The following is a 57,671-nucleotide window of genomic DNA, read 5'->3' on the forward strand; positions in this document are numbered from 1 at the left end:
GAACATTGTATACAGTAAACGCCATCACCCCAAATAAAATGATCCATTTTGCTTTACCCTCTAAATGAAATGATTTTTTTCCTTCTCTCACTAATAATAAAATCACTAACATAATTGTTACCACACCGTAGCGAATAAATGAAAAATAAAACGGATCAATAAATTCTAATGCATGATCTGCAACTGGAAACATCGCGCCCCAAGACATACTTGCCACTAAACATGTAAGGGCACCAATGAATAATTGACTTTTTTTCATTGAATTCCCCTCCTTTTCTTTAAAATTACAATGAGAATTATAAAAAGAAGTAAGCATCAAGTAAAATGAACAAAAGTGATGAAAAACATCATTGATAATGATACTTTAATGAAGGGGGGATCTTCATGGAACTTCGAGACTTACAAATTTTCAAATGCGTAGCCCATCACAAGAGTATTACCGGTGCTGCAAAAGAGTTAAATTATGTACAATCTAATGTAACTGCGCGGATTAAGCAATTAGAGAATGAGCTCAAAACACCTCTTTTCAATCGCCATAAAAAAGGGGTTTCACTAAGCCCAGAGGGCCGAAAAATGATTGAATACGTTAACAAAATTTTGAAAGATGTTGAAGAACTGGAGCAGGTCTTTCTAGATACTGAAATACCATCTGGAATATTAAAAATCGGTACAGTGGAAACAGTGAGGATACTGCCGACCATCATAGCTTCCTATTATAAAAAGTATCCTAATGTGGATTTATCATTGCAGGCTGGTCTAACAGAGGAACTTATTAAAAAGGTCATGAATCACGAATTAGACGGAGCTTTTATTTCAGGCCCTTTGAAACATTCTATTCTGGAACAGTATGATGTTTATACTGAAAAACTTACTCTTGTAACCAGTAACAAAACGTTTAATATAGAGGATGTTTCAACGACTCCGATTCTTGTTTTTAATCAGGGGTGCGGGTATCGGTCTAGGCTTGAACAATGGCTCAAAGATGAAGGTGTGCTCCCAAACAGAATGATGGAATTTAACATCCTGGAGACAATCTTAAATAGTGTTGCACTTGGACTCGGTATAACAGTGGTACCGGAATCTGCTGTTATGCATCTAGCTGCACAAGGTAAGGTTTATTGTCACCCATTACCTGAGAAAGATAGCTGTATCTCAACAATCTTTATACGCCATAAAGATGCGTACCTGACAAATTCAATGCGCAGCCTCCTTAAGACCATTGTTGAACATAAAAATATGAGTATGTCTTAAAGAGCTTTTTCTCTTTCTATGTTAACTTCTTAAATAAAAGAGAAGGCGCATCTCCACTTCGCTACCCTTATTCACAATAAAATAGAGCAGTAAACATGTGAGTTACTGCTCTGCTTCGTTTATCCACCGTTCATTTGTTTTACAATGTATTCAGCATCATTTCCTACGCCTTGAAGCAACGCTGAACCTCGCTTATGCTGCCAAGGCAACCCTATAAAGTACAATCCTTCTACAGGTGAAACACCTCTATGATGTATGATTCGACCTTCTTGATCCAAAACACCTTTTATATTTATCCAACATAAGGGATTCCTGAAACCAGTGGCCCAAATAATATTGTTTACTTCTAATGTAGATGAATCTTTAAAAATGATTTCATTTTGCTTTGCGGCAATGACTCTTTTTTTTAAGATGATCTCCTTCTGTTTTATTGCATGTTTTAATTCATGCCCAAATACTGGATCACCTTTCTTTTGAATGAATTTGCCTACTATTGATGTATGACTTGCATGTAAAACTCCTAATTTATCAAACCACCAAAAGATGCTTCTTTTTCCGATCATTAAAGGGAAATAAACTAGTTTATTACTACAGGCTAAATATGTAACTCTTTCTTTGGATAATTCAACAGCTATCTGAGCACCACTATTCCCACCACCAACTACTAGTACATTTCCATATGCCAATTGTTTTGAATTCTTATATTGTGATGAGTGTAGTTGATTAATATGATCAGCTAAATCCTTTGATATTGATGGAATACTAGGGGTATGAAAAGGCCCTGTAGCAATGACAAGATTCTTCGTTTGATATTCTTCCCGATTTGTTTTTATTAAGAAATGATTCTTTATTTTTAGGACACTTATTACTTCTGTCCGTAATTGGATTGGAATTTCAAATTTTTTAACATACTTCTTTAGATAAGCAACAATTTCATTTTTTGTAGGAAATCCATGTTTTTCTCCTTCAAGATGCATTCCAGGCAAAGAGCTATACATTCGAGAAGTAAATAAAACTAATGAGTCATACCGATCTTTCCAGCTCTCCCCCACCTCATGACTTTTATCCAAAATGATAAACTTTTGATCGGACTGCTTAAGATAATATCCTATCGAGATCCCTGCTTGACCAGCCCCGATTACTATAGTGTCGTACACATTATCACCCCGCCAATTTCAAATTGTCAGTAGACAGAATCTGCAAAATGCTAGTTGATCTCCTCACTATAAAGTTAGATAAAAAATTTAATGGTGATGGTGGTCACGCGGCTTCTCCATTTTGGGCTGACAAAGGATCGCATTGTCGTGATTATGCGCTTCGGTTTCCATTTGAATGGTTACGTGCGTAATGCCTTTATGCTCAAGTTCATGTTCAATTTTGCGTAAAATATTTTCACTTTCTGAAATGGTCAGTTGATCGTCCACAACTGCATGGCAAGAAAGAGCATTCAATCCGCTTGTGATAGACCATATGTGTAAATCATGAATGTTTTGAATTCCCTCTGTCCCTTCAATTGTACGAATGATATCAGAGACATCGATATTTTCTGGAGTTCCTTCCATTAAGATGTGAATGGAATCTTTAGTCACATTGTAACCGCTTCTTAGAACAAGAATAGCCACAATGATACTAGCCAATGGATCTGCCCAGCCCCATCCAAAGAAGATGATAAGTATGGCAGCTAAAATGGCACCTACAGAGCCGAGCATATCGCTTATTACATGTAAATAAGCTCCTCTTATATTCAGATTATTCTTTGTATCTCCGCCACTCATCATAATCCAAGCGACCAATAGATTCACAACTAACCCGATGATACTAATTGTAAGCATGCCGGTTGTTGCTACTTCTGGTGGATTAGAGAAGCGTTCGATTGCTTCATAAATGATATAAAGAGAAATAAGAATTAAGGCAGCACCGTTTATCACAGCTGCAAGAATCTCAAATCGTTTATAGCCGAATGTCTTATTGTGATTTGCCTTTTTTTCAGCTAATGTAAAAGCAATCAGGGCAACCATTAATGAAATTGAATCACTCAGCATATGGCCTGCATCAGATAAAAGCGCCAGACTATTTGTTAAAAATCCACCTATAGCTTCTATAATCATATAACCTGTAATCATGATAAAAGAGATCAATAAAACCTTTTTATTTGCTCCTTCATTATGATTGTGACCCATAAAAAACTCCTCCTTAACTAAAGTTTTTAATACATATGTATTTATTATTTCAAATCTGTTATGAAGCATTCTAACATGATGCAAATAATATTTATATATGATCATGTGTTCATATATAAATATATCTGCTCTTTACTGAAATGTCAAAATATTTTTATAGAAATCCACAATACCTCCTTAATTATTCTCTTATAAACATAAAAAAGCGGAGCAAACCCATGGTTTGCTCCGCTAACCTAGTTTCTCTATCCTTTTCTTCTTCATATCCCTTATAAAAGGTATTGCGGACCCTCGATGATTTTTCCCTTCATAAAATACATTAGGCTATGTAACAGCTGTTTGTCCAAATGAGATTAAAAACATGCAAGCACTTTGTCCTTCCTGCAGATATGAGTGATATTGCTGCTGTTGATTGATCAACTTGTTTTTGTTCGGAATATACTCAGTATATAGCCGCATATTCCCCCTGCAATAGCTGGAATGAGCCACCCCAGCCCTATGTTATACATAGGAAGAATCTGAGTGAAAATACGATTCACAACTTCAATTTTTATTCCCGCCTCCTTCAAACCGTCGAATAGGCTGATGATGAATGCGAATAATAAACTGCCTTGATACACTTCTGTCTTCCCTTTAAATACAGAATGCAAAAACGTTAAAAATATTAAGGAAATCGCGATAGGATACATCGTCAGTAAGACAGGCATTGACACCTTTATGAGCTGGGTTAATCCTATATTTGCGACAAGTGTACTAAACACTGATAAAACGACAGCAATTTTTTTATAAGAAATGTTCGGAAATAATTCATGAAAAAATGAAGAACACGCTGTGATCAGTCCAACACTTGTCGTCAGACACGCCACTGTAATCATTAAGCCCAATAAGATTGAACCATAAGATCCAAAATAATAGGATGAAACCTTAGCCAAGACCTCTGCTCCATTTTCTAAAATCCCCAGTTCTTCAACGCTGGAAGCCCCCATATAGGAAAGGGCTGTATACATAACTGCTAAGAGTACAGCTGCAATCGCGGCTGCTTTTGCACAAACACCCATCAGCTGTTTTTTGGTAGAAGCTCCTTGTTCTTTCAATGCATTCACGATGATAATTCCAAAAACAAATGCTACAAGGGCATCCAGAGTGAGGTATCCTTCCTGAAATCCTTTAAAAAACGCTTGTGATGTGTATCCTTTTGATGGTGCTTGAATGGTTCCAATTGGGCGAATAAGAGCTACCACTACAAGCAATCCGATAAATGTCAGCTTAATTGGCGTCAAAAATTTTCCAACTATATCAATGATTTTTGAAGGATTGAGTGATAACAAGCATGCCAATGCGAAAAATAATATTGTAAATATAATTAATGAGACAGGGCCTGCATCATTTGATAAAAAAGGTTTTACCCCAATTTCAAACGATACGTTTCCTGATCTCGGGATAGCGAAAAAAGGCCCGATTGCCAAATAGAGAATCGTCGTAAATACTATGCCAAACACCGGGTGAACACGGCTGGTTAACGACTGTAAGTTTTGTTTACCCGAAAAAACAAATGCTGTTATAGCCAGTAATGGCAATCCAACTCCGGTCACTAAGAAACCTGCATTAGCGATCCATACATTTTTCCCAGCCATTTGACCAAGCATAGGCGGAAAAATGAGATTTCCTGCTCCAAAAAACAATGCAAATAGCATTAATCCTATAATGATGATATAGGAAGCAGACACTTTTTTTGACATTATATATCCTCCGATTAAAGTAGACACTTCTTGAATAGCCAGGAAACATTACAGATGCTATTTGCACTGGCGCAGTGTTGATTCCAAAATAAGTTTGTGTCAGTTTTATATATTTTTATCAAGTTCAATAAAAAGCATGATCATGTTGATAGTTTCCCATATCGGTTAAAAAACCAATTGCACCAAAACCATATAAACAACGGTTCCCCCCGCTATGGAAAGAAGCATATTTTTCTTCCACAAGTGAAGCAGTACAACTGCAGCTGCCCCAACCAATTCAGGAATGCCATGACTTCCAGAAAGCAGACTCACATCTTTTAAACAATAAATGACCAAAAGCCCGATTACCGCTGATGGCAGCACTTTACCAAGATACTGTACATATTTCGGTGTCGGTTTGCCAGACGGGAAAAACATGAATGGAAGGAACCGTGTCAGCATTGTTCCAAGCACGACCATTGCAATGGTGATCATTTGCTGCGTCATAGTCATCGTCATACGGAAACCTCAGCTTTCTCCAATGGTTTTCTCAGAACAGTCAGTACCCCTAAAATGGCGAGCATAGCAGGAATAATAAATTGGTTTCCGCCAAAAAGGATAAGACAGGCTACTGAAAGTCCAAGTCCTGTGAGAGCACTGTAATGCTTTTTTTCTTTCATCCATTGTTCTATGAAGATCACAATAAACAGAGCAGTCATCACAAAATCAAGCCCTTCGGTATTAAACTTCACGTACGACCCAAAAATACCTCCTATCGCTGCCCCCGCGACCCAATATAAATGGTTAAGCAGTGTCACAAAAAACATAAACCAGCCCTTGTCAACATTCGCCGGAACATTAGCGGTGTAATTGATAGAAAATGATTCATCGCACATTCCGAAAATCAGATAAAGCTTTTTCTTTCCAGTCCCCCTGTACTTATCCAACATGGAAATTCCATAAAACAAATGCCGGGCATTGACCATTAACGTCAAAAAAAGAGCATTCATAGGGTTGAACGCACCAAGTAAAAAATTCGCTGCAACAAACTCCATTGAGCCCGCAAATATCATAAAACTCATGATGATTGGATAGATTGCGCTAAATCCCAAAGAATGCATAAAGATTCCATAAGCTATCCCCAAAAACAAAAACCCCGCAAAAATCGGAATTGTATATGGGAATGCAGAACGAAATGCAGCCCATATTTGACTTCTCTTATTCATATGAGTGTTAATAGCAGGAGAGCTTAAATGTAACGATTCTTTATTTTTATTCAAATCAACAACCTCCTATATTTCATCAATTGGCACACTGACAGTTCTTTTTTCTGTACTCATGACTATGCTTGTGTCAACTCCACTAATAGCGGGGTTCTGCATTAATGAATCAATGATAAAATTCCGATAACTCTCCATGTCCTTCGCCACAATCTTAAGCATATAGTCATGGCTTCCTGTAAGTGTGTAGCATTCTTGAACCTGTGGGAATTTGTTTATATCCTCTAAAAATGAATGAATTGTCTCCCTATTTAAGGGTGATAAGTTGATGAGAGCTAGTGCTGTGACTTCGATTCCAAGTTTTTTCTCATCAACAATAGTCGTAAACTTTTTAATTATACCTGCTTCTACTAGGTTCTTTGTTCTTGCAAGGCAAGCTGATGGTGAAAGCCCAATTTTCTTAGATAAATTTAAATTTGATATTGAAGCATCTTCCTGCAATTCTCTTAAAATGGCCTTATCAGTTTCGTCAAGCATAATACTCATTTGATAACCCCCAATACATCTTAACAGAATTATATTTCATCCAATTTAAATAATAACGAATTTTTATTCGTTAATCAAATATTATTTAAATTTAAATCCTTTTAAAATGTTATTCACAGAATAAAATTATCCTCATGATTAACTCATAATTAAATTAACTTACATCAGAAGAAGTCATGGGACTTGTGTGACTTGATACCAACATCATAAGAAACTTATCAGAAGCCAAAAAGTTATTGCGGTCTCACCGAAATTTTAATTTGTGGTGCCCTATTGCCTTTTTCTGCGAACGAAAACTGTTAAAATTCACAAAACAGAAAGTCTACTCTATTATTATTTTAAATTCGTCCTCTAGTTCCTCTTGAGCCTCTTGTAAAACTTCCAATACATCATCAGCGTATGAACCTAAAAATGTATTGCTGAACTCAAAATGTATCAAGACTAAAGTGAGCGGCAAATCCATCCACCCTGTCAGGCAATCCCATAAAGCGTCTAAATTTCTCCCATAGTAGTTTGGGAAGTCTAGTTTATCTTTTAAAACATCATGTAAAACTTCTATATTTTCAAAGTCTTTTCCATCTATCATTATTTTTCTCATTAGAAACTATGCCCTCTATTATTTTATCTTAACAAACGTTTACTATGTAACAGCTGTTTGTCCAAATGAGGCTGAAAACAAATAAAAAACACCGATAGGGGGAAACTATTGGTGTTTGCAAGACATTTTCATGCCCGGTAGGCATAAATAATGCTAAACTTTGTTTTTGAAAAGCTATCATATCAAATTTTTATGTTACAGCTTTTACTATCGTTTAATCTAATTGAGGAGTAAAACGAGATATGTTTGAAAATCACATATCCCCAAAAAAATTAAAAACTAAGCGGCAATTCTTCGATTGCTCTCATCAGAAAATTCCCTTTCCATTTTATTTGTTCCTTTTTGCCTTTTAACTGAATATTTGGACAACGGCGTAATAAGGTGGACATCGCAATCTTGGCTTCTAAGCGGGCTAACTGTGCACCAAGGCAAAAATGATTGCCATGGCCAAAAGCAATATGGCGGTTGCTCTTTCTTTCAATATCAAATAAGTCGGCATTTGGAAATATCTTTTCATCACGGTTTGCTGATGCTAAAGAAATAATGATCACGTCTTTCCGTTTAATCTCCTGTCCATGCAGTATAAACGGTTCAGCCGTCCAGCGAATAGTCGTTAGCTCAACAGGGCTGTGAAACCGCAATGCTTCTTCTATGGCTGAATTCATCAGGTCCGGCTGCTGGCGGAGCTTTTCTAGTTGATCATGGTGACACATCAGAGCATATGTCATATTGGTGATTAAGTTTACGGTTGTTTCATGACCTGCAACGATAAGCAGCATAATCATCGAGTATAATTCTTCTGTACTTAATTGTGTGCCTTCACTTTCCGCTTGAATTAATGCACTGATTAAATCTCCTGCAGGTTCTCTCCTTTTTTTGCGAACTAAGGATTCCAGATATTCAACAAACTCCCCTAACAAGTGGTCATTCTCCTGAAGTCTTTCAGGGGCATCTGAAAAATCAATAATTGCTTGCGACCACACTCTGAATTTTTGACGATCTTCCAAGGGAATGCCGAGCATTTCACTTATCACGATAATCGGCAATGGAAACGCATAATCGTCTACTAGGTTCATGAATTTGTTGGGCTGCACTTTATCCAATAAAGAATCTGCGATATGCTGGATTTTGTCTTCCAACTGCAAAATCATCCGATGCGTAAATGCTTTTTGAACAAGAGTTCGCAAGCGGTTGTGATCAGGGGGATCTGAATTAAGCATATGCTTTGTTAAAGACTCTTCATTCTTCAATAGAGCAGGACGTTTTTCTTTTGCGGTAAATACATTTTCATAGTTTTTCTTTAATTTTTCATTCTTTAATAAATGTATTGCATCATCATATCTCGATATGAGCCAGCCTTTCCCCAGAGCTCCTAAAGATAATGGGTAGAGAGGCTGTGATTTTCGCAATTCTTTATAAAATTCATACGCTTCATCTTTAAATGCTCTCGAAGACAATTGACTTTCCGTCAAGATGGTTACACTATTTTTTTCTTTTGAAGACATTTATTCGACCTCCATCTTTATGAAAGGTTAAGATAATCTTTAAATATAAAATCAATACGATTTGTAAAATGATCTATTGAGATCAGTATTCATGATAAGGGCCAAAATGCCGCACCGCATTTTGAAATAAAAGGTATGAGACAGTCATTAATCATTTTGCTGCCCAAACTCTTTCCCTGATAAAATGGCGAAACTCCTAATACTTCTAAATACCATGCTGGCTCTTTTAAGGATTTGGAAGATTTTTAAGTCTCATTAGTCACCGCCAACATGTTCAATACTGAAAATCCCCCCATTTTGATTAATGTTATCCCCCCTGCTGCTATATAATCGATCAAGTTAATGTCGGGTTTATCACGATGTTTTAATAGAGCGGCAACAAAAATTTCACCATTCTGAATGTCAACAAAAAAGAAATGCTTTTTAAAATATGCTCTTGTCAGTACTTTATGCATTTCAAAAATAAATGAATGATCTTTTTTTCTTGTTTTACGAGAAATCCATAAAAGGATATTGATTGAAAGATTCATGGAATAGCTTTGCCACTTTGCTTCATTCGATAAAGAAACATTGATACATCTCCTCTGAGCAAGTAAAGCAGGAAATCGAATTAAAGCGCCCTTTCTTTGGAAAGGCGCCTGCCGTTTTACTGTGCCAAAATGTTTTTCATCAGTGAGTTTTTATAAAATCATTTATTAATTGATCAGTTGTCAATATTGTGGCAAATTCATCATGCAATGTAGCTAGAGATATATTATGAATAGTCGCCGCATCATAATATGTATCATTTTGGTCTCTCATTCCGAAGGCTGCTGTTGCATCTGAAATCAGGTATGTATCAAACCCTAAATTACCACTCATTCTTGTGGTGGTTGATACACAGTGAGGCGTGGTTAAACCAGTTATGACTACAGTGTTTATTTCATTTAATTTTAAGAATGCTTCTAAATTCGTACCAATAAAGCTGCTATTTACTGTCTTGGTTATAATGACTTCTTCATCCATAGGCTTAACTATTTCCTTTATCGCAAACCCTTCATTCTTTGGATGGAATAAAGAATGAGGTTTATCAGAAGTGTGTTGTATGTATATGACTGTCCATCCTTTTTCTCTCCATAATTTTAGTATTTTACTAATGTTTTCTTCCGCCTTTACGTTATTTCGTTCCCCCCATTTTTTATCATCAAAGGCTTTTTGCACATCCACAATGATTAAAGCTTTTTTCTTTTCTTCCACAAGATAGCCTCCTACGTAGAATTTCTATTTATTACTACATTCTAAATACAAATTTTACTTTTGTACAAATGTTTAATGATGAATTTCAAATGAGCGCCTTCTTTATTGGATAATGCGTTCTAAACTGCAACTGTGCCCAAGCCGTTAACCGCCAATAATCTGAGAATCACTGGCTCTACAGAGAATGATAAAAAGCACTCTAATAATGAGTGCCGAAATTAAAAACTATTGATTTAGAAGCCATTTGATACGCTCAGCTGAAAAGATGTAGTGGAGTATTATTAGACATAAAAAGACAATACCAACTGGTTTTAAATGACTAAAATAAAGCGCTGCAACAGCCATTGCAAAGATCAATAATTCAATAACTAACCTTGTTATCCCTTTTACAGCTATTACAGTTTGTCCACTTCGACTAGGATCATTAGGTACTGCAAATACAGACCAGACAATCATAACTGCAATAGGTAAAACCAAAGTTAAAACATATTTAAAATAACCATTAAAGCTTATCCAAGCAAACACCCCTAAGGAGATTAGTGCAGCCATTTCAAGGGTGAATCTTAAAAGTAAATTAGTCTGATTCAGTTTTTCCAACTCCTCTATAAAAAACACCCCCGTAGGAGATGCTCTTTCTCTGCTTTATTTCAGCGTATAAAAACTTTTCTGTTCTTCCTCTTTAGATTCTATTGTAGTTTTCGGCGAGATTACCTCTACTTTTGAAGAGATGATACCGACTGCTGCTGTTACCAATGCTCCGATTAATAGAACGATGATAAGTATAATGAAATATGACAACTTTTCCCCTCCTATCCAGTTAATTATCCAAATAATCAGGAAGTTGTCTACAATTTGCAGAATTTGTCGAACGAAGTAATGAATATACCATAAAAGCTGAATATTGACCTCGCTTATCGATGGGAGGCTTTCCTCATTGTATGAATTACAGTAATAATCTGCCTTCCCTTTTGAGAAGACGTTCCTCTCTTATATCCATTTGTTGCAACTCAGCTAGACTCTTTCTCCTTTTGGCACAGCTGCTTCTATTCCAAATTGAGCAACACCTGAATGTTTCATTGGAATTTCTGAACCATAGAGTAGTCTCCGCAATCGATGAACCTCAATAATATGGTTCGCCTAAGTTGTGAATATTATCTACTCAATTAATCTATTCATATATTGAATATCTCTTTATCATTTTTTTCAATCAATTGAAAATTTATGATGAAAATACTTTTTTTTCTTGTTAGTTGCGTTATAATACTTGAGTAACAGATAAAAAGGAGGAAAAATATGAAGAAAGTTTTATTGACAATACTTGCTTTCAGTCTACTTATTTCTTTATTTGCTATTGATGGCAGTGAAGTCAAAGCAAAAGAAGTCGAAAGAGCGCATCTCCAAAAATCAGCAATTAATGGTTTAGATAAAATTGTTGATAAAAACGGCAAAAAACTTATAACTGAGGAAGAGTTATTAGAATTATTTAATTCAAGCGATTTTAGTCCAAATTCAACAAACCAAGTAAATTATTTCTATACTAATATTGATAACAAAACAACCATTTTAAAGTTAAATTTAGTAGTACATAACAACAAATTAACTTCAGTATCTTTAACAGATACCGAAGAAAAATCAGCGACAATTACAACAGCAGTTACAAATCAAGAAAAGGCATCGCCACAGTTTCAAATGCTTAGAAAGGTGCCAAAACCTAAACCGAAGCCTAAGCCGAAAAAACCAAAAATCACTAAAGATGTTCCATATAAAAAGAATGGTGGTACAATTAAAAAAGATTTTATAAGTGAACATGCGTATAAAAGACACAAGTATGACGCAAGCCGAAAATCTACAAGTAATAGAACTCAATATGGAAAAGATGTAGATGTCGCTGAACTGAGAAGATTAACAATGACACAGCCCGATCAAGCTTGGTCTTCTCGTGACAAAGGTGGTCCATGGCGGACATTCTATAGAAAGCAATTTAATAAAAATATAAGCACAAAAGACACTTCTACGACTCATCATCGTGTCATTATTAATACAGCAGACAGTAGTAAAAATACACAATTTCCGTTATCCTTTAAGAACTAAAACATTCTTTAGCAGGGAGCTAACCATGATTGAAAAATATACAACTGAAGTTTCTTTAGACTTTTTTAATGGTGACGAGACAGATTTAAAGGATACAATTGAGGAAATTAGACTTTTTGCAAAGACATATGAGAACGATAAAGTAACCGTCCTAAGTGTTACTGAAGACGAATCTTCAAAGGGAAAAAACTATAAGGTCCTTTTACAGCACGAAAGAGATACAGATAATCTAGGACGTAAATATGAATATGATGAAGAAAAACTATTTGGTTTCTTTGAAGATGAAGAATAGTTAACACCCTTAAAACGCATTCAAAAAAACCCCACTTTTAAAAGTGGGGTTTTTAAAGCGAATGTATTCCCTGTCTAGAAAGTTGTTGTGCAGGAGAGAACATATAAGTTTTTAGAAAAATACTTACCCAACTTAGTATCAATGATAGAATTCCCACCAATATGACGTTTTGTGTACGCATTTCTGATATAAATAACCCGCCTATAGCTGAACCAATTGTTGTTCCTACGTTACAGGATGATATAAATAAGCCATTTGCGAAACCAGGAGCTTCAGGGGCTGAAGATGCAATCAAATATTAATTAATATTAGCCATTGATAGTACCGTTTCGTATGAAATGACGATGGCATTCTTGTTTGGAATAAAAATTATTAAAATATGTTCTTATCATTGGTAAACGAACAAAAAAAGAAGATGTTTTGAAAAAAGATAGCATCAAAACATCTTTTTACATGTTGTCATAGCGTAACTTTTTTATAACAAGGTTGATTACATTTTCGGGGCTTCCAAACCAAATTTTGCCCATTCTTCTTTTGCTGGACCATAAATACCTGGAACAGTTAAACCTGCTTGTCTCATAAGAACAGTCATTTGTCCTCGATGGTGATTTTGATGTTGAATTAAAAACATCAAAAGTGAACCATTAGGCAATTGTTGTCCGATAAAGTTGATACGTTCTTGAAGTGTATGGTCAGTCCATTGGGTTTTTAATGCCTGTACAAATGCATTACTGGCTTGATGATAGCTGTCAGCTATAAACTGAGCCGAAGTTGGAACAGGATAATCTTCAGCTGGGGCATGGAACGTTAAGTCTGTGTTTGAGGTAATGATGCGAATGGCAGCAACAGTATGCCAAGCAATACGGCCTAGAGTCCAATTTTGTGAAGTTATTTCTTGTTTAAGTGATTCATCAGTCAGACTATTTAATAGTTTCTGTGTAGCATCTGCTTCGAACTCCCAAGATTTCAAAAAATGGTCTAAGGTTTGAAACACACAAATCCTCCTTTTTATTCTTTTGTTTTTTCAATGTGCCTATAGGTTAATTATAATGCCTCGTTTCGTTAAAAAGAACAAAAATTTTGGACAAGAATAATCATAGTAAAATGCGTAGACATTCTTAAACGTAACGATTTACGCATCTTTTTACAAACATGGTGACTCCTTGGTCTCCATTGTCAGCGAGAATCAAATATCAAATGAAGACAATCCTATATTCTTATCACTTTACTGAGCAATAAATACCTTCCGTATACTTAGTGATGCCTTCATCGTAATCAGGATACTTATATGCAAAACTTTCTGATACAGCTTTTGAATACTTTCTAAATAATGCATAGCAAGTAAATAAAGACTTCCACATTTCCTGATACCCATTCACAGAATATGTAGACATGAGTTCCTCCCATTCTTTATTTGAAAGGTACCGTTTCATAAATTTATAGTTCTTCCCCATACTAAATGAATACCCTTTCTGAGATGCGATATGCCAGGCCATCATTCTCAATAAATTAGGACGTACAATTTCATTTAAATGGTCAATGGCAAAAAGGATTTCATTTCTTGCTAATCCTTTTACTACGTAAGTCGAAACCATCCAGAACTCATTACAGCAATCATCAAATTCCCTTGCAGTCGGCTTTTTCATCCAGTATTGGCGATCATTTGGGGTCACTTTATAGTTGATGAACGAATCCTTATCTAGCAATACCTTAACCAAACCATCGTTATTAGCAAAATAATCTTCTGCTTCACGAATTGGAATAAGGGTTAGATCTAATTTGTTGCCATCCTCAAAAAGAATAATGTATGAAAACCAATTACCTAATTCGGGAGGAAAAAGCTCCATATCTTCTGGTTTTTGCATCATAATGCGCTTCCCAAAGATTTCGAGCCACTGATCATTTTCTTTAAAAGATTCTACATCAGTTACAAAATACGAGATGTCATAATCTTGGAAGTTGTCAGGAGGGATATTTCTGTTTGTACGTGACCCTTCCAAAGTGACCAATCGGATTCTCTCATCGTTCAACGCAAAGTCTAAAAAAATGTCCATCATTTCCTGCTCACTTCGCATCGCATGTTCCTCCGTTTCAGCCTTAATATCTAACTGTAAAACTGAATATTGATCTGTACGTCTTATAGATTTTTTCACTCTACATGAAGTTCTCCTATATATCATTCAAAATTAAGATGCAAGACATCTCAAAATCAGATATCAACTATGAAGGACTACATGAATATTCTGTTTTTTGTAGAGCCGCCATGGGACGACACTATCTTTGACACACTTTAATCCCCCCTGCTTTATCGTCATGTTAACTGGTATGAGAGATTGACAAAAAGAAGGAAAACGATATATTTAAGCGAATACGAGTTTTTGAGTAAATTTTAAAATGACACTTTTTTCAAAAATCATGTCTTAACGGGGGGGATTCGGTATGAATGAATTTATGAAAAAGTTTTCTTTAACAAAACCGATTATTCAAGCTCCAATGGCTGGCGGTATTACAAAGCCCCGACTTGCATCTGCAGTTTCGAATCAAGGTGCTCTTGGCAGCTTAGCATCGGGGTATCTTACGCCAGACCTACTAGAACAACAAATAAAAGAAATGTTTGAGCTGACAGACGCTCCTTTTCAAATTAATGTGTTTGTTCCGCTAGGTCTAGAGATGCCACCAAAAGATCAGATTAAAAAGTGGAAAGAAAACATACCGTTAGCTAATCAAGTAAATCAATTCACATCTGTACAAGAAGAGTGGGATGACTTCTATCAAAAAATTGATCTAATTTTAAAATACAAGGTTAAGGCTTGCTCATTCACTTTTGATCTGCCGCCTGAAGACGCAGTAAAGGAGCTAAAAACCGCTGGATGCTGTTTAATAGGAACCGCTTCAACAGTGGAAGAAGCATTGTTAATGGAGGAACGGGGAATGGATATCGTCGTCCTTCAAGGAAGTGAAGCCGGTGGACATCGCGGAGCATTTTTACCTTCCAAAGGTGAATCTGCCATAGGTTTAATGGCTCTGATTCCACAAGCAGCAGATGCATTGAGTGTACCTGTCATAGCTGCTGGAGGAATGATAGACCACAGAGGAGTAAAAGCAGCTTTAACCCTTGGAGCCCAAGGCGTTCAAATCGGTTCTGCCTTTTTAATTTGTCACGAGAGTAATGCACATCCAGTACATAAACAGAAAATACTAGAAGCAAACGAAGCAGATACAAAGCTTACGACATTATTTTCAGGTAAAGAGGCCAGAGGAATCGTAAATAAATGGATGGAAGAAAAAGAACAGTTTGAGACACAAACCCTTCCGTACCCTTATCAAAATACACTAACGAAGGCAATGAGACAGAAGGCTTCACTTCAAAATAACCATGATCAGATGTCTTTATGGGCAGGTCAAGGGATACGGTCATTGACTGAGGAAATATCGGTTAAGCAGCTTTTAAATCAGCTTTGCCAAGAGGATATAAAAATATAGGCGCACCTCATTGATAGAGCAAAAAGCAAACTTCGACAGGCAGTTTGCTTTTTTTTTAGTAATTTCATCCCCTGACTCTGGAAATCTCAATACTCCTACATTTTCAAAGCTAATTGATTCGGGTTATCAATCATCCCATTGATTTGGTATGATCTTGATGAATTCACCACAATACATCACCAACATTTCGATCTTATCTCCTCTTCTCATGTTTTGCTACCTATTCGAAAAATCGGTAACTCCCATATTAAATTCGAATAGTAAAATGGTTGTTTTTCGTTTGATTCAGATGATATAAAGTCATATGATAAAAAAAGAATGAGACAGAAAGCGTGAGAAGTGATGAAAATAGGATTTTTTGATTCTGGAATTGGTGGCATGACTGTATTGTATGAGGCCATAAAAGTTCTTCCTTATGAAGATTACATTTATTATGCAGATACGGTAAACGTTCCATACGGTGAAAAATCAAAGGGTAAAGTTAAAGAATATATTTTCAATGCAGCTGAATTTCTGGCCAGTCAAAATATCAAAGCTCTTGTTATTGCGTGTAATACAGCTACTAGCATTGCGATAGAGGATCTTCGGAGAAACTTCGACTTTCCGATAATCGGAATCGAACCCGCTGTAAAGCCTGCTATAAATAAATGTACAGAGGAAAGAAAAAGAGTTCTGGTAGTTGCTACTAATTTGACCCTTAAAGAAGAGAAATTTCATAATCTAGTTAAAGAAATTGATCACCATGACCTTGTTGATTACTTACCGCTTCCAGGACTAGTTGAATTTGCTGAGAACTTTGATTTTGGTGAAGACAAGATCATTAAATATCTAGAGAACGAACTATCTTCTTTTGATTTGAAACAATATGGAACGATTGTGTTAGGATGCACTCATTTTCCGTTTTTCAAAAACAGTTTTGAAAAACTGTTTGGGATAAAAGTTGATATTATTTCAGGCAGTGTCGGTACTGCAAAACAGTTGAAAAAAGTTCTTGCAGATCGTAACCAGCTTGGTAAAGGATCGGGCTCAATCACCTTTTTCGATTCTGGCCATAAAATTGTGGACCAAGAAATCATATCAAAGTACAAAAAATTGTTTGAAATATTAGATGAAACTCAAAGGAGTCATGTTGGACATTGAATGTAAATGAAAAAGACAGTCTCCTGAAGGGAAACATGAACTAAGAAGCGGACTTAAAAAGCCCACTTTTTTTCTAACAAACAATTGAGTTATACACACATATCTGATTACAGTGTTTTCCCTCTTTCCCCCTCTTATTTCTCCCCCATCTCTATAGCTTTTCTATTTCAATAAAGCACAAGTATCGATTGAAAAGTTATCGTAACATGTACACTTCACGGGACATTTTTCGAGATTGCGAATCGACCGTTTGCCAGATACACATAGTCATAATGTGTAAATTCTGTGTCTATTTTCATGTTTATTATGGAATTATTTTCATAATGTTTTATAATACAAGATGATAACGCTTTCTAATTATAATGATAGGGGGAAATAATGATGATGAAAAAAGGACTGCTTGCGGGTGCGCTTACGGCAACTGTGCTTTTTGGCACATGTGCAGTAGATGTGCCGGGTATTATTAGCCCAAAAACCGCAGAAGCTGCATCACAGCTAACTGATGGAATCGGCGGGAGGGCTTACTTGAACAGCACTGGTGCAATTTTTGTTACGAAAATCCAGCTTCCTAGCTCCATTCAGGTTTCAAATGGGACAGCCTATATCTACTCTGGCTTTAGCGGAGGCACAGAATCCGATATCGGGTTTCAGTACAGTGATAAATATAACGTATGGAAACCATATATGAAAGTCGGTTCAAAAGGACAGGATCAGGTTCAGTACCTCGAAGGAGGAAGCCAATTCACGAATACGAAAGGCTTCCGTCCCGGCAGCACCGTACAACTTACCATCTACAAAAACCTTAACGGCAATACACGCGCTACATACTGGGGCACAAACAATGCGGGATACAACGGCCGTCTCATTTCAGAGATCAGCAAAACAAATGTCGGCTCCATCTCCAAATGGAAAGCGCTCGCTACAGTTGCTACAACAGGGTCACGCCAATCTATCAAATCAAACTTTTCTACATCTTTTACAAACATCACCATCGACAACAAAGCAATAACACCTGTAATTGATACACAAGACTTCGCTAAAGTAACAGTCTCAGGCAACAGTGTCAGTTTATCCGTTGTGAAAAATTAAAACATGTTAAACATACAATGCATTAGGCTATTGAGAAGCTCTCGATAGTCTTAAAGGGGGCTTAACATGCCCCTTTTTTCATTTCAATTTAACTTTCAGTTAGCTTCGGTACATGCCGTCTATCTCCGTCTTTTATCTGGGTGAAGTAAGGAGCAGCTCGCCCCTTCTGAACCTGTTCCATTTGCTCAACGCAAAAGGTGTGCATCACTGTCTTAAAAATGTTAAAACAAATGGCAGATGGTGCACTTTATTTTTAGATGAGGCATGCTTACGCTCGATATGCAAGTCAAATGATTAAGGGTCTGCAAGAGAGAGAAGTTTTGGGTGTACTTTCATAAAAGAGGGATGTCTTCATATAGCTCGATTGCACCAGGAAGATTAACCAGCGATTGGCCGAGAACAACACATCATTTTGAAACGGATTCATTCCAAAAGATAAGTATGATCCAATAACTAATAAAGATCAGTTAGCAGTCCAGCCTTAAAAATATTTTTACATCAATTAAACTAGCATCACTATCGAATAAGCTCGATCTGCATATCATGTACTATCCTCTTTTAAGGAAGGTGATGTTATGAGGTCATTTCCATTAATTGTAGTTCTATTCATCCTATTAATCATCGTTGGGACATCTTTCTTTGGTGGCTATTAAGAACACACCTTACCTCATATCCATCAGACGCCATAAGAAATCTTTATGGCGTCTGTTTTTTATTAGATTTAAACAAAACCATTAAAGTGGGGCCATGCAAACACACCTATGGAGATTACTGCCACGACTTCTTTGTGAGGGAAATATTCTTCCCTTTATGGACTATTGTCGATCAAAAGAGAAAGTTGAAATACCTTTTTATGGTGAGATGAATCGAGGCTTAGACATATAAAAAACCGCAAAGCTTTCTTGAAGAAGCTTTGCGGTCTTTGGGTCTCTTCTTTGCTTCATATAAGCCAATAGATTTCAAGCGTAATCCACTGCTCATACATCCAATGATTTTTTATTTTGAAATAGGTTTCTTCTACTCTTCATGTGAGATGACTCAAGGTATGCCACGTCACGATAATGTGGCGGATCCTGAATGGTCTCAATCAGTTTTTTCCCCATTCTATCAATTCTCCACAGAAAAAATGGCTATGGCAGAACAACTTTCATAGAGTAATCATCATTAATGAGCCATCATCTCATGGGCAATATCGTGTCCATCCATTTTTGACGGGTAGTAGGTAGGCCAGTTTTTGACTTCATCAAGTAAAGCTTCACGGTCGTCCCCCCAATAGAGATGGTAATGACTAGCTTTAGTCGGGTAAATACTATGATCACTAAACTGAATATACTGAGGCAGCCCTTCTGCTTTTTTAGCTAGTTTGAATATGTATCTTACCCCTCTATTGCCCGCATCATAGGTTAGAATTTCGTATCCGTCATACGTATACTTACCAGAATATTCTTTTCCATTTTTGAAGAACGTTACAGTATCTTTCTGGATTACAATACGGTCAACATCTGTTTGATAGCCTTTTTTATAATACTCTTTATATTCTTCAGCTGTCTTGCCGCCTTCGTGTTCTGATTTATATGAAAACACTTCGTCAAGAGTACCATCTTGCAGGTATGGATATACAGATTGCCAATCTCCTTCCCAATCAGAAAGTAAGCGATCCTTTACTTGGCTGTGTTTAAAATAGCCTTCATATATTTTTTCTGTTTCTTCATCATGCGCATGACTATGATCGTGAGAATGTTCGTGTGTATGACTGTCAGATGTTTGCTCTTGCGTTTTGGAAGAGTCTTCTTCAACTGCTGAGGATGATGTTGTTTGATTAGACTCACCTGCAGAAGAACCGGAAGTCTGACATCCTGCCAAAACTAGTAATGAACCAATCGTTAATATGCCTAGCCGCTTTGAAAATAAAATGTTCATTCCAACACTCCTTTTTCATTAAATCGAAAACATTACGATTTATATTATACATGCATCTCTTGCAAACATCAAAGGGAAAATGCTTTTCATGCGGATGGCTTATTTTAAAGGAATAACTGACTATGTTCATCAGTTATTCCTTTAAAATACGAAAGTCTACGATATTTCCATATCGATCCGCTTCAATATGACAGCACCCCTCAAGCAGCTGTTTTAATTTTCCACGTCCGCGTTGTACCCTTGATTTTGCTCCGGAGTAAGAAATGCCGAGCTTTTCACTCAACTCTTTTTGTGATAACCCCTGAAATTCAGTTAACTCGAGCGCCTCTCGATACTTTTCAGGCAACCGTTTGATGGTCGATCGAATACACACAGCTGCTTCCTTGGTGAAATTTTCTTCCTCTGCACTGTCATTAAAATGTAGAACATCAGGCAATATTTCGCTTGTTTTTTTTGTACGGTAAAAATCAATAATCGTATTTCTAGTGATCCGATAAATCCAGCTGTCGATCTTTTGTTCATCGATCAGATTTGGGAGATGCACTTGTATTTTCATAAATACGATTTGCAAGAGGTCATCAACGATAGATTGATCGTTAACCCTATGTGAAATATATGTTTTTAACGGCTGATGAAATTGATCCCATAGATCCTCTATATTCATTTGAAAAAACCTCCTATAATTTTGCGTCTGCTTTACATTTGCTTCGTCTTTTTAATCGTAACAAAGAGCGAAACAATTGTTGAATCAATTGTATTGCAGCTGTTGCAAAAAATAATGATAAAGGAGAGGTTTGTTGTGGAGTATACCTATTTAGGGAGAACAGGATTGCGGGTGAGCCGTTTATGTTTAGGCACGATGAATTTTGGAGTTGATACAGACGAAAAGACTGCGTTCCGTATCATGGATGAAGCGCTTGATAACGGCATTCAATTTTTTGATACTGCCAATATTTACGGCTGGGGCAAAAACGCAGGATTGACAGAGAGCATCATTGGAAAATGGTTTGCACAAGGAGGACAGCGCCGCGAGAAAGTTGTTCTGGCGACAAAAGTATATGAACCGATTTCTGATCCGAATGACGGACCAAATGATATGAGGGGCTTGTCTCTATACAAAATCAGACGTCATCTGGAAGGATCACTGAAGCGGCTTCAGACAGATCATATCGAATTGTACCAAATGCATCATATCGATAGGCGGACACCGTGGGATGAGATATGGGAAGCTTTTGAGACTCAGGTTCGCTCCGGCAAAGTAGACTATATTGGATCCAGTAATTTTGCAGGCTGGCATTTAGTTAAAGCGCAAGCTGAAGCTGAAAAACGGCGATTCATGGGACTCGTCACTGAACAGCATAAGTATAGTTTATTAGAACGAACAGCTGAGATGGAAGTGCTGCCGGCTGCCCGGGATCTTGGTTTAGGAGTAGTGGCGTGGAGTCCCCTTGCAGGAGGGCTTCTTGGCGGGAAGGCATTGAAAAGCAATGCCGGAATTCGTACAGCAAAAAGAGCAGATTTAATTGAAAAACATCGTTTGCAACTCGAGAAATTTTCAGATTTATGCAAAGAACTAGAAGAAAAAGAAGCAAATGTGGCTTTGGCATGGGTGCTGGCAAATCCAGTTTTAACTGCGCCGATCATCGGACCACGAACGGTTGAGCAGCTGCGTGATACGATAAAAGCCGTTGAAATCAGTCTGGATAAGGAGATTCTCCGCATGTTAAATGATATCTTTCCCGGACCTGGAGGAGAGACACCTGAGGCATACGCCTGGTGATACATTCATTACTCAATACTGACATTTTTCTTAAATATTTATACTGAACTATCATATTAGGAAAGACAAGAGCTTGTTTGTCTCTTGTCTTTTCCACATCATGCTGAAAATGCTGGCTAAACATCGACAAAAACGCTGCCGCTTCTAAAAAAGAACCCTAAACAATAGAGTAACTGGAAAGACAACTGGCTTGATCAGCTTGGGACCCCTTTCAGCTGTATTTAAATCAATCAAACTAATGATTCATTGGCAGTCTAAATATTATTATTGTTTCTTTACAAAATAGTAATAGCCCCTGTAATGATTGCTAACAACGTAATAACTAATGATGTAATTACAGCCCACTTAACGGCAAACCTTTGAAATGATCCCAAGTCAATTTTAAGCATGCTTACTAATAGTAGTGTTGACGCAACTAATGGACTCATCAGATGAACCGGCTGCCCCATTATAGAAGCCCTTGCTATTTCTACTGGTTCTATACCATATGCTGAGGCAGCTTCTGCAAAGATAGGTACCATACCAAAGTAATATGCATCATTTGATAAAACAAAAGTAAACGGAATGCTAGTGAGTGCTACAATAATGGGGAAAAACTCTCCCATTGATGAGGGGATGATGGATACCAATGATCCTGCTATGGCATCCACCATCTTTGTCCCGGATAATATACCAGCAAATACTCCTGCTGAAAATACCAATAATACCACGGTTATGGCATTACCAGAATGCTCGGCGATTCGCTCCTTCTGCATTTTTACATTCGGATAATTTATAGTAAGGGCAAGAACAAAACCAATTAAAAATAAAACTGACGGATGCTTAGTTCCAAGCACAATAAACACCATGATACTTATAACGAGGAATAAATTAAGATATATTAAGCGTGGCCTTTTCAATTGCTCGCTCTCCAAACTAGCAGCCATATAAGATTGAGAGCTGTCCTTTGTTATATGTCTAGGCTCTAATTGAACGATGCCTATTCGATTCCTCTCTTTCCTTCCCATTAGAAAAGCCAGAAATATCACACAAGCAATACCTCCAAGCATGGTCGGAAGTAATGGCACAAAAAAATCTGAAGGATCCAAACCCAGCACTGAAATCGCTCTTGTAGCTGGTCCGCCCCATGGAGTCATTCCGCTAACGATACTCAACGACAGCATTGCTAATGTCGCCATAACCATGGGATTCATACCAATTCTTTTATACAAAGGTAACATTGCTGAGACTGTTATCATATAGGTTGTTGTACCGTCCCCATCTAAAGCGATAAGCATTGCCAAGACGGCAGACCCTATCGCTATTTTCACAGGGTCTCCCTTTACTATAGATAAAATTTTTTCTATTAGCGGATCAAATAAACCTGCATCAATTAAAATTCCGAAAAAAAGAATAGCAAACAATAGCAATGCCGCTGAACTTGCAACTGTTTGAATTCCTTCTAAAATCATGTCGCCAATACCCTTACCAAAACCTCCAATAAGAGCAAAAACAATGGGAGTGATGGTCAAGGCAACAATAGGCGAGACTTTCTTTGTCATTATTAATATTGTAAAAACAGTTACCATCGAAAAACCTAAAATAGTAAGCATATTACACCTCCAAGAATGCGCTTTCAAATGACTTTTGATTAACATATCTTATACAGTGTAATAAGTTAAATAAATATTTTTTTACTGTGTTTCAAAAAAAATTCTATCATAACTTTAAATGGTTACCATTTGTTCACCCTTTAAAAAATCAATGAATGCTTTAACGAGTTTGATTCCTAATGATTTTTGATCGTACATTAGCCAAGTATCTCTCATTAGAGGCTTACCCTTAGCATTATACAGTTCCATTGTGTACAAATGATCAGATTCCTGCAGGCAAATTTCTGGTGCTATGGAGTAACCAAGACCATGCTTTACCATCTCTTTGCAAGTCTCTTGTCGATCCACTTCCATTGCAATAATGGGGGCTTGTTTTAGATTCGTATGCATCCAATCTTCTATAATCGTTTTTAAAGAAGCATCCGTTTTATATTTGATAAAAGGTAAAAAAGGAAGCTGCTCTATCGTTATTGGTTTTTTTGAGATGATATGTAATTTTTCCCGTGTCAGCCGTTCCTCCACCCCTTTCCAGCGATGGCTTCCTCTCAGTATACCGACTTGTACAATACCAGCATCTAATAATTTCATGACATCTGTGCTCCAGCCTGTTTGTACACTATATTGGACATTAGGATACATAGTGGAAAATTCCCTTAATAACTTAGGGAGCTTATATTGAGCGAAATTGCTTGATACCCCCAGCCTTAGATGTCCTTGCACCTCTTTGCTTAGATTAGAAATATGATCTTTGGTATCTTGAAGTTCCTGTAGCATTCTTCTTGCATAAGCAACCAAGTGTTCTCCTTCCGCAGTAAAGGTAATTCCTTTATGCCTTTTGGTGAATAATTCAATTCCGAAAATCTCCTCAATCTTATTCAACCGATAAGTGATGGAAGGCTGTGATGTAAATAATCGTTCTGCTGTTTTTGTTACACTTTGTTCTTCGTGAAGAATTTTCAATAAAATCCAATCTTTCTCATCCATTTTCATCTTCCTTTCTAGTCCTTCTTTCACAATTATAAAAGTTTTTTTATTGAATATTAAGAAAACTTATATTTTATTTTTATTTTTTTACCTTCTACACTAAAAAACATAAAAAATACTACCTTTCAGATGAGGATGATGACGATGGTCAAGACGAATGTAACAATCATGAGAGGCGGAACAAGCAAAGGCGTTTTTTTCCATGAATCAGCCATGCCTAACAATAAAAACGAATGGGAGCCCTTTTTGCTTGATATCATGGGAAGTCCTGATAAAAGACAAATAGATGGTTTGGGTGGCGGCAATTCTCTTACTAGCAAAGTGGCGATAATCAAGAAAGCATATACTTCGGATATTGATGTTCACTATACTTTCGGTCAAGTCAGCATTTCAGAAGAAAAAGTGGACTTTAAGGGGAACTGCGGAAATATCTCCGCTGCTGTTGGGCCATTTGCTATCGAAGAAGGACTTGTAAAAGCGACAGAACCAATGACTGCGGTAAGGATCCTGAATACCAATACGAATAAAATGATCATTGCGGAAGTGGAAGTGGAAGACGGTCAGGTCAAATATGACGGAGATGTTACGATATCTGGAGTACCTGGATCTGGATCTCCAATCTATTTAAACTTTCATGATGCCGCTGGTTCAGTTACCGGTCATTTATTGCCTACTGGAAATAGTTCGGAGTTTTTAGATACAAGTCAAGGCCAAATAGAGGTGTCTATTATCGACTATGCAAATCCATTAGTTTTTGTGGAAGCGAGCAGTATCGGCCTGGATGGAACGGAACTTGCAGAAGAATTTACTGATCTACAGTTGGCTCAATTTGAAGAATTAAGATCCATTGCGGCAGAGAAATGCGGCTTTGCCAGTCGATTTTCAGCTACAAAGTTATCGCCGGCTGTCCCCAAACTGGCTATAGTATCAAAACCAGAGAAATATAAGGATAGTACAGGTGCTTGGCATTCAAACGTTGAGATGGACTTACACATCAGGATGATGTCCATGCAAAAGCCTCATCAAGCACTGGCTGTCACTGGAGCGATATGTACAACAAGAGCCCTTTCAGTGGAAGGTGCAATCCCTGCAAGAATAGCAAAAAACCACTCTACAAAGGTTCGGCTAGCTCATTCTTCTGGTATTATTGAAACAATGGTGGAGCCCACTGGTATAAAGATCGTCCGTACCGCACGACGTATTATGGACGGAACAGTTTATACGCATGGAGACTATCAAATGATGTAGATGGACTGTGCAAAAAGCCTCCCCCTTTCCATCGTTAATAGATGGATTGAAGGCGCCTTCTTGCACAGATCCATTGTAATCCGGCATGGCTTTAAAAAAAGCCTCTATATTGTTATTGTTTTACATGAAATCGCCAATGTCCTTTAAGGTATCTGCCTCAAGCCTGACCTAATCATTATAGAGAATTGAATACTTTTTACTGCTAATAAAAAGATACCAACATACATCATTGGTATCTTTTAGATTGAGTTCAATCCGCAGCGGTTTCTTTTCCTTACTGCTTATTTGATTACGAAATTACCGTACTCGTTTGAACGAACATGAATCGGTCCGTTTAAATTGTAATTGTTCTCCTTGGCGATAGATCGAAGCACGTCCACACGGGCAACTGATTCTCTCCATTCGTCACGGGTGTCATGATTGGCCGGATTCATCAGATCGTCATAGCGTACGTCCAAGAATTTATTTAACCACTTCTTCTCGTCTATTCCGTCTTTAGGTGATCCGCCCGCTTTTTTGTTCGTACGTTTAATCAAGGCATAAAAAGAGTCAGGGTCATCACCATCGCCATGTTGAATAACCGTATCGTACATCACAGCTCTAGCCAATGCTGTTTTTAGTCCGGCATTGTCTGATCGTTTCATAGCAGGCTGATAATACAAATGGTCATTTACTTTGTCTTGAGCGGCGCGAAATTCCTTATCATTTGCAAGCAACTTCCAGGCAGAAGCGAATCCCTTGAGATTGCTTGTATCATCGCTTTCTTCCTTGGCCAGACGGCGCAATTCAGGCAGATACTTTTTCAGTTTGTTATTCGGAACTGCCTTTGTGTATACTTCCACTACTTCCAATGCATCCCCGGTAGCCGTTGTAAAGCCTGCCCGTCCGCATGTATAGCCTCGCCCGTCATCCAATCGCTCTACATATCCATATTGGATCTCCGTTGTGCCGTTTTCAAAGATACTTGTCAGCTGTTCCGCCCGGCGCTTTTGATCTTTATTCAGTCCCGCCGCAAAAACCGTTTCGCTCATCATCAGGGTAAAAAACATGGTGAAAACAAGTAATGAGATCGCTGCTTTTTGCATACTGATTTTCATTGCACTTCCCCTTTTTAAATATTGTAAATACAGACTCAGTATACATGAAGAGACTGCCCTATTGTTGAAAATGCATCAATTTGTCAATATTTTGAATCTAAAGTAATATAGCTTGAATCTTACTCTTTTGATTGCCAATCAGCCTTAGCCCCTCTCACTTGGAAGGTCCCTTTCATACTGCCAACTTTCATTAACAAGATGCCATAAGGCTTTACTCTATTTTATAATGGAAGTGATCATCGAAAATCGTTAGGGAGGTGATGTAAATGGCAAGCAAGATGAGAATGCCAGATTCCGCAACGTCCCATGCAAAGCCTACTATTGGGAAGCGATACTTTGCATGGGGTAGACTTTCTAAAAGATCGCCCAAGTAAGCTTTTCTGATATAGTGGCTTTGCACCTTATTTGTCATAAAAAAATAAGGAGCTGGCAGAAATGGCATATGTAAAAGCAACCGCTATTTTACCTGAAAAGCTGATATCGGAAATTCAAAAGTATGTTCAAGGAAAAACAATATATATTCCTAAACCTGAATCCTCTCATCAAAAATGGGGTGCGTGTTCAGGAACAAGAAAGCTGATCGATGACAGAAACGCTTCTATTAAAAAAGCATTTAAAAACGGCAAAACCATTCATCAATTATCTGATGAATATCACCTCTCTATTGAAACAATAAAAAAAATTGTCTACTCTAAATAAACAAAACGGAAGCACTGATGAAATATAATCAGTGCTTTTTATATGGCGAGTTTGTTTCTTAGTTATTTCCTGCATATGATACCATTGGCCAATTGTGTAAAGTTAAGGGAGATGAGAAGAAAGGAAGGTCCTACAAATGACGATAAACAATGGAACATTGCAAGTACCCGGCGCGAACATCCACTATCAGGTGCGTGGCTCAGGTCCAATCATTCTTTTGGTCCACGGCGGAGGCGGTGATGCCGACAAGTTCCATCATGTTGCCAATCATCTGGCTAACTGGTACACGGTTGTTACTTATGATCGCCGCGGCCATTCCCGCAGCAATCTCGCCAATCAGATTGAGGATTACCGTGTGGAAACACACAGTGACGATGCTCACCGTCTTCTAGCCAAAATCACCAATAAGCCGGCATACGTATTTGGAAGCAGCTCCGGGGCTGTTATCGGGCTTGATCTGTGCATACGCCATCCCGAACAAGTACATGTCATGATCCCACACGAACCAATCTTATTGCAGCTTCTGCATGGAAATGAGCTGAAACAAGCCGAGCAATTCATGGAAGACCTTAAGAAAAATCATCGAAGTGAAGTCATTAAGTTAATGTCAAGATTAGAGACAGACGAACAATCAAAGGCTGTGCTGACAAAGCGGCTTCTCGGCAATTCAACGTATTTCACTGAGTATGAAATTCAAGGAATTCTCAACTATACATTAGATATCGAAGCTTTAAAAACTGTGTTTACATCTCCACTGATGAAGATACTCCCAGCTGGCGGAAGTGCTTCTCGGGAGCTTTTTCCTTATCGTTGCGCGAACGCCCTGGCGGAACAATTGAAAACAGAATTGGTTGAATTCCCCGGAAATCATACGGGGTACACAATATACCATAAAGAATTTTCTGAGAGGTTACACGGCATGTTAGAAAAAGAAAAGAAACATACGTGTTAAGGATTAATTAAAATTTTCATAATAGGACAGGTAAAACTAACTCTGGAATTAGAGAAGATTTCACGAAGCGTAAAAAGAACTTTTCACTAACGAGAACGCAATGTGAGATGTTTAACCAAAGTGATATTAGGAATTTCATCGAAAAATAGGTTTGTACATTACGTTCTCCTATTGATTATTTCCTATCTTAATTCCGTATTTATACCATTAGATACAACTCTAAAGCGGCTCGTTATTTTGTCCTCAACAACAACCAGTGTCTAACATCATGAATCTCTTTTGAAAATCACCACAAATGCAGGTATGGAAGACTTCATCGCAGCAAAAACCATACCAACAACAATAGTTGGTATGGTTCGTCCTAGATAGGCCCTTAAGAAGAGATTCTATTGTACGGAGTATTTAGCTAATTGCATTTGTAACCGACAGGGCCGTCTGATCCTGTGTACACATATGTGTCAGACACATATCCAATATTCACGACACCCCGGGAATCTTTCCACTGGATTTGGTCCCAGATATTACTCGTTCCATACTTCCCTGTAACAGTCGTTCCATAAGCATAACAATAATAAGGAACACGGGAGCCGCTCGGAATGGAAAGCATAATAGGATAATTTGTACCAGGACCGCTGCGCATATTGACAGGCGCACCGCTGCTTGTTGAGACAGTAAAGTACTGAACGGCAAGTGCCTGACTGGAAAAAATGAATAATGATGCTATCATAACGGTTAACATACTCAGCATTTTCAGTTTAGTCAATGTCATCCCTCTTTCTTCAATTCCTTCATTTTAAGAAACGATAGAACATAGGCTACCAGCTGCATTTAGGAACAACCGGACCGTCTGAGCCTGTATACATATATGTATCAGAGACAAATCCAGGAACGATCTCCCCGCTGGCAAGCGTCCGCTCTGTGTAATTCCAAATATTGCTCGTTCCATACTTTCCAGTTACAGTTGTACCGGTTTTGTAGCAATAGATCGGGATGCGGGTTCCGCTCGGAATGGTCGTTACAATTCCCCAACTTGTACCTGGGCCGCTGCGCATATTGACAGGAGCACCGCTGCTTGTTGAAACCGTATAATACTGAGCCGCAAGTGCATGGCTAGAAAAAATGAACAAAGATGCAATCATCACCGTTAGCATACTTAGCCTCTTTAGCTTATTCACCTTATACCCTCCCCTTATAAATGCCGTACGTTTGACTTTCTTACATCCAGTTAAGGATTACTTTCAGATACCATGCCCCTCCCCTCCCATATATTTATCAATGTACCATAAACTAGATCTTTCAAAAGTGGAATTATTCCTATGTTTTCGACAATTAAGGATACAAAATAAATGGTAGTCAGGCTTGATATTGATGGTGTGTTACATTTGGCTCTTAATCATTTGTCCAGTCGGTAATCACGATTGACAATCCCGAAAAAGGACATGGATCAAGCGGCTTCGTTTCCACCAATTAACTCAATCAGTGTACTGCTTCCTTGTATCCACGCTTCTTCTCGATTCATAGATACTCCACCTTTTTCACCAATCAAAAACGGACACCATACAAATCAGCGTAAATGCTGCAAGTTCAGTGTCCGCAACCTATTATGACTTTGCTTTCTTTTACCAGGGCGTATAAAAATGATGAGGTACGTTATCAAACGTTATATTCTATGATTTTGCGAGTCGAAAAATCATAACATTTTATATATTTCAATCAGATTATGATCTGGATCTCTGAAGTGAGCAACTCGGGCACTCCATTCCTTGCGATCATGCGGTTTATTCACACATTTAACTCCTTTTTTGTGTAAATCGTCATATGTTTTATCAACATCTTCTACCTTAAACTGAAGCAAAAATTTTGATTGAGCTTCTCCTTCCAACGATTTTTTTCCCTCTCCAACGATTTCAGCCATCGTTTCTCGAGATAAAAGCTCTATTTTCGTTTCCCCATTATCAAAGAGTGCATATTCCATTTCATTCTCTAACCAACTTATTGGAAGTCCTAATGAATCTTTATAAAACTCGACGCTTTTCTTAAAATCATTCACCAACAGTCTAATTTGTAACAGCTTCATATCGAGTGCCTCCTATAAAACCATACTTTTACTAGTCATCCAATTTAATGATACCAAAGAAACCTGACAGCACTATGTCAAGTTTCCATACTTCACCCTTATTTCAGATTTAAGTGCAGTTTAGTCCATGTCATAAGAACGAGCAAAAACAGCGATTCTTAAAACAAAAAATGATACCGAGTGTATTTTCTGTATGCTTCAACTTCATTTCGGGAAATGTAACGTTGATAAAAGGAGGTTACATCAATATGGATCATCAAACATTGGCAGCTCATGAGGCTGTTGACTTACATGAAATCGTGAACTTTAAAACACTTTGTATAGCGAAATCAAAGTTAATGCAAGGGCTTGTGTTTGACCAAGAACTGAAGGACTTGATGGAAAAAGATGTACAGCAATCCATTCAAGACCTTACTGAATTACAAGCGGTTTATGAGCGTGCCTCATTTCAGGCCCCTGTCCCTCAAAGCCGCCCAACGCCAATCATCAATTGAAAGGGAGGTAAGCCTCTTTGAATAATGATCATTTAGACCCCATTAATTCGCTGAATGTGCCTGAACTAGCAGACACTACATTCGCGATGGATTTTCTTATACGAGCTAAGGAAGGCGTAAGGAATACTGCTGTAGCTTTGACAGAAACCGCTTCACCAGATGTAAGAGCACTGCTGCGGAAACAGCTGATGCAAGGAATTAGAATGCACCAAGAGATTACGGAACTGATGATCAGCAAAAAATGGTTCCATCCATATGAGCTGAGCGAACAGTATAAGCTGGATCAGCTCTCTGCAAAAAACACGATCATGGTCGGCAATATGAACCTCTTTCCTGATGAAACAAATCGCAAAGGGATGTTTGACCGGACACCTGATGAACACTAACACTGGAGGTTGTACAGCATGAAGGCAGTAACGTATCAAGGCATTAAAAATGTTGTTGTCAAAGATGTCCCCGATCCAAAGATTGAAAAATCCGATGACATGATTATCAAAGTCACCAGTACAGCCATTTGCGGATCAGATTTACACTTAATCCATGGATTCATTCCTAATATGCAAGAAGACTATGTCATTGGCCATGAACCGATGGGAATTGTTGAAGAAGTTGGGCCAGGGGTTACAAAGGTCAAAAAAGGTGACCGCGTCATTATCCCTTTTACGATCGCCTGCGGTGAATGTTTTTTTTGTAAAAACCAGCTGGAAAGCCAATGTGATCAGTCTAATGACAATGGGGAAATGGGTGCTTATTTCGGCTATTCAGGGCAAACTGGCGGTTATCCAGGCGGGCAAGCGGAATATTTAAGAGTGCCATTTGCGAATTTTACCCATTTTAAAATCCCTGAATCTTGTGAGGAACCCGATGAGAAATTAAGCGTGATTGCCGATGCCATGACCACCGGCTTTTGGAGTGTGGATAATGCCGGCGTAAAAAAAGGCGATACAGTTATCGTTCTCGGCTGCGGACCAGTCGGCCTGTTTGCTCAAAAGTTTTGTTGGCTAAAAGGCGCAAAACGCGTCATAGCAGTTGACTATGTAAACTATCGCTTACAGCATGCGAAACGTACAAACAAAGTAGAAATCGTTAATTTTGAAGACCATGAGAATACAGGAAATTATTTAAAGGAAATCACGAAAGGCGGAGCGGATGTAGTCATTGACGCTGTTGGGATGGATGGTAAAATGAGCGATCTCGAGTTCCTTGCCAGCGGATTAAAGCTTCATGGCGGAACAATGAGTGCATTGGTCATTGCCTCTCAAGCTGTTCGCAAAGGAGGAACCATACAAATTACAGGTGTGTACGGAGGCAGATATAACGGTTTTCCGCTAGGAGATATCATGCAGCGAAACATCAATATACGCTCTGGACAGGCTCCTGTGATCCACTATATGCCGTACATGTTTGAACTAGTATCAACGGGCAAAATTGACCCGGGAGATGTTGTCAGCCATGTCCTGCCGCTTAGTGAAGCCAAGCATGGCTATGACATTTTTGATTCAAAAATGGATGATTGTATCAAAGTTGTGTTAAAGCCTTAAAAAACGGAGGTTACAGAAATGGAATACGCCTTACACGAAGTGCTTGAGGTTCAGGAAATGACTGCATTTAAGACACTTTGTTTGACGAAATCTAAAACAATGAAAGCACTGGTATCTGATCCGAAGCTGAAAGAAATCATGCAGCAAGATGTTGACATCACCACACGCCAGCTGCAGGAATTTGCCTCTATTTTATCTAATGCAAAGCACGAATGAGGAGATGAATAAATCATGAATCCTATCATAGAATATCTGACCGGCATGAATGTTCTAACAGACCAAATCATTGCTATGGACTTATTAATTTCAGCAAAAAACGGAGTCAGAAATTATGCGATGGCAGCCACTGAAGCCGGAACGCCTGAAGTAAAAGAGGTCCTTATCCGCCATTTGGAAGAAGCACTTGATATGCACGAACAACTCTCAAGCTATATGATGGAAAAAGGCTGGTACCATCCTTGGAACCCTGACGAACAAGTCAAGCTACATTTAAAAAATATTGATACAGCCATTCAATTGCCAACCCTTTAACATACAATGACTGATTTGCTGAGGAACAGTATTGATTGGCCACAACTGTTCCTCAGCTTCAAAATGAGCACTGTTTGTTCGGGTCCTATGACCGTAAATAGATTAACCGCTTTTCTCCATCTGATCTCGATAATGTTTGCAAATTCTCCAATCCAAATAAGGAATCGTAACCACCTCTTTTTATGCGATCTCTTGATGGAGAAAACAGGCCAGAATCAAAATCCTTCGTTTTAACCTGCCCTCTTCACACGCAAAGAACGCTACCTTCTTTGCTCCACTGATCCGTGAAGACTTTCCGTTTTAGGCCTGCTTTTGAGCTTTGCCTCGTTTTCGCGCAATTTCCCATCATAATCTTTAATTTTTGTGTCTAATCTTTTAATTGTTTCATCAATTTCTTTCCGCTTCTCTATCAGCCGCTGTCGTTCGTCAGCCAGGATATTTTTTCGAGCTTCTACTGTACGGTCACCTTCGGTAAATAATGTTGTATATTCAATTAGCGCTTCTATCGATAGTCCCGCATTTCGCATGCATTTAATGAATTCAATCCATTTGATATCTTCTTCATCATAGTCGCGAATGCCGCTGTCTTTTCGTTTTACAGGCGGGATTAATCCTACACGTTCGTAATATCGGAGTGTTGCGGCTGTCAGGCCAAACTGCTTTGCCACCTGAGCAATATTCATGATCTTCACCTCTCTATCCTGTATGTTGTGAAGGTAACACTTAAAGTTAACTTTAAGTCAAGCTCAAAACAAGTGGTTAGCTGCTGAATCTGGGTTTATATATTCGGGACTTGCCTTAAAGCACACTTTAAGCTCTATACTTCTCCATGCAATAAAAACAGTTTAGATGGAGGGATTGCTGAATGGCAAATAAACAAACTGCCGGAAGAGAACAATTAGGAGAATTTGCGCCAAAGTTTTGCTGAACTTCATGATGATGTTCCTATTCGTTGACATTTGGGCAAGAGAGGAACAACTTTCACCCCGGGATCACAGCATGATTACAGGTTCTGCATTAATTGCTGACTGTATCTCACTTTATAAATCAGGTTCATTTTAAATGGGTTTTTTTAAAAAAACCTTGCCTTAAAGCAGACTTTAAGGTTTAACGTTATGTTGAATACACCATAAAACATAAATAAGTGCATGTTTTTATTTACAACACTTATGATGAAGAAAGGATAGGTTCATATGTGTAATCAACATCAAACCCGTGTATTAAGCGTGTCACATGCAAAAGCCAAATTTGAACAAACGACGATTGAGCGAAGAGAATTACGGCCGCACGATGTCTTAATCGATATTAAATTCAGCGGTATTTGCCATTCAGACATTCATAGTGCTTTTGATGAATGGGGCGGTGGCATCTTCCCAATGGTGCCTGGACATGAAATAGCCGGTGTTGTAACAGCCGTTGGAACAGAAGTCACCAAGTTTGCTGTCGGAGACCGCGTTGGTGTCGGCTGTTTTGTTGACTCTTGCGGAGAATGCGAATACTGTCTCAACGGAGAGGAACAATTCTGCACGAAGGGTGTTGTTCAAACGTATAACTCAGTAGACTACGACGGAAACCCCACTTATGGCGGGTACAGCCAAAAAATCGTTGTCACTGACAGATTTGTTGTTCGAATCCCAGATCGTTTGGAAATGGATGTTGCCAGTCCGCTGTTGTGTGCAGGTATCACAACATATTCTCCGCTGAAACACTGGAATGTTGGCCCTGGTAAAAAGGTTGCGATTGTAGGCGTGGGTGGCCTTGGACATTTGGCGATTCAATTTGCACATGCGATGGGTGCAGAGGTAACCGTTCTGAGCCGCTCCATGAATAAGAAAGAGGAAGCTCTGGAACTCGGGGCAAATCATTACTTTGCAACAAGTGACCCAGCCACATTCACTGCATTGGCCGGGCGTTTTGACGTGATCTTAAATACGGTATCGGCAAATCTCGATGTAGATGCCTATTTATCAATGCTTCGTATAGACGGGACACTTGTAAACGTTGGAGCTCCTGCCAAGCCGGACACATACAGTGTGTTTTCCCTAATCATGGGGCGCCGCAGCATTGCAGGTTCTCTAGTCGGCGGAATTCAAGAAACTCAAGAGATGCTGGATTTCGCAGCTGAGCATGGCATCGAACCTAAAATCGAAGTCATCGGAGCTGACCAAGTGGACGAAGCATACGAACGTATCCTCCGAAGCGATGTCCGTTATCGATTTGTGATTGATATTTCCACATTGTAATAGGTTAGTCCTTATATGGGGCTGACCCGCTTTTATTGAAACTCACGAAAAACGATCTCGTTAAGCAAATATTTTGAAGGCCGGTCAATCTTCCTGTTATTCTATGAATAGAGAGTTATTAGGAGGGGTTTTTATGAGCAAAAAAATTGCAGTTCTTGTTACAGACCAATTCGAAGACATCGAATATACAAGTCCGGTAAAAGCATACGAAGAAGCTGGCTACAGTGTTGTGGCTATCGATTTGGAAGCCGGCAAAGAAGTTACCGGTAAGCATGGCGAGAAAGTAAAGATTGACAAAGCCATCTCTGATGTGGATGCAAGTGACTTTGATGCACTTTTAATTCCTGGGGGATTCTCTCCGGATTTGCTTCGTGCAGATGACCGTCCGGGTGAATTCACAAAAGCATTTGTCGAAAACAAAAAACCTGTTTTCGCAATTTGCCACGGCCCGCAAGTACTGATTGATACGGATCTTCTAAAAGGCAAAGATATCACAGGCTACCGCAGCATCCGCAAAGATTTAATCAATGCCGGTGCAAACTACAAAGATGCAGAAGTAGTCGTCAGCCACAACATTGTCACAAGCAGAACACCTGATGATTTGGAAGCATTTAACCGCGAATCTTTAAACTTGTTAAAATAACGAGAAGGCACAGACTGTTCGGGTCTGTGCCTTTTTTTAAAATTAAGACTCCTTCTTTACATTCTGAAAGACAGCAGTCGCGTCCCACACATTCAAGCCAAATTGGCCTTCAGAATATGCGGAATCATGTGCATCAATCACAAGACGATCATTTAAATAGATTTTAAAGCGATCGCCCTCGGCCTCTGTTTTCAGATGATACTTTTTATTAACGTCTATCGGTGTTTTGTATTCAGCAATGACAGAAGCAGCACCGTTCTCAAATTTAAAGAATTTCACTAGATCATGCTTCGCATCCACATTGGCAAGGTAACCGTTTTTGGCATCTTTGTCAGAGCGAAACATAAGTGCTCCTGCCCCTCTTCCGTTTCCATCCTTAATGGTGATATCAGATTCATAAGTGAAGTCTGACCCGGATGCTGAAGACAAGTTAAAGGAATCTCCGTCCGACCTCCCTTGTTTCCCCTCAATCGTGTCGGCCCACGTGCCATTTACAGTCGTCCAGCCAGTCATATTGGACATAAAAGGTGACATTCCCCATACCTTTTTCAAAGGGTGTATCGTTAAAGATTTTACCTTTACACCGCCATTTGCAGCATATAATTCAAGCCCTTTGCTTGATCGGTCTGGGAGAATAATATCCGTTATGACCTGCTTTCCGTCATTCCCAAATACTTCAACCGAGGAGCGGTCAACAAAAATGCGCAACTTAACCTTCCCATTTACCGGCTTCAACGGGGCTGTTTCTTTTCCGGTGTTAAAGGCCGGATTAAAGGTATTGTTGCCCGACTCGCTCCGGTCAACGAACAATTTGGCGTTCCTTCGGTCATAGCCGACCTTCGTAAATTGATTTTCACCTGTTCGGACCTTAAAACCAAATTCAGCAGCTGAACCAGGGCTTACTTTAAATTCTGCATTTATTTCATAGGCATCTCCAGATTGCCCTGCTAACACATTATGACTTGCAGGCGATATGGTCAGATTCTTCCACTTCTTAGAGGTCCCGCGAATGGTTTCCAGCTCTTTCACTGGTGTTTGGACCACTCTAACCCCTTCAGTAAACGCTTTCAATTTTAACTCTCTTGGAATGGACGTTGCACTTCTCCATGGGGATGTCGGAACATCATTCGCATATTGCCAATTGCTCATCCACCCTAACCATAGCCGGCGGCTGTCTGTTGATGGAATATCGGACCAGGATACAGCCGCATAAAAGTCTCTGCCGTAATCCGTCCAGAGAACTTTGTTTGACGGGTTTTCATTTTTAAAATGAGTTCCATCAAAGTCTCCTACAAAATATTGCATGCCTGATCCTCCCGAGACCGCTCCGTTCCCGACACTGACCTGCATGACCCATTTTTTCCGATTCGGATTGCCGTCTACTGGAAGCTCAAATAAATCTGGGCATTCCCATACCCCCCCGTGGCTTCCTTGATCCTGTCCAAATTCACTTGCATACGTCCACTGCTTCAGATTTTTTGATGTATAAATGAGGATTCGGTCACCGGCCGCAAGCACCATTACCCACTTTTTTTCTTTCTCATACCAAAAGACTTTTGGATCGCGAAAATCTTTTTTACCCGGGTTTGGAATGACAGGGTTGCCAGCGTATTTCGTCCATGTTCTTCCTTTGTCGTTGCTATAGGCAATACTTTGCACTTGATGGCCTTCCCGATCCTGTGTATAAATGGCCACAAGCGGCTTCTCTTTGCCTGTTTGAAAACCGCTTGTGTTATTTTTATCTACAACTGCGCTTCCAGAAAAGATCGTGCCTTTTTCATCCGGATAAAGCGCAACAGGAAGGTGTTCCCATGTAACCAAATCTTTGCTGACAGCATGCCCCCAATGCATGGGCCCCCACTGAAGCCCGTATGGATGGTATTGATAGAACAAGTGATATTCCCCAGCATAATATACCATTCCGTTTGGGTCATTCATCCAGTTTGCCTCCGGTGTGAAGTGATATTGAGGACGGTAATCCTCATCATAGTAGCTTGAATCGGCTGCATCTGCCGAAAATGCCATAGTCAACAGCAGGGTGAACATGATGATGACCTGAATAAGTCTCTTTTTCATTTGTCCCTTCGCTCCTCTCTTCATGTTTGAACACTTTCAAGAGAGACTGCTGCGCAAGCTGGTCCGTTTCTGGAAATTCTTCTCTGTTTCGCTGTTATCCGAATGATTTATATATGAAAAGACTGCTGCAGTTTCTCTCTTTTTCCTTCACACACCTTATGCTAAGAATCCAGCCCAATACCCGAGAATCCCGATGACAAAGATGCCGCAAATAATGAGAAGAGGATTCACCCCTTTGCGAAGCATCCATGCCACCAATAACGTTAATCCGAGAGGCAGCGCACCCGGCATAATGCTGTCTAACACGTTTTGTACCGTTTGAACATCTACTTTTCCGCTTTCATCCTTAATCCTGGATACAACGATTGGAATGTTGATGGTGGTCCATTTGGACACGAGAGCCCCCATAACAAATAATCCGAGAATCGAAGCGCCCTCTGTAAGCTTTTGAATGCGATTCCCCGCTAAATCCTGAAGAATCTCCATTCCTTTCACATAGCCATACTTTAATCCGTAATATTTTGTGCTTAATCTTATGGCATTCAGCAAGAAAAAGAATAGCAAAGGGCCGGCAATGTTTCCTCCTAAAGCAAGGGAGGCTCCTAGCGCAGCTAAGACAGGACGAATCGTTCCCCAAAAAATTGGGTCGCCTACGCCCGCTATTGGTCCCATCAAACCGATTTTCATTCCGCTTATCGCTTTTCCGTCAATTCCTTTATTGTTCGCCATTTCTTCTTCCATGGCTGCCGTCACGCCAAATATAGGCGCTGTCAGCCACGGATGTGTATTAAACCATTCCAAATGCCGCTGCAAGGCTTCGTTTCTTTTCGCTCCGGGACCGTACAGTTTTTTGATCGCCGGTATCATGACATAACAATATCCCATTGCCTGCACACGTTCGAAGTTAAAGGAACCGAGTAAAAAATTTGAACGAATAAACATGCTGAAAATTTCTTTTTTCGTTAATCGTTTTTCTTTCTCCATTTTTTCTTCCCCCCTCATCGTTTAGGCATCAAGATCATCATCATCGTCATCATAAACAGCAACACTGCCACTGTCTGATGCGGCCGCGACTGCTCCGTGAGCGCTTTGTTTTTGCATCACCTGCTGGTATAAAAGCGCCAGACAGAGACCAAGGGCTCCAAATCCCACTAAGTTAAAATCGGTAAACGCCGCTAATAAGAAACCAATATAGAAAAATGGCTTTAAATAAGGAATATTCATCATATTGATCACCATGGCATAGCCGACAACCACAATAATGCCTCCGCCTATTTGCAGTCCTTTTGTAATGACATCAGGAATATTTCCCAGGAACGCCTGAACAGCGCTGACACTAATTAAAGCAACAATCAATGTAGGAATCATGACGCGCAAAGCTTGAAACACCATCGCGGTAATATGCATAATTTCAATTCCTTTTATATTTCCCGCTTTTGCATATTGATCAGCGCGGTGGATGAAAAAGACAGTGATCGTACGAACAAAAATCGTCAGCGCCTGACCCGCAGCTGCTAAAGCAACAGCGACAGCAATCCCTTCGCCAATTCCCTGATCAGCAGTAATAACTAAAATGGTTGAGATGACAGAGGCGATCGCTGTATCAGGTGCCATGGCAAGCCCGACGTTCATCCAGCCGAGCGCCATCAGCTCCAGTGTGCCTCCAAGAATAATTCCCGTTTTTAAGTCCCCGAGCACCAAGCCAACTAACGTACAGGCCACTAGCGGACGGTGTGTCTGCCCTTCATCCAATACACTTGCGATTCCGGTGATTGCTGCAATGATTAACAACAAAATAATTTGTAATGAAGACATATTCTCATCCCCTTGATTATTTTGTTACGTTCCGTAAAATCTGTACAAAATCCTCACTGGCATCTGAAGGCAGCTGCCTCAATTCCAGTTTCACGCCCTTGTCACTTAATGTTTCAAATGCCTTTATATCTTGTTCTGTGACACTGACTGATTTTGTGATTTGCCTGCGATGATTTTCAAAACGCATTCCCCCGACGTTTACGGTTTTGATCGGTACACCTGCTTCTATAAGAGATACAATATCAGACGGATTTTCAAACAAGAGCATTGCCGTTACCCCTTCGTAGCGCGGACTATGAAATGCTTTTGCCATTTTAGAAACCGAGACGGCACTCGCCTTTACATTTGAAGGCGCAACAGAAAGAATCAGCGTTTTTCTCATTTCGTCCTGAGCAATATCGTCGGAGACAACGATGATTCGGTCGGCTTCATGGACTTTTATCCACCTTGTCAGGATTTGGCCGTGAATAAAGCGGTCATCAATTCTTGCTAACACAATGTTCATCATAATTCATCCTCTCTTGTATCTTGATTGGCTGTTTTTACTTTTTCTAAATGTTCACTGCAGACTTGAAAGCTTTGCTGACTCATTGCTTTTAAGTTGTTCAGCAAATCTTTGAGAGCCAGATGTTCTCTCAGGCTTAATACCTCCAGCAGAATCGGCAGGTTTACGCCGGCTGCCATATCCATTCTTTGATCCTCAGCAATAAAGGAAGCTGCCGCGTTATATGGCGTCCCTCCAAAAATATCGACTAAAAAAAGCACTTCATGTTCTTCCGGGATATCCTTGAGCGCCTGATGATATTTTTCTTGCAACGTTTGTATTCCTTCCCCTTTAAAAAACGGCACTGCAATCAGGTTATTTTCTTCACCGAATATCATCCCTGAAGATTCTTTTAATGCTATGGGAAAATCTCCATGACCGCTGATAATAACTGAAATCATATCTATTGCTCCTTTCCTGTTTTGTACATCCATATATAATGCAAGGATCGTGCCAACACAGTTGTGTTAAGCGTTTTCATTGTTATTTCAGCCAATAGCAATTTGTTGTTGAAACACTTAAAACGAAAAAAATAAACCTGTATTAAAATGGTGTTCCATTTAATACAGGTTCATATGAAAAAACTATTTTTAAAACAGCTGGCCATGCACTTCTTCAGCAAATATGGCGGCTATAAATAATTTTTCATCATCACTTATGCGAAGTCCGAGCTTTTCTTCATATGGGGCTAATGTTCGCTCTGTCACGTACACCATTTCCTTCAGCTGATCATTGATCTCTTCTTCCTCTGAGAAAGCGATCGGATTCTGCTTAATTACCCTTTCAAAGGCGAAAGCCGTGTGCATAATGACTTTGATCAAAACAGCATTATTGAAAATGACCCCCAGCTCATCTTGAACGGTTTGCAGCCACTCCAATAACATTTCGATCACATGGTGGGGATTCAAGAAGACAAGGTATTTTTTCAGGCTATCCTCACAAAGCTCCCTGACAATCATATTTGCTTCGTTCAATCCATTGCTCAAGGGGATGCTTCCTTTTGTAATCGCCTGTTGAATCAGCTTCTCTCCCTCCCCTTCAATTAACACTTCTAAAGATACATGCGGAGCATTGATTTTAGGGTCTTTCGTTCCGACTGTGGCAAGAATTTCATACTCTTTTTCGATTTCTTTTATGCTGTTGGCCAGTTTAATCGATGATACGGTCAATATGTGAATCGGGGTATCGGAGGCCTTGTTTACGATCGTGGTTAAAATGTCTTCCAGCTTTTTGGCCGTCCCGCTGCCCGTGGTGCAGATGGATACCAAAGCCTTCTTTTTGCCGGGTGCCGCTGGCTGACGCTCCCACAACTCGATAAAATCCTTCGTGACCGATTGATAGATCGCATGCAAATTTAAATTCAAATAGTTGACCTTTCTGACAGCATCCAGCACCATTGAAGTCGTAACATTGCTGATCGTTTTAATAGAAATGCCTGTCTTTTCCTCCAGCCTGCTTTCCAGCATTGCAAGCGACCCCATATCTACCAGCATTAAAACACCTTCGCCTTCATCAACCTGTTTCATTTTTTCTGCTACGCATTCAAGAATGTCCGAAGGTGAAACAGTAAGCGGCATGTCAACTGCTGCAATCGGCGTACTCCCTAGCAGTTCTGTCGCGACTTCAACCATTGAACTCGCCGTGCTGTTTCCATGAGCAGCCACGATAATACCGACTCTTTTGTTCTCCTTTAACGATTTGATGGAATGGATTAACATCGTTAAGTAGATGACTTCTATTTCAGGAATAGCCACTTTAAAATATTCCTGAATTTTATCTTTAAAAATCATCGCCACCCGATATTCTTTCACATGAGTATCACGAATTTCATCCGTCTCCTGTGTATTCAAAACATCAATTTGCTTTCCTCGCTTTAAAAATGCGTCAATATGCATACTCAAGAAATAAATAAACTTACGGTCAAATGTGCAATCCAGCTCATGTTCAGCTATTTCTTTTAACTGTTTTGTCATTTGAATCACGTCATCCTCAACGAATGTCAGCAAGTTGTCTTTTTGAAAAGCTTGATGATGAAAAAAACTTCTGACATGCAAATGGACATCAGTCAAGATGTATTGGTTAATATCTTTTTTTGATAAACCTTCTTTCATAAGCGTTTTCACTTTTTCCTCAATCAAATGATATAAGTTAAATGAGAGGTCTTCGTCAATTTTTGTTGTTTCATCTTCTACAATCGGAGAGATAATCGTCGTAATATTGACATATTCAGAAATGGCTTTGCTTCTTTGCATGTTTTTGCTGCTGGACATCCATTCTTGCTTGATTTCATCAGGCAGATCGCGAACAGTCAGTTCAATAACTTCATTTCTGTCAAGGTTATGCAAAAATCCGTGTGCGCAAACTAACTGGACATTTGATTTCAGCTGTCCGACATTCCCAAATTTCGCAGAGTGAATAAGCGCATTATAGACATCGATATGCACACTCAGATTCTTCTTAATTCGCTCTGCTTCTTTCCCTAATAAAAACGTCGTCAGATCCACTCTTTCTTTAAGCGATCGTTCTTCAAGCGAAGGAATATGAATGGTCATTGGGATTCTTCGCAAAAACGTTTTCAATAGTGCAGAACTCGGATTTTCTGTAGTCGCACAAATAAACAATACGTTCGATGTTCGTTTATGTTCAGATTCTCCAAGCCTGTTATAAGAACCGCTGTCAATAAAATAAAACAGCATTTCTTGTCCCTCGGGAGGGAGACGGTGGATTTCATCCATAAAAAGAATGCCACCATTGGCCTGTTCGACTAAACCCGCCTTATCCTCGGCAGCACCTGTAAATGAACCTTTTTTGTGTCCGAATAATTGAGAAAGCAATAATTGAGGGTTGTTGTAGTAGTCTGCACAGTTAAATGTAATAAATGGTGCGCCGGCCTTCAATATGTCAGAGTAAATGGCAAACTGGTAAATTCGGTTCGCAAAAAGGGATTTACCGGAACCAGTCGGCCCTAGGAGGAGCATATGCAGACCGTTCGGCGGATAAAAGACAGCTGCTTTTGCCTGGGAGATCGCTTTCTTCAAACTCCCTTTTGCCCCTATCATAAGCTCTAAGGGATTCGTGGAAATGTGTTGATGATTTTGCTTTGAATTTCCGGAAAACGCCTGAAGGTCTTTCACTTCCATCATCTCTGTATCCCATTTCTTGTTGAATAATTTTTCTGCTATCTCGACTGGGATGTATCTTACAGGAAACGTTTTAATTTTGATGACCTTTTTGGACCGGACGAGATTGTTCAATTCAAAGCTGACATTGGACCGCTCCATTTTCAGCTGCTCGGCAATCTCCTTTGCTGAATTCCCTTGTATTTTTAAAAGATGATCTAAGGTTGAATCATGAAAATTATGCTTGAGCTGATGGTATATTTTATCTATTCTTCTCACGTCTATCATCCTTTGTCCTTATTAGATAAGCCATTAACAAGAATATTTCGAAACTTTATAGTCCGCGTTGAGATTATCTGCTGATACACGTTTAAAAAGGTCTCTATAGCAGATTGACAAAGCTGGCTTTTATGCGTATATGTTTACATGTTGAATAAATTTGCATCTCATATTAGTATGATAGATGCTCAGTTCTGGAGGGCCAGTCCCCTTCAAAAGTAATAATCAGTAAACAGTTTATCATTCTCGGGGAATGTAATGATGTCAAAATCATCAATGACAAAAAATGAATCTTATAGATCATGACAAATTACCCAAATATAACCCCTTAAGTTCGTTCACAACTAAAAAGACGGACACTCTATGTGACCGCCACAGTATTACAATTTGCAAAACTTCGTCATTTTTGCAATCCACTTTGAAGGTTAAGAAATCTGTAAGCTTAAAAACTTTATCTCCGATTCTCTCGATTTGATCCCCCCTGCAGGTCTCAAACATAGTGGGTATGCAATTATACAAATCGTTACCGATTAAAACTAGCCTGTCAGATTGTCCAAATGACTTTCCTGTTTTACTCTGCTATTCAGGTAGAATCACGAGTGAAAATAGAGCCAGAAGACATGTAACAGCACTTAAAATAGTTTTAAAATTTAAAAATAAAAGTATCTATTCTTTTAAATGTTATAATATCCGATAAAACTTTACTCATCTTTTTATTACTGGAGGAAAATAAAATTGATAGGCAATTCTAGCAAAGACAATTTTGGCCAGCAACAGAAATTGTCTAGAGGCCTTAAAAACAGGCATATACAATTAATGGCGATTGGAGGTGCAATCGGTACAGGTTTATTTTTAGGTTCAGGTAAATCCATCCATTTTGCAGGACCATCCATTTTATTTGCTTACTTGATCACCGGCGTATTTTGCTTTTTCATTATGCGTTCGCTCGGAGAACTGCTCTTATCAAATGCGGGATACCACTCTTTTGTTGATTTTGTAAGGGACTATTTAGGAAACATGGCAGCATTTATCACTGGGTGGACCTACTGGTTCTGTTGGATTTCCCTCGCGATGGCTGATTTAACGGCGGTCGGCATTTATACGCAATATTGGCTTCCCGATGTGCCTCAATGGCTGCCGGGTCTTCTTGCGCTTATTATCCTGCTGATCATGAACCTTGCCACCGTTAAACTTTTCGGAGAATTAGAATTTTGGTTTGCATTGATCAAAGTCATTGCCATACTGGCTCTGATCGTAACTGGTATTCTCCTGATTGCGAAAGGTTTTTCCGCAGCTTCCGGCCCTGCCAGCCTCAACAACCTTTGGAGCCACGGCGGCATGTTCCCAAATGGATGGCATGGGTTTATCCTATCTTTCCAAATGGTCGTCTTCGCTTTCGTGGGTATTGAACTGGTTGGCCTGACAGCAGGTGAAACAGAAAATCCCCAAAAAGTGATCCCTAAAGCCATCAATCAAATTCCTGTCCGGATTTTACTTTTTTATGTTGGCGCACTTTTCGTGATTATGTGTATCTATCCTTGGAATGTGTTGAATCCAAACGAAAGCCCATTTGTTCAGGTCTTCTCTGCAGTAGGCATCGTTGTGGCTGCCAGTTTGATCAATTTTGTTGTATTAACATCAGCCGCATCAGCTGCAAATAGCGCTTTATTCAGCACAAGCCGAATGGTCTATTCACTTGCAAAGGATCATCACGCACCTGGACTATTAAAGAAATTAACTTCTTCTAACGTGCCAAGCAATGCGCTGTTCTTTTCATCCATCGCCATTCTGATTGGCGTTAGTCTGAATTATTTAATGCCCGAGCAAGTCTTCACACTGATTACAAGTGTTTCTACAATATGCTTCATTTTTATTTGGGGCATCACGGTGATTTGCCATTTGAAATATCGAAAAACAAGGCAGCATGAAGCGAAAGCAAACAAATTTAAAATGCCTTTTTACCCATTATCCAACTATTTAACACTTGCATTTCTCGCGTTCATTCTTGTCATATTGGCACTCGCGGATGATACACGTGTTGCTTTGTTTGTCACTCCGGTCTGGTTTGTTTTATTGATTATTTTGTATAAGGTGCAAACCCGCAGAGGACATAAGATGAAATAAAAAAAAAGACAAGGGATACTCACTCCCTTGTCTTTTTTATAGGGCCAAACACTAAATTAAACTTTGGTTTCAAATTTCATTCACTTCATTTAAGTGTTAACTCAAACCAGTTTTGATGCCGAAACCTACTAATATTATTCCGGTAATTTTTTGAAACACTTTCTGGAACTTCGAGTTTTTCATCCATTTTTTCGCGTAATCAATAATATAAACAAGAAACAGAAACCACAACACCGCTAATAAGGTTAGGATTGAAGCTAAAATGATGAGCTGCTGGTTTATATTTCCGTTCAAATTGATAAATTGGGGCATGATTGTAACATACACCAAAACAGTTTTAGGATTGAGAATGTTACTGAGTGAACCCTGCATAAAGGAAGTTTTATAATACCGTTTCGGAGAACTTGCCATATTTTTTGCTTGGGATTGCATGTCATCTAACGAAAACATACTTTTAGCAAAAAAACTTTTTACACCTAAATAAATTAAGTATGCCGCTCCCAAATATTTGATCGTTGTGAAAAGAATCACTGACTTTGCGATCACCACTGATAATCCTAAAATGGCAATCACCGTCCAAAAGGAAAGTCCTGTTGCCAATCCGAGAATGTTATAACGGCCGGCTTTCGGGCCATACCTAAGCGTATTTTTCATCACAAGCATCGTATCTGCCCCCGGCATGATAACCATCATGGCAGCGATCGGTATGTATGCGAGTAAGCTGTGCATTGTTCTCTCCCCCTTTAAAAATCCCCTCAATCATATAGTGACTACAAAAGTAACTACTTATAAAAGTGTATCAATGCGTTTGGAATAAATCAATATGGTTTGTTAAAATAGCGATTACTAAGGCAGCGATTGCTCTTTATATTGGAGGATATATGAAAGAAAATATGTTAGACATTTTAAAAAACCTCAATTTTACAGAATATGAGTCGAAAGCTTATTTGGCGTTATTGCAAGAATCACCTTTAACAGGCTATGCCGTTGCCAAAAAATCCGGAGTGCCCCGTTCTAAAATTTATGAAGTCCTGGAAAGCCTTGTGATCAGGGGAGATGTTTTTGTCAGTCATGGAAATACGCCTCAGTATGTTCCTGTCCCCGCAAAAGAACTGATTAAAAACCGCCGGCTCAAAGCGGAAGAGCATTTTGATCAGGCTGAGAAATATTTTGAAAAGTTCGAGCAGACTGCTAATGACCGGGAAAACATCTGGAATATCACCGGCCGCAGTGAAATTCTTGAAAAGGTGAAGGCTTGTATTTTATCTGCCAAAAAAAGAATCCTCTTAGAAATATGGAAAGAGGATTTTGAGGAGATAGAAGCAGAGCTCAAACATGCGGCAGAACAAGGCGTTATTGTCACCATTATTGCGTACGGAGACATCGTATCTGATTTTGCCAATGTTTATCTTCATGATATGAGCAGTGAAATTACAGAAGAGTATGACGGCCGGTGGCTTGTCTATAGCGGAGATGATTCAGAAGTCGTAGCAGGCATTGTCTCACTTGGCAACGACAGCCGTGCTGCATGGACGATGCATGTAGGTTTAGTCATGCCTATTACTGAAGTGATCATTCATGATCTGTACCTCATGGAAATTCTGAAAAAGCATAGAGAGCTTTTAGAAGAGAGCTTCGGGAAAAATCTCATCCAGTTGCGCCGTAAATTTTCTATTCACTCAGATTTCAAAAAACATTATTTGGAATAATATTCGCATCGCTTAACCAAAACAAGGCTTGTACAAAACAAGCCTTGTTTTTTTATGCATAACTCTCTTTTTAAAAAATGTGATTCTGCGCAAACTATTTTTCAGCCTGCCGCGTCTATCCTAGGTAACAGCCTACGATATACGTATATTCAAAAAGGAGCCCTTTATTGCAATGAAGAAAAAACAAACAACAAAAGCGTTGCTTGTCACATGCATAACTGACCATAAGCAAGATTTCTACAGGTTGGCTTTCAGTTATGTGAAAAATCAAGATGACGCATTAGATATTGTTCAGGAATCGATAAAAAAAGCGCTGAGCTCAGTTGAAACGGTCAGGAACCCTGAGACGATAAAAAGCTGGTTTTATAAAATTTTAGTGCGGACAGCCATTGATTTTTTGCGCAAACAAAAAAAGATAAGAGTGATGGACGACGAAACGATAGAATTTTTAAGCAAAGGAAAGGAAGACCATTACAAGGATACTGATCTCCATGAAGCGCTTGACGAATTGCCGTACCGCTATAAAACCATTATTATTTTACGTTTTTTTGAAGACCTCAAATTAGAAGAAATTGCGGAAATTACAGGAGAAAACACGAATACCGTCAAAACGCGCCTATACAGAGCATTGAAACTGATGCGCATTCAGTTGACGAAGGAGGATCTTTCTTAATGGATAAGAGATTACAGCAATTAAGAGAAGAATATAAAAATGTTCAGATTCCTAAAGAATTGGATATCATTGTTGAAAAAGCCCTTCAGCAAGAACCAAAAAAGAAAAGAATCGTCATGTGGCCGACATCAGCAGCAATCGCTGCAGCTATTTTATTCACTGCGCTTGTTAATATCAACCCTGACGCTGCTCAGGCTATGTCAAAGATCCCTGTCATCGGCAAAATCGTCAAAGCGATCACCTTTATTGAAATCAAAGAGGAAAAAGACCAATCAAGCATTGATGTCAAAACACCTGCTTTGTCCGGGCTTTCTAATAAAGAGCTTGAAAACAGCATTAACGAGAAATACTTGAAAGAAAGCCAGCAGCTGTATAAAGAGTTTATACAGTCCACATCCAAAAACAAAAAAGGGCATCTCAGCATCTACAGTGATTACGAGACGGTCACAGACACGCCAGATTTACTCTCTATCCGGCGCAATATTGAAAAAACACAAGCATCTTCCTACACACAAAGCCGTTATATTACAATTGACAAGAAGAATGATATTTTACTTACATTAAAAAGCTTATTCAAAGATGAGCGGTATATTAAAGTCATCAGTCAAAATATTAGAGAGCAAATGAAACAACAAATGAAGGAAGATCCAAATAAAATATATTGGCTCACTGACGAAGATGCAGAACCGTTCAAAACGATTCTTCCTGATCAGACGTTTTACATTACTGAAGACCATAAACTTGTGATCTCATTTGACGAATATGAAGTCGCCCCCGGCTATATGGGCGTTACCGAGTTTACAATTCCAACCAGCGTCATTTCAAACTTGCTCGTGGGAGAACGTTACATTCGATAAAATAAAAACATCCATCCAAGATTATGGATGTTTTCTCTCTTCTCTATTCGAGGTCGTAACCCCGCTATCAAAAACAACGAGAATATTTGCATACTATTGGAGGAATACCCATGTATCACAAGACACAGCATCATCGATACATTCCTGGACTTGATGGCCTTCGGGCTTTCGCCGTCCTGTCAGTTATCGCTTATCATCTAAATTTCAATTGGGCTAACGGAGGTTTTATCGGAGTTGATATCTTTTTTGTTTTATCCGGATATTTGATTACATCTATTCTATTACCGGCATATGGAAATGATATCAATCTTGATTTTCGAGATTTTTGGGTGCGCCGCATTCGGCGGCTTCTGCCGGCGGCTTACCTTATGATCTTTTCCACTGTTGTGTGGGTCGTATTGTTTGATCGAGAACTATTACACACTGTACGTGGAGATGCGATCTCTTCTCTCTTTTATATGAGCAATTGGTGGTTTATTTTTCACAAGCTATCATATTTTGATAGTTTCGGTTCCCCATCACCTCTAAAAAACCTTTGGTCGCTGGCGATTGAAGAACAATTTTATATCATATGGCCGATATTTTTAGTTGTTGGAATGTACATAATGAAAAGCCGCGCCAGATTGGCTGCGGTGATATCATTGCTTGCACTTTGTTCAGCCGTGATGATGAGCGTACTGTATGAACCTGGCGGAGATCCGAGCCGCATTTACTATGGCACAGACACTCGTTCGTTTGAACTTCTCATCGGATGTGCCTTAGCTTTGGTATGGCCGATGAAAAGGCTGTCTTCCAACAAGCTGCCAAGCAAACTGAAGCACACTTTGCACGCCACTGAATTTTTGGCATTTTGTATTTTAGTGTTGTGTGTCTATTTCACAGATGAATACGAGCCTTTTCTTTACAGAGGCGGAATGCTATTCATTAGCGTGACTGCCGCAATCCTTATTGCATGTGTTTGCCATCCGAGCAGCTTTTTAGGCAATCTGCTTTCATGGAGGCCGCTTCGGTGGCTTGGAACGAGGTCTTACGGAATTTATCTTTGGCACTACCCTGTTATTGTGTTAAGCACGCCAGTTCAAGAAATCGGAAACCCTGTTTTTTGGCATATCTTGCTAAAGATCATTGTGACATGTATACTTGCCGAGCTTTCCTACCATTTTATTGAGAAGCCGATACGGACACAGGGATTTAGGTCATTTTTCCGCCGTGTTTTTGTACATAGAATCAAGGAATGGAAAACGACATCTGTCATCAGCAAACTGTCAATTGGTTTCGTCATTTTCGCTATACTTATTTTTGCAGGCGGGCTGTCTGGGTTAGCCGGAGAGCAAAAGCACCCTACCAAATGGACCTATAGCTCACAAGAAACAAATGCTGACACCAGCCAGGCTTCTGGGGATAAAAAGAACGCTGCAGCAGATAAAAAACACAATCCTGAACAAAAGACAACAGAATCGGATCAACGTCAAAAGGAAAACAAAGATAGTGGGCAAGAGACTCATAAAAAGAAAGACACGCAATCCCAACAGCAGAAAAAACCAGCAGACACTGCGAAAGAAGTTTTAGCTATAGGAGATTCTGTCATGCTTGATATTTCTTCACACCTGCGTCAGTCACTTTCAAATGTGACGATTGATGGAAAGGTAGGAAGACAAATGTCTCAAGCTTTGGAACTCGCAAGGGAATACAAGTCTTTTAATCAGCCGAACAAGGCTGTCATCATTGAGCTTGGAACCAATGGCTACTTTACAAACAGCCAAATCGAACAACTGCTTCAATCTTTCTCAAAAGCCCATATCTATCTTGTCAATACACGGGTTCCCCGCCAATGGGAAAGCAAGGTTAATGAATCTTTACAGCACCAGGCAAGCGCACATCAAAATGTTACGTTAGTTGACTGGCATACAGAAGCCCTTCAGCATCCGGAATATTTTACCCCTGATGGTGTTCACTTGGTTCCTAAAGGAGCAAAAGCTTTGACCGCTCTTATTGTTCAGGCGATGAAATCATAAAAAAGAGATCCTATGCGGATCACTTTTTCACCTTAGTTTCTGATCGTTGATTATGTCTCCTTTCAGCAAGGCTGCCCTTATGTTTACATTCCGTTTACGTAAGGGTAAGCCAAAATAGAATGGAGGGATGATGGTGACAGTAAATGAAGAACATGACTTCCAAAAAGAGCTGAAACGATATGAACTTTTTTTCAAAAAACGATATAAGATTCTTTATACAGTTAACGATTTTATCATTGGTGCTTTGTTTCTCGTCGGGAGCTTTTTCTTTTTTTATGACCGATTAATGTCGGCAGGGATATGGCTGTTTGCGATCGGAAGTTTGCTGCTGTTAATCAGGCCGACCATTCGGCTGATTCATGACTTTCATTACCGTAAGCATGTGGAACAGCAATTCAAGCATCAATCTTCAACAGATGACTGATCTTAAGGAATAAGCAAGAACAAAATGCCAAAAGCCTGAGTTGAAAATCAAAAACAAGACTTTTAGACTATTTATTTTTAAAAATAAGGTAAAAAGAACTAAACTTTTGCCTCTGCATGACGATATGAATAATAAGGCCGGCGCGATACTCCCTATAACATCCTTTTCAGTAGATTTCATTATCGTGCCGGTTTTCTCATATGCAAAGCAATCCCGCCAATCAGATTGGCGGGATTTTATATTTTACATTCCTGTCCAAACGTCTTTCACATAACGTCTTTGATCTTGCAGCTTTTGCAGCCATTCAGCTGATTCTTCCTGACTTGCTCCTTTTTCAGCTTCATACGCCAATCGCAAAGTCTTCTCTACATCAGGAGCCATTTGTGATCCATCACCGCATACGTAAATATGAGCCCCTTTTTCAATGAGTGTCATCAATTTCTGCGTATCTTGCTTGAGCAAGTGCTGGACATATTCTTTTGGTTCGTTTTCGACGCGCGAGTAGCATCGGCGGATTGTGACCAAACCGTCCTGTTCCGCTTGATCCAGCTCTTCTCTGTAAAGGTCGTCATGGTCCGGGCGGCGGCAGCCGAAGTATAAAAGTGCTTCACCAAGGGTGCTTCCTTCCTTCTTCAAAACCGATCTTGCCTGAATAAAGCCCCTGAATGGCGCAATTCCTGTGCCCGGCCCGACCATAATCATAGGCGTTTCAGGCTCATCCGGCATCTGGAATCCGGACTGCGGCGTACGAATGAAGCAAGCTGCTGCATCACCTGTATTCAACTCTGCTAAATAATTAGAGGCGACCCCCCGGTATTCACCTCGGCCGCTCCATGCTGAGGCTTTCACAACTCCTACCGTCATGCTCACGATATTTGCATGAACTTTCGGTGAGCTTGAAATGGAATAGTATCTCGGTTTTAGTGATGGCAAAAGTGCTAAAAACCGTTCAAACGGCATTTCGCAAGCAGGATAATCCTCTAAAAAATCAAGCATGGTAAGACGTTTTGCAAGTACCTGCTCTTTGTAAATGCCATCATCTGAAACGAGCTGTTCCAGCTCTTTTTGATGCGGCGGACAAACTGTATAAGAGGCCAGCTCCCGAAGCTGAAGCCTTGATGCCGGTTCCTGCAGCTCTACATAGGACGACAATAAATCCACTACTTTGATCGGCCGATCCATCGGCAGATGAGCCATATGAGCGCTTCCGCTTACTTTTATCACATGATTGGACTGCAAACCGAATCGGCTGAGAACCCGCTGAACAAGCTCCCTACTGTTCTTCGGCAGGATTCCGATATGATCGCCTTCTTTATATGTTTTACCAGCCGGAATTTCCAATTCAATATGGCGGGTTGAACGCGTGCTGTCAGCTGTCTGGAGTTCTCGATTCTCTAACACAACCCCTTCAAACGCGCCATATGCTTTAGCAACCGGCGTTTCCGTCGCTTCACTGAGAAAAGTAATCGATAATGAAGGCCTGTCTTCTTTCTGGGCTATTTCGTTAATATCAAATGCGTCCATCGTTTCCTTCCAGAAGCGGTTTTCCCAAGACTCGCGATGGCTTTCAAAATCATCGGCGGCGTCACCTTCCCCAATCGCTGTTAAACGCGATGCCCCCTTTGCTTTCATCATGTCATCAATCAGGCGGGGAATCCGCTGATACGTGCTGGCCCAGCTCCGGTTCCCGCAGCCGAATACCGCATAGGAAACACCTTTCAATTGGCCTTCCTCAAGCTCTTTCAGCCACTCTACAAAGCCGGCAGCATTATCAGGCGGCGACCCATTATAAGAAGCCGTTACAATGACGACTGCCCCTTCTTCAGGGAGCTTGCCGATATAATCATCAAGCGGAGCCGTTTCAGCTGTAAAGCCCATCTGGCGGCCTTGAGCAGCCAATTCACCGGCTATTCCCTCAGCTGTCCCAAGGTTTGAACCGTAAAGAACGAGTAAAGGTGTGCCGTGTTTAGGTTTGGTTTCTTTTGGCTTTGTTTCTGCTTTGATTTCTGCCTGTTCTTTTCTCTGTACATTGATTGCCGCTGTTTTCCGCGGTTTCACAGTAATTTTAAAATCATCCGGCTTGATCGTTAATGCTTCTTTGATTTTTAGTTCGTAGCCAGTATGGTTTATCAATTCAAAATGCTTTAATACAAGACCGAGAACCATTGTCGCTTCTTGAAGAGCAAACTGCATGCCAATACAAGCGCGCTGTCCGTTTCCAAACGGCTTATACGCATGGTGAGGGATACTTGAAGGATCCTCAAACCGTTCCGGACGGAAATCTTCCGCATCCGGTCCCCAAGCGTTTTGATCCCGGTGCAGTTTTGGAATTAAAACAGTGACTGGCTGCCCTTTGCTGATCGGATATTCACCGCCTAGAACAGTATCCTCCTTCGCATATAGAGAAAAAGCCGGAGCTGTTGGATACAGTCTGAGGGTTTCATTTAAAACCATCCGAGTGTATTTGAGCTGCTGGATTTGTTTATATTCAGGCGTGTCATCCGTTAACACGCGATCCGCTTCCTCCTGAGCTTTTTTCAGTTTTTCTGGATGTGTAAGCAGACAATAAATCGCAAAGGAAAGCAAACCGCTTGTTGTCTCATGTCCAGCAATTAAAAATGTGATGATTTGATACCTTATGTTTTCATCATCCAGCGTTTCACCGGTTACTGGATCTTTGGCATAAAGCATGAGAGACAAGAGATCCTTGATGTTATCATCCGGATTCGCCTTTCTCTCAGCTATCATTCTATCGACCAGGGAGTTCATGACTTCTATATCCTTTTGAAACTGCAGCTTCGTTTTCACCATCATCTTATCTTGCAGGCCCAGTCTTTTTGATTGATTCATCGCCTCTTTTAAGGCACGGAGCATACTGGTGATAAACGGATGCTGTGAATCACGGTAAAAGCTGTTGAATCGATAGTTAAATCCGCATAACCCAATCGTATCAAGCGTCAGACGTGTCATATCGTCTGCTACATCAATTTCTTCATTAGGGTTTAACCGGCTCCATTTTTGAATCAGCTGGGTTGCGATATCCAGCATCATAGAATGGTAGCCTTTCATCGCTTTTTGACTAAAACTCGGCAGCAAAATGCGGTGGGCTTTTTGCCAGTTCGGTTCGTGCGTCCAGCTTGTAAATAAGCCATCTCCCCCGAATTCGCGCACCTTTTGCAAGCCTTTGCCAAGGTTCTTGTCAAAGCGGCTTTCATCACATACTTCTGCCACAAGATTGTGGCCCGATACAAAAACACTGGATACTCCCGGAAAATCAAAACGGAAAATCGGTCCCAATTCATCAGCTATCCGCCATAAGGATTGAGAAAGCTGTTCTTTTTCCAGATGCGGAAGATTTTTTAAAGGTCCGTATGTTTTGGGCTGAGGTATTGCGCTTGCCTGTTTCATTAACATCTCCCTTTCCTTATTTTTGTGATGAATGAAGCTTAATGGCGTCCCAGCAGCATTGTTCCAATTCAGTAATTAAATCAGTGTCCATCTCTATATCACCTGTTTGAACGAGCTGATATATCTTGAGAAACGCCCCTAATACAATCGCAATTAACACATTAGAGGGCAGGCTGCGAATCACGCCTTCCGCTTTTCCCTTATTAAAATAGTCATCAAGCATTTGAGTCAGATTTTCTATCATTTTTTTGCTTGTATGATTTAAGTAATGAGCATCTTTTTTTGTTTCAAGAAAAAAAAGCGCATAGTCGCTCTCTTTCGTAAACTGAACGAGACAGCAAAATACGTGGTGAAAGCCTTCTCTGACAGGCAATTCTGAAACGTCTTGCTTCAGTTTTTCCGTAAATCGCTGGATGCTTTCTTGAAACAGTACGTTGACGAGTGTTTCTTTGCTGTCAAAATAACGATAGATCGTTCCTGTCCCTACGTGAGCACGTTCAGCTATCATAGGAATAGTGGTAGCGTCAAAACCCCTTTCCGTAAAAAGTGAGACCGACGCTTTCATAATCATGTCGTATTTACTGCTGGATGCGGATAACATGTAATCTGACAACCTCCGATTCGTTTGCGGAATGAATATTCATTCCTTTTGTTCACAAAGAATGTCTGCCCTGTCTGAAATCACCTCTTTGTTCTTTCTTCTGTTATAAGTTTATATGAAAAAAACTTTTTTTAATATAAAGTATATGCAAAAAATAAAAAATTAAGAAAATATACCCAAATCCTAAAGCGAGGATCTTGGATATATTTCCCGAGAAATTTTTTATTTAACAGCCACAATACATAGACAGGAATCACGCCGGATAACAGAAAGATCCCTGAAATGCTGGTCTTTCAGCAGTTGAATATACGTTTTCTCTTTTTCACCGGTCTTTGTGTCAATACTGATATAAAATCGACCGTCAATTTGAAGCACCCTGTAAATTTCTCTTAATGCAAGCCTAATATCGGTGCAGCTTTGAACCGTATGTAAAGAAAAGACTTTATTAAAGGTACGGTCATCAAAGGGAATGTCCTCTGGATAGCCATGAAAAACCTCCCCGTTCCCCATGTTCTTTCGATTCGCACGTGATATCTGTCTTACCTTTCGTTTTGAAGGATCAATGCTTTTTAGGCTTCCCTTTTCTAGTTTCTTGGTTATGCTTTTAAAGACAGTGCCGTTTCCAATTCCAATTTCTAAAATTCTGTCATTTCCTTGTATATCTATAGAGTCAATCATCATATGCTCAATTGTTTTGGTTAGCTTATATTTCCAAGAAAATAATTTCCAAAAATTCGATCGTTTATAGAGTCTATTTTCTAGCATTTTAAACACCTGCTTTTGGTTTCCTATGTTTATTTATTATCTTAAAAAAATAAACATCATCTTCATTTCTAAAAGTGAAGGAAGGTACCAACTAGACGGCAATGTATTGAAAAATGTTTCAACAGAACTAAACTTTTTCATTTTTTTCCGCAAAAAAAGCAGAAAACATAATGTTTTCTGCCCTCTTTCTAATGCCAATGATAAGGGAATACATACAGCCTTTGCTGCTGCATTGCCATCAGCCTCTGCTGTCGGAATGGATTTCCATAACCATGTTTGAAGGAATGCGGCATGGACGCATAACCATGGCCAATCGACGGCAGCCTTTTTTGATAATCGTTCATCATGCCATCACCTGCCTCACAGTAACGTTGATTTATTGTATGCAGGCAGGCATTTTCTTGACAGCTGTTTCGCTAAACTTGGTCCTTCTCCATAGTATAATGCATCAATAGTTCCATTCTAAGCATATGCCATTCCCCCTTCAGTTTTTTTCGTTGCTTTTAGCGCCAGTTTGTTAAATAAAGATGCTTTAACTGAGACTCTTTCATTTCATCATAAATCTGCTCAATCTGCTGTTCTCGTTCGAATTCTTCCAGGCTTTTAAACCGTTTTTTAATCGTTAACGTTAAAAAGAATAGGTTAATCGTCATATCGCTCACCCCCTTTCAAAGTCCGCACAAGCGAAATAACCCGCGGCACACTCTTCTGCTGCGGGCAAATAAAAACCGCAGACAAAAGAAGACACCAATGCCTCTACTGCCTGCGGGGAGTTGCGTATGTCCGACTATTCCGAATTTAATGCGTGCGATAAGCATCGGTTAAGGAAGGACACGAACTCTTCCACAGGCTGAATAAATCATGAACTTTTACATGTGTATCACGTACAGGTTGACGTCGTTTTCTGATTGTCATTTTGGTTCAGCCTCCTTTGCTTTTTTCTTACTTTGTAAGTATATCCACCAAATTCCATTTTGTAAACATCTTTTTCTAAAAATGGATGGAAATTGTGCAAATCATCGAATGGATTTGCCCGTTGGTCATGACACCTGCTTCATTTCTTTTCTGGAACGGTCTTTCTTATGATATGCAATAAAATAAATGAGACCTAC

At 39.5% G+C, this 57,671-nt stretch carries 63 protein-coding genes and 5 pseudogenes (2 of these 68 running past the window's edge); 26 read left to right on the plus strand and 42 right to left on the minus strand.

What is annotated here, in order from left to right:
- A protein-coding gene (locus NYE53_RS13090) for a DMT family transporter (RefSeq protein ID WP_339245082.1) crosses the window boundary here: on the minus strand, nt 1-259 show its 5' end (the start). Its footprint begins 707 nt before the window's first position; the window shows 259 of its 966 coding nt (coding positions 1-259); its start codon is at nt 257-259; the stop codon falls past the left edge of the window.
- Between the two features lie 125 nt (nt 260-384).
- On the opposite strand from NYE53_RS13090, the gene czcR reads away from it, so the two are divergent.
- Nucleotides 385-1,251 (plus strand): LysR family transcriptional regulator CzcR, encoded by an 867-nt coding sequence (gene czcR / locus NYE53_RS13095; RefSeq protein ID WP_032726237.1) that lies wholly within the window; start codon nt 385-387, stop codon nt 1,249-1,251.
- 119 nt (nt 1,252-1,370) lie between these two features.
- Here the strand turns inward: czcR and NYE53_RS13100 are convergent, their stop codons facing one another.
- The 13 genes and pseudogenes from NYE53_RS13100 to NYE53_RS13160 form a co-directional block, all read right to left on the minus strand.
- On the minus strand, nt 1,371-2,408 hold the full coding sequence (locus NYE53_RS13100) for an NAD(P)/FAD-dependent oxidoreductase (RefSeq protein ID WP_339245086.1): 1,038 nt from the start codon (nt 2,406-2,408) through the stop codon (nt 1,371-1,373).
- 87 nt (nt 2,409-2,495) lie between these two features.
- The gene (gene czcD, locus NYE53_RS13105; protein WP_038829687.1) at nt 2,496-3,431 is read right to left on the minus strand and encodes a CDF family zinc transporter CzcD; all 936 of its coding nucleotides are present in this window, start codon (nt 3,429-3,431) and stop codon (nt 2,496-2,498) included.
- A 416-nt stretch (nt 3,432-3,847) separates the two neighbouring features.
- A complete protein-coding gene (brnQ, locus tag NYE53_RS13110; RefSeq protein ID WP_327845988.1) occupies nt 3,848-5,170 on the minus strand; it encodes a branched-chain amino acid transport system II carrier protein in 1,323 nt (440 codons plus the stop codon).
- Between the two features lie 165 nt (nt 5,171-5,335).
- Entirely contained in the window at nt 5,336-5,668 is a 333-nt protein-coding gene (gene azlD, locus NYE53_RS13115) for a branched-chain amino acid transporter AzlD (RefSeq protein ID WP_339245090.1), read from the minus strand.
- Entirely contained in the window at nt 5,665-6,429 is a 765-nt protein-coding gene (gene azlC / locus NYE53_RS13120; RefSeq protein ID WP_046381210.1) for an azaleucine resistance protein AzlC, read from the minus strand. Before azlC ends, azlD begins: the two co-directional genes overlap by 4 nt.
- Nucleotides 6,430-6,441: 12 nt before the next feature.
- Nucleotides 6,442-6,915 carry an azlBCD operon transcriptional regulator AzlB gene (gene azlB, locus NYE53_RS13125; protein WP_339245091.1) on the minus strand — a complete coding sequence of 158 codons (474 nt, stop codon included), beginning with the start codon at nt 6,913-6,915 and terminating at the stop codon, nt 6,442-6,444.
- Between the two features lie 322 nt (nt 6,916-7,237).
- Entirely contained in the window at nt 7,238-7,513 is a 276-nt protein-coding gene (locus NYE53_RS13130; RefSeq protein WP_251187878.1) for a barstar family protein, read from the minus strand.
- Between the two features lie 272 nt (nt 7,514-7,785).
- Nucleotides 7,786-9,018, minus strand: a complete 1,233-nt coding sequence (locus NYE53_RS13135) for a cytochrome P450 (protein WP_339245095.1) — start codon at nt 9,016-9,018, stop codon at nt 7,786-7,788.
- 245 nt (nt 9,019-9,263) lie between these two features.
- Nucleotides 9,264-9,548: a hypothetical protein gene (locus tag NYE53_RS13140; protein WP_339245096.1), complete on the minus strand. Its 285-nt coding sequence runs from the start codon at nt 9,546-9,548 to the stop codon at nt 9,264-9,266.
- Between the two features lie 139 nt (nt 9,549-9,687).
- Nucleotides 9,688-10,254 (minus strand): cysteine hydrolase family protein, encoded by a 567-nt coding sequence (locus tag NYE53_RS13145; protein ID WP_339245098.1) that lies wholly within the window; start codon nt 10,252-10,254, stop codon nt 9,688-9,690.
- Nucleotides 10,255-10,479: 225 nt separating this feature from the next.
- Nucleotides 10,480-10,851, minus strand: a complete 372-nt coding sequence (locus NYE53_RS13150; RefSeq protein WP_339245100.1) for a DUF2568 domain-containing protein — start codon at nt 10,849-10,851, stop codon at nt 10,480-10,482.
- A gap of 45 nt (nt 10,852-10,896) precedes the next feature.
- The gene (locus tag NYE53_RS13155; RefSeq protein WP_014477443.1) at nt 10,897-11,052 is read right to left on the minus strand and encodes a hypothetical protein; all 156 of its coding nucleotides are present in this window, start codon (nt 11,050-11,052) and stop codon (nt 10,897-10,899) included.
- A 166-nt stretch (nt 11,053-11,218) separates the two neighbouring features.
- A pseudogene (locus tag NYE53_RS13160) lies at nt 11,219-11,409 on the minus strand (hypothetical protein); the annotation flags it as partial.
- 138 nt (nt 11,410-11,547) lie between these two features.
- Here NYE53_RS13160 and NYE53_RS13165 point away from each other — a divergent pair.
- Together NYE53_RS13165 and NYE53_RS13170 are read left to right on the plus strand one after the other, a co-directional pair.
- Nucleotides 11,548-12,345, plus strand: a complete 798-nt coding sequence (locus NYE53_RS13165; RefSeq protein ID WP_339245103.1) for a Hook-associated protein 2 — start codon at nt 11,548-11,550, stop codon at nt 12,343-12,345.
- Nucleotides 12,346-12,370: 25 nt separating this feature from the next.
- On the plus strand, nt 12,371-12,637 hold the full coding sequence (locus tag NYE53_RS13170; RefSeq protein ID WP_251187875.1) for a hypothetical protein: 267 nt from the start codon (nt 12,371-12,373) through the stop codon (nt 12,635-12,637).
- Between the two features lie 52 nt (nt 12,638-12,689).
- Here the strand turns inward: NYE53_RS13170 and NYE53_RS13175 are convergent.
- The 3 genes and pseudogenes from NYE53_RS13175 to aadK all read right to left on the minus strand — a co-directional run.
- A pseudogene (locus NYE53_RS13175) lies at nt 12,690-12,947 on the minus strand (MFS transporter); the annotation flags it as partial.
- Nucleotides 12,948-13,127: 180 nt separating this feature from the next.
- Nucleotides 13,128-13,631, minus strand: a complete 504-nt coding sequence (locus NYE53_RS13180) for a DinB family protein (protein WP_015251612.1) — start codon at nt 13,629-13,631, stop codon at nt 13,128-13,130.
- A 226-nt stretch (nt 13,632-13,857) separates the two neighbouring features.
- Nucleotides 13,858-14,712 carry an aminoglycoside 6-adenylyltransferase AadK gene (gene aadK / locus NYE53_RS13185; RefSeq protein WP_339248542.1) on the minus strand — a complete coding sequence of 285 codons (855 nt, stop codon included), beginning with the start codon at nt 14,710-14,712 and terminating at the stop codon, nt 13,858-13,860.
- A gap of 364 nt (nt 14,713-15,076) precedes the next feature.
- Here aadK and NYE53_RS13190 point away from each other — a divergent pair, with 364 nt between their 5' ends.
- From NYE53_RS13190 to NYE53_RS13205, 4 genes are all read left to right on the plus strand, one after another.
- A complete protein-coding gene (locus tag NYE53_RS13190) occupies nt 15,077-16,120 on the plus strand; it encodes a nitronate monooxygenase (RefSeq protein WP_339245104.1) in 1,044 nt (347 codons plus the stop codon).
- 342 nt (nt 16,121-16,462) lie between these two features.
- Complete coding sequence (murI, locus tag NYE53_RS13195) at nt 16,463-17,260, plus strand: glutamate racemase (RefSeq protein ID WP_339245106.1); 798 nt, start codon at nt 16,463-16,465, stop codon at nt 17,258-17,260.
- Nucleotides 17,261-17,641: 381 nt separating this feature from the next.
- On the plus strand, nt 17,642-18,349 hold the full coding sequence (locus tag NYE53_RS13200) for a YrpD family protein (protein ID WP_015483480.1): 708 nt from the start codon (nt 17,642-17,644) through the stop codon (nt 18,347-18,349).
- A gap of 575 nt (nt 18,350-18,924) precedes the next feature.
- On the plus strand, nt 18,925-19,002 hold the full coding sequence (locus tag NYE53_RS13205) for a YjcZ family sporulation protein (RefSeq protein ID WP_072175780.1): 78 nt from the start codon (nt 18,925-18,927) through the stop codon (nt 19,000-19,002).
- A gap of 287 nt (nt 19,003-19,289) precedes the next feature.
- Here the strand turns inward: NYE53_RS13205 and NYE53_RS13210 are convergent.
- From NYE53_RS13210 to sigZ, 3 genes and pseudogenes are all read right to left on the minus strand, one after another.
- A pseudogene (locus tag NYE53_RS13210) lies at nt 19,290-19,452 on the minus strand (hypothetical protein).
- 61 nt (nt 19,453-19,513) lie between these two features.
- Nucleotides 19,514-20,269, minus strand: coding sequence for a metal-binding protein ZinT (locus NYE53_RS13215; protein ID WP_268555748.1), 756 nt, complete (start codon nt 20,267-20,269; stop codon nt 19,514-19,516).
- A 133-nt stretch (nt 20,270-20,402) separates the two neighbouring features.
- Nucleotides 20,403-20,933 (minus strand): RNA polymerase sigma factor SigZ, encoded by a 531-nt coding sequence (sigZ, locus tag NYE53_RS13220; RefSeq protein WP_014480374.1) that lies wholly within the window; start codon nt 20,931-20,933, stop codon nt 20,403-20,405.
- Between the two features lie 135 nt (nt 20,934-21,068).
- Here sigZ and NYE53_RS13225 point away from each other — a divergent pair, with 135 nt between their 5' ends.
- A complete protein-coding gene (locus NYE53_RS13225; protein ID WP_339245109.1) occupies nt 21,069-22,049 on the plus strand; it encodes an aldo/keto reductase in 981 nt (326 codons plus the stop codon).
- A gap of 275 nt (nt 22,050-22,324) precedes the next feature.
- Here NYE53_RS13225 and NYE53_RS13230 read toward each other — a convergent pair whose 3' ends face one another.
- Both NYE53_RS13230 and NYE53_RS13235 read right to left on the minus strand, forming a co-directional pair.
- Nucleotides 22,325-23,641, minus strand: coding sequence for a citrate:proton symporter (locus NYE53_RS13230; protein ID WP_339245111.1), 1,317 nt, complete (start codon nt 23,639-23,641; stop codon nt 22,325-22,327).
- Between the two features lie 114 nt (nt 23,642-23,755).
- Nucleotides 23,756-24,625, minus strand: a complete 870-nt coding sequence (locus NYE53_RS13235; protein ID WP_015251604.1) for a LysR family transcriptional regulator — start codon at nt 24,623-24,625, stop codon at nt 23,756-23,758.
- Nucleotides 24,626-24,769: 144 nt separating this feature from the next.
- On the opposite strand from NYE53_RS13235, the gene NYE53_RS13240 reads away from it, so the two are divergent.
- The gene (locus NYE53_RS13240) at nt 24,770-25,873 is read left to right on the plus strand and encodes a 2-methylaconitate cis-trans isomerase PrpF family protein (protein ID WP_339245112.1); all 1,104 of its coding nucleotides are present in this window, start codon (nt 24,770-24,772) and stop codon (nt 25,871-25,873) included.
- A 281-nt stretch (nt 25,874-26,154) separates the two neighbouring features.
- Here the strand turns inward: NYE53_RS13240 and csn are convergent, their stop codons facing one another.
- On the minus strand, nt 26,155-26,970 hold the full coding sequence (gene csn / locus NYE53_RS13245) for a chitosanase (RefSeq protein WP_336154024.1): 816 nt from the start codon (nt 26,968-26,970) through the stop codon (nt 26,155-26,157).
- A 435-nt stretch (nt 26,971-27,405) separates the two neighbouring features.
- Between csn and NYE53_RS13250 the strand changes: the two genes are divergently transcribed.
- Both NYE53_RS13250 and NYE53_RS13255 read left to right on the plus strand, forming a co-directional pair.
- A complete protein-coding gene (locus NYE53_RS13250; RefSeq protein WP_003229850.1) occupies nt 27,406-27,669 on the plus strand; it encodes a CD3324 family protein in 264 nt (87 codons plus the stop codon).
- A 136-nt stretch (nt 27,670-27,805) separates the two neighbouring features.
- Nucleotides 27,806-28,621 carry an alpha/beta hydrolase gene (locus NYE53_RS13255; protein ID WP_339245115.1) on the plus strand — a complete coding sequence of 272 codons (816 nt, stop codon included), beginning with the start codon at nt 27,806-27,808 and terminating at the stop codon, nt 28,619-28,621.
- Between the two features lie 406 nt (nt 28,622-29,027).
- On the opposite strand, the gene NYE53_RS13260 is transcribed toward NYE53_RS13255, so the two are convergent.
- The 4 genes from NYE53_RS13260 to NYE53_RS13275 all read right to left on the minus strand — a co-directional run bounded on the left by NYE53_RS13260 (nt 29,028) and on the right by NYE53_RS13275 (nt 30,698).
- On the minus strand, nt 29,028-29,384 hold the full coding sequence (locus NYE53_RS13260) for an SH3 domain-containing protein (protein ID WP_004398671.1): 357 nt from the start codon (nt 29,382-29,384) through the stop codon (nt 29,028-29,030).
- Nucleotides 29,385-29,436: 52 nt separating this feature from the next.
- On the minus strand, nt 29,437-29,796 hold the full coding sequence (locus NYE53_RS13265; protein WP_119899611.1) for an SH3 domain-containing protein: 360 nt from the start codon (nt 29,794-29,796) through the stop codon (nt 29,437-29,439).
- A gap of 269 nt (nt 29,797-30,065) precedes the next feature.
- Complete coding sequence (locus tag NYE53_RS13270) at nt 30,066-30,167, minus strand: hypothetical protein (RefSeq protein ID WP_119123071.1); 102 nt, start codon at nt 30,165-30,167, stop codon at nt 30,066-30,068.
- Between the two features lie 144 nt (nt 30,168-30,311).
- Nucleotides 30,312-30,698: a VOC family protein gene (locus NYE53_RS13275; RefSeq protein ID WP_014477468.1), complete on the minus strand. Its 387-nt coding sequence runs from the start codon at nt 30,696-30,698 to the stop codon at nt 30,312-30,314.
- A gap of 248 nt (nt 30,699-30,946) precedes the next feature.
- Between NYE53_RS13275 and NYE53_RS13280 the strand changes: the two genes are divergently transcribed.
- From NYE53_RS13280 to NYE53_RS13300, 5 genes are read left to right on the plus strand one after another with little or no spacing between them, the layout of a single operon-like run.
- The gene (locus NYE53_RS13280; protein ID WP_003229845.1) at nt 30,947-31,192 is read left to right on the plus strand and encodes a spore coat protein F-like protein YraG; all 246 of its coding nucleotides are present in this window, start codon (nt 30,947-30,949) and stop codon (nt 31,190-31,192) included.
- A 17-nt stretch (nt 31,193-31,209) separates the two neighbouring features.
- Nucleotides 31,210-31,578: a spore coat protein gene (locus tag NYE53_RS13285; RefSeq protein WP_014477470.1), complete on the plus strand. Its 369-nt coding sequence runs from the start codon at nt 31,210-31,212 to the stop codon at nt 31,576-31,578.
- An 18-nt stretch (nt 31,579-31,596) separates the two neighbouring features.
- Nucleotides 31,597-32,733: a zinc-dependent alcohol dehydrogenase gene (locus NYE53_RS13290; RefSeq protein ID WP_327829570.1), complete on the plus strand. Its 1,137-nt coding sequence runs from the start codon at nt 31,597-31,599 to the stop codon at nt 32,731-32,733.
- Between the two features lie 18 nt (nt 32,734-32,751).
- Nucleotides 32,752-32,949: a hypothetical protein gene (locus tag NYE53_RS13295; RefSeq protein WP_014480384.1), complete on the plus strand. Its 198-nt coding sequence runs from the start codon at nt 32,752-32,754 to the stop codon at nt 32,947-32,949.
- A gap of 15 nt (nt 32,950-32,964) precedes the next feature.
- On the plus strand, nt 32,965-33,264 hold the full coding sequence (locus NYE53_RS13300) for a spore coat protein (protein WP_251187863.1): 300 nt from the start codon (nt 32,965-32,967) through the stop codon (nt 33,262-33,264).
- 260 nt (nt 33,265-33,524) lie between these two features.
- Here NYE53_RS13300 and adhR read toward each other — a convergent pair whose 3' ends face one another.
- Nucleotides 33,525-33,947 (minus strand): aldehyde stress transcriptional regulator AdhR, encoded by a 423-nt coding sequence (gene adhR, locus NYE53_RS13305; protein WP_004398725.1) that lies wholly within the window; start codon nt 33,945-33,947, stop codon nt 33,525-33,527.
- 182 nt (nt 33,948-34,129) lie between these two features.
- Between adhR and NYE53_RS13310 the strand changes: the two are divergent.
- The 3 genes and pseudogenes from NYE53_RS13310 to yraA all read left to right on the plus strand — a co-directional run bounded on the left by NYE53_RS13310 (nt 34,130) and on the right by yraA (nt 36,150).
- Nucleotides 34,130-34,326: pseudogene (locus NYE53_RS13310) on the plus strand (carboxymuconolactone decarboxylase family protein).
- Between the two features lie 131 nt (nt 34,327-34,457).
- Nucleotides 34,458-35,507, plus strand: a complete 1,050-nt coding sequence (gene adhA / locus NYE53_RS13315) for a formaldehyde dehydrogenase AdhA (RefSeq protein WP_072174158.1) — start codon at nt 34,458-34,460, stop codon at nt 35,505-35,507.
- Between the two features lie 133 nt (nt 35,508-35,640).
- A complete protein-coding gene (gene yraA / locus NYE53_RS13320; RefSeq protein ID WP_262090975.1) occupies nt 35,641-36,150 on the plus strand; it encodes a cysteine protease YraA in 510 nt (169 codons plus the stop codon).
- Nucleotides 36,151-36,192: 42 nt separating this feature from the next.
- Here the strand turns inward: yraA and sacC are convergent, their stop codons facing one another.
- The 7 genes from sacC to levR form a co-directional block, all read right to left on the minus strand.
- On the minus strand, nt 36,193-38,196 hold the full coding sequence (sacC, locus tag NYE53_RS13325) for a levanase (RefSeq protein WP_339248545.1): 2,004 nt from the start codon (nt 38,194-38,196) through the stop codon (nt 36,193-36,195).
- Nucleotides 38,135-38,266: a hypothetical protein gene (locus NYE53_RS13330; RefSeq protein ID WP_251187862.1), complete on the minus strand. Its 132-nt coding sequence runs from the start codon at nt 38,264-38,266 to the stop codon at nt 38,135-38,137. Before NYE53_RS13330 ends, sacC begins: the two co-directional genes overlap by 62 nt.
- A gap of 116 nt (nt 38,267-38,382) precedes the next feature.
- Entirely contained in the window at nt 38,383-39,210 is an 828-nt protein-coding gene (gene levG / locus NYE53_RS13335; RefSeq protein ID WP_003229834.1) for a PTS fructose transporter subunit IID, read from the minus strand.
- Nucleotides 39,211-39,231: 21 nt separating this feature from the next.
- Nucleotides 39,232-40,041 (minus strand): PTS fructose transporter subunit IIC, encoded by an 810-nt coding sequence (gene levF, locus NYE53_RS13340; RefSeq protein ID WP_003229833.1) that lies wholly within the window; start codon nt 40,039-40,041, stop codon nt 39,232-39,234.
- Nucleotides 40,042-40,057: 16 nt separating this feature from the next.
- Nucleotides 40,058-40,546, minus strand: a complete 489-nt coding sequence (gene levE, locus NYE53_RS13345; protein WP_339245119.1) for a PTS fructose transporter subunit IIB — start codon at nt 40,544-40,546, stop codon at nt 40,058-40,060.
- Nucleotides 40,546-40,986 carry a PTS fructose transporter subunit IIA gene (gene levD, locus NYE53_RS13350; RefSeq protein WP_003246144.1) on the minus strand — a complete coding sequence of 147 codons (441 nt, stop codon included), beginning with the start codon at nt 40,984-40,986 and terminating at the stop codon, nt 40,546-40,548. The genes levE and levD overlap by 1 nt, the downstream gene beginning before the upstream one ends.
- A gap of 189 nt (nt 40,987-41,175) precedes the next feature.
- Nucleotides 41,176-43,983, minus strand: coding sequence for a transcriptional regulator LevR (levR, locus tag NYE53_RS13355; protein ID WP_326243281.1), 2,808 nt, complete (start codon nt 43,981-43,983; stop codon nt 41,176-41,178).
- 557 nt (nt 43,984-44,540) lie between these two features.
- On the opposite strand from levR, the pseudogene NYE53_RS13360 reads away from it, so the two are divergent.
- A pseudogene (locus NYE53_RS13360) lies at nt 44,541-44,680 on the plus strand (hypothetical protein).
- 38 nt (nt 44,681-44,718) lie between these two features.
- Nucleotides 44,719-46,107, plus strand: coding sequence for an amino acid permease (locus NYE53_RS13365; protein ID WP_339245121.1), 1,389 nt, complete (start codon nt 44,719-44,721; stop codon nt 46,105-46,107).
- A 96-nt stretch (nt 46,108-46,203) separates the two neighbouring features.
- On the opposite strand, the gene NYE53_RS13370 is transcribed toward NYE53_RS13365, so the two are convergent.
- A complete protein-coding gene (locus NYE53_RS13370; protein ID WP_014477480.1) occupies nt 46,204-46,836 on the minus strand; it encodes a LysE family transporter in 633 nt (210 codons plus the stop codon).
- A gap of 152 nt (nt 46,837-46,988) precedes the next feature.
- Between NYE53_RS13370 and NYE53_RS13375 the strand changes: the two genes are divergently transcribed.
- The 5 genes from NYE53_RS13375 to NYE53_RS13395 all read left to right on the plus strand — a co-directional run bounded on the left by NYE53_RS13375 (nt 46,989) and on the right by NYE53_RS13395 (nt 51,785).
- Complete coding sequence (locus tag NYE53_RS13375; protein ID WP_336154012.1) at nt 46,989-47,816, plus strand: TrmB family transcriptional regulator; 828 nt, start codon at nt 46,989-46,991, stop codon at nt 47,814-47,816.
- 172 nt (nt 47,817-47,988) lie between these two features.
- Nucleotides 47,989-48,489, plus strand: a complete 501-nt coding sequence (gene sigV / locus NYE53_RS13380; protein WP_004398891.1) for an RNA polymerase sigma factor SigV — start codon at nt 47,989-47,991, stop codon at nt 48,487-48,489.
- Nucleotides 48,489-49,346, plus strand: a complete 858-nt coding sequence (gene rsiV / locus NYE53_RS13385) for an anti-sigma-V factor RsiV (protein ID WP_251187858.1) — start codon at nt 48,489-48,491, stop codon at nt 49,344-49,346. Before sigV ends, rsiV begins: the two co-directional genes overlap by 1 nt.
- Before the next feature lie 110 nt (nt 49,347-49,456).
- Nucleotides 49,457-51,361: a peptidoglycan O-acetyltransferase OatA gene (oatA, locus tag NYE53_RS13390; RefSeq protein WP_336154011.1), complete on the plus strand. Its 1,905-nt coding sequence runs from the start codon at nt 49,457-49,459 to the stop codon at nt 51,359-51,361.
- A 133-nt stretch (nt 51,362-51,494) separates the two neighbouring features.
- Nucleotides 51,495-51,785 carry a YrhK family protein gene (locus NYE53_RS13395; protein ID WP_087614863.1) on the plus strand — a complete coding sequence of 97 codons (291 nt, stop codon included), beginning with the start codon at nt 51,495-51,497 and terminating at the stop codon, nt 51,783-51,785.
- A gap of 243 nt (nt 51,786-52,028) precedes the next feature.
- Here the strand turns inward: NYE53_RS13395 and cypB are convergent, their stop codons facing one another.
- From cypB to NYE53_RS13425, 6 genes are all read right to left on the minus strand, one after another.
- Nucleotides 52,029-55,193, minus strand: a complete 3,165-nt coding sequence (cypB, locus tag NYE53_RS13400; protein WP_339245124.1) for a bifunctional cytochrome P450/NADPH--P450 reductase CypB — start codon at nt 55,191-55,193, stop codon at nt 52,029-52,031.
- Nucleotides 55,194-55,209: 16 nt separating this feature from the next.
- Nucleotides 55,210-55,794 (minus strand): transcriptional regulator FatR, encoded by a 585-nt coding sequence (gene fatR, locus NYE53_RS13405; protein ID WP_021480200.1) that lies wholly within the window; start codon nt 55,792-55,794, stop codon nt 55,210-55,212.
- A 222-nt stretch (nt 55,795-56,016) separates the two neighbouring features.
- Entirely contained in the window at nt 56,017-56,559 is a 543-nt protein-coding gene (locus NYE53_RS13410) for a class I SAM-dependent methyltransferase (protein WP_339245127.1), read from the minus strand.
- A 188-nt stretch (nt 56,560-56,747) separates the two neighbouring features.
- Nucleotides 56,748-56,906 (minus strand): hypothetical protein, encoded by a 159-nt coding sequence (locus NYE53_RS13415; RefSeq protein ID WP_003229817.1) that lies wholly within the window; start codon nt 56,904-56,906, stop codon nt 56,748-56,750.
- Between the two features lie 156 nt (nt 56,907-57,062).
- Complete coding sequence (locus tag NYE53_RS13420) at nt 57,063-57,212, minus strand: YrzI family small protein (RefSeq protein ID WP_004399102.1); 150 nt, start codon at nt 57,210-57,212, stop codon at nt 57,063-57,065.
- A 387-nt stretch (nt 57,213-57,599) separates the two neighbouring features.
- Nucleotides 57,600-57,671 carry the 3' end of a formate/nitrite transporter family protein gene (locus NYE53_RS13425; protein WP_003229815.1) on the minus strand. The gene runs 729 nt beyond the window's last position, so the window shows 72 of its 801 coding nt (coding positions 730-801); its start codon lies off the right edge, out of view; its stop codon occupies nt 57,600-57,602.

It is taken from the genome of Bacillus sp. FSL R5-0523 (assembly GCF_037975295.1).
GTDB lineage: Bacteria > Bacillota > Bacilli > Bacillales > Bacillaceae > Bacillus > Bacillus subtilis.

Coding starts and splice junctions, on each gene's coding strand:
- czcR (WP_032726237.1), top strand. CDS start 385: ATGGAACTTCGAGACTTACAAATTTTCAAATGCGTAGCCCATCACAAG.
- czcD (WP_038829687.1), bottom strand. CDS start 3,431: ATGGGTCACAATCATAATGAAGGAGCAAATAAAAAGGTTTTATTGATC.
- brnQ (WP_327845988.1), bottom strand. CDS start 5,170: ATGTCAAAAAAAGTGTCTGCTTCCTATATCATCATTATAGGATTAATG.
- azlD (WP_339245090.1), bottom strand. CDS start 5,668: ATGACGATGACTATGACGCAGCAAATGATCACCATTGCAATGGTCGTG.
- azlB (WP_339245091.1), bottom strand. CDS start 6,915: ATGAGTATTATGCTTGACGAAACTGATAAGGCCATTTTAAGAGAATTG.
- NYE53_RS13130 (WP_251187878.1), bottom strand. CDS start 7,513: ATGAGAAAAATAATGATAGATGGAAAAGACTTTGAAAATATAGAAGTT.
- NYE53_RS13135 (WP_339245095.1), bottom strand. CDS start 9,018: ATGTCTTCAAAAGAAAAAAATAGTGTAACCATCTTGACGGAAAGTCAA.
- NYE53_RS13140 (WP_339245096.1), bottom strand. CDS start 9,548: ATGAATCTTTCAATCAATATCCTTTTATGGATTTCTCGTAAAACAAGA.
- NYE53_RS13165 (WP_339245103.1), top strand. CDS start 11,548: ATGAAGAAAGTTTTATTGACAATACTTGCTTTCAGTCTACTTATTTCT.
- NYE53_RS13170 (WP_251187875.1), top strand. CDS start 12,371: ATGATTGAAAAATATACAACTGAAGTTTCTTTAGACTTTTTTAATGGT.
- aadK (WP_339248542.1), bottom strand. CDS start 14,712: ATGCGAAGTGAGCAGGAAATGATGGACATTTTTTTAGACTTTGCGTTG.
- NYE53_RS13190 (WP_339245104.1), top strand. CDS start 15,077: ATGAATGAATTTATGAAAAAGTTTTCTTTAACAAAACCGATTATTCAA.
- murI (WP_339245106.1), top strand. CDS start 16,463: ATGAAAATAGGATTTTTTGATTCTGGAATTGGTGGCATGACTGTATTG.
- NYE53_RS13200 (WP_015483480.1), top strand. CDS start 17,642: ATGATGAAAAAAGGACTGCTTGCGGGTGCGCTTACGGCAACTGTGCTT.
- NYE53_RS13205 (WP_072175780.1), top strand. CDS start 18,925: ATGAGGTCATTTCCATTAATTGTAGTTCTATTCATCCTATTAATCATC.
- NYE53_RS13215 (WP_268555748.1), bottom strand. CDS start 20,269: ATGAACATTTTATTTTCAAAGCGGCTAGGCATATTAACGATTGGTTCA.
- sigZ (WP_014480374.1), bottom strand. CDS start 20,933: ATGAATATAGAGGATCTATGGGATCAATTTCATCAGCCGTTAAAAACA.
- NYE53_RS13230 (WP_339245111.1), bottom strand. CDS start 23,641: ATGCTTACTATTTTAGGTTTTTCGATGGTAACTGTTTTTACAATATTA.
- NYE53_RS13235 (WP_015251604.1), bottom strand. CDS start 24,625: ATGGATGAGAAAGATTGGATTTTATTGAAAATTCTTCACGAAGAACAA.
- NYE53_RS13240 (WP_339245112.1), top strand. CDS start 24,770: ATGGTCAAGACGAATGTAACAATCATGAGAGGCGGAACAAGCAAAGGC.
- csn (WP_336154024.1), bottom strand. CDS start 26,970: ATGAAAATCAGTATGCAAAAAGCAGCGATCTCATTACTTGTTTTCACC.
- NYE53_RS13250 (WP_003229850.1), top strand. CDS start 27,406: ATGGCATATGTAAAAGCAACCGCTATTTTACCTGAAAAGCTGATATCG.
- NYE53_RS13255 (WP_339245115.1), top strand. CDS start 27,806: ATGACGATAAACAATGGAACATTGCAAGTACCCGGCGCGAACATCCAC.
- NYE53_RS13275 (WP_014477468.1), bottom strand. CDS start 30,698: ATGAAGCTGTTACAAATTAGACTGTTGGTGAATGATTTTAAGAAAAGC.
- NYE53_RS13280 (WP_003229845.1), top strand. CDS start 30,947: ATGGATCATCAAACATTGGCAGCTCATGAGGCTGTTGACTTACATGAA.
- NYE53_RS13290 (WP_327829570.1), top strand. CDS start 31,597: ATGAAGGCAGTAACGTATCAAGGCATTAAAAATGTTGTTGTCAAAGAT.
- NYE53_RS13295 (WP_014480384.1), top strand. CDS start 32,752: ATGGAATACGCCTTACACGAAGTGCTTGAGGTTCAGGAAATGACTGCA.
- NYE53_RS13300 (WP_251187863.1), top strand. CDS start 32,965: ATGAATCCTATCATAGAATATCTGACCGGCATGAATGTTCTAACAGAC.
- adhR (WP_004398725.1), bottom strand. CDS start 33,947: ATGAATATTGCTCAGGTGGCAAAGCAGTTTGGCCTGACAGCCGCAACA.
- adhA (WP_072174158.1), top strand. CDS start 34,458: ATGTGTAATCAACATCAAACCCGTGTATTAAGCGTGTCACATGCAAAA.
- yraA (WP_262090975.1), top strand. CDS start 35,641: ATGAGCAAAAAAATTGCAGTTCTTGTTACAGACCAATTCGAAGACATC.
- sacC (WP_339248545.1), bottom strand. CDS start 38,196: ATGTTCACCCTGCTGTTGACTATGGCATTTTCGGCAGATGCAGCCGAT.
- levG (WP_003229834.1), bottom strand. CDS start 39,210: ATGGAGAAAGAAAAACGATTAACGAAAAAAGAAATTTTCAGCATGTTT.
- levF (WP_003229833.1), bottom strand. CDS start 40,041: ATGTCTTCATTACAAATTATTTTGTTGTTAATCATTGCAGCAATCACC.
- levE (WP_339245119.1), bottom strand. CDS start 40,546: ATGAACATTGTGTTAGCAAGAATTGATGACCGCTTTATTCACGGCCAA.
- levD (WP_003246144.1), bottom strand. CDS start 40,986: ATGATTTCAGTTATTATCAGCGGTCATGGAGATTTTCCCATAGCATTA.
- NYE53_RS13370 (WP_014477480.1), bottom strand. CDS start 46,836: ATGCACAGCTTACTCGCATACATACCGATCGCTGCCATGATGGTTATC.
- NYE53_RS13375 (WP_336154012.1), top strand. CDS start 46,989: ATGAAAGAAAATATGTTAGACATTTTAAAAAACCTCAATTTTACAGAA.
- sigV (WP_004398891.1), top strand. CDS start 47,989: ATGAAGAAAAAACAAACAACAAAAGCGTTGCTTGTCACATGCATAACT.
- rsiV (WP_251187858.1), top strand. CDS start 48,489: ATGGATAAGAGATTACAGCAATTAAGAGAAGAATATAAAAATGTTCAG.
- oatA (WP_336154011.1), top strand. CDS start 49,457: ATGTATCACAAGACACAGCATCATCGATACATTCCTGGACTTGATGGC.
- cypB (WP_339245124.1), bottom strand. CDS start 55,193: ATGAAACAGGCAAGCGCAATACCTCAGCCCAAAACATACGGACCTTTA.
- fatR (WP_021480200.1), bottom strand. CDS start 55,794: ATGTTATCCGCATCCAGCAGTAAATACGACATGATTATGAAAGCGTCG.
- NYE53_RS13410 (WP_339245127.1), bottom strand. CDS start 56,559: ATGCTAGAAAATAGACTCTATAAACGATCGAATTTTTGGAAATTATTT.
- NYE53_RS13415 (WP_003229817.1), bottom strand. CDS start 56,906: ATGATGAACGATTATCAAAAAAGGCTGCCGTCGATTGGCCATGGTTAT.
- NYE53_RS13420 (WP_004399102.1), bottom strand. CDS start 57,212: ATGACGATTAACCTATTCTTTTTAACGTTAACGATTAAAAAACGGTTT.